The sequence below is a fragment of the Lysinibacillus sp. NPDC098008 genome, from assembly GCF_044760715.1.
Lineage (GTDB): Bacteria > Bacillota > Bacilli > Bacillales_A > Planococcaceae > Lysinibacillus.
On the sequence record NZ_JBIWBA010000021.1, the window covers coordinates 1 to 57,671 of the forward strand.

At 38.1% G+C, this 57,671-nt stretch carries 58 protein-coding genes, 3 tRNA genes and 1 rRNA gene (1 of these 62 running past the window's edge); 56 read left to right on the forward strand and 6 right to left on the reverse strand.

Going from position 1 to position 57,671, the window contains the following annotated elements; genetic code table 11:
* Positions 1–75: ribosomal RNA gene (rrf, locus tag ACIQVU_RS20265) — 5S ribosomal RNA — on the forward strand; the annotation flags it as partial.
* A 143-nt stretch (positions 76–218) separates the two neighbouring features.
* Positions 219–653: an SRPBCC domain-containing protein gene (locus ACIQVU_RS15770; RefSeq protein ID WP_340803754.1), complete on the forward strand. Its 435-nt coding sequence runs from the start codon at positions 219–221 to the stop codon at positions 651–653.
* A 147-nt stretch (positions 654–800) separates the two neighbouring features.
* Here ACIQVU_RS15770 and ACIQVU_RS15775 read toward each other — a convergent pair whose 3' ends face one another.
* Entirely contained in the window at positions 801–1,289 is a 489-nt protein-coding gene (locus ACIQVU_RS15775; protein WP_340803756.1) for an amino acid oxidase, read from the reverse strand.
* A 330-nt stretch (positions 1,290–1,619) separates the two neighbouring features.
* Here ACIQVU_RS15775 and ACIQVU_RS15780 point away from each other — a divergent pair, with 330 nt between their 5' ends.
* From ACIQVU_RS15780 to rsmI, 10 genes are all read left to right on the forward strand, one after another.
* Positions 1,620–3,044, forward strand: a complete 1,425-nt coding sequence (locus ACIQVU_RS15780) for an aminotransferase class I/II-fold pyridoxal phosphate-dependent enzyme (protein ID WP_483869651.1) — start codon at positions 1,620–1,622, stop codon at positions 3,042–3,044.
* 16 nt (positions 3,045–3,060) lie between these two features.
* Positions 3,061–3,690 carry a dTMP kinase gene (tmk, locus tag ACIQVU_RS15785; RefSeq protein WP_340803758.1) on the forward strand — a complete coding sequence of 210 codons (630 nt, stop codon included), beginning with the start codon at positions 3,061–3,063 and terminating at the stop codon, positions 3,688–3,690.
* 115 nt (positions 3,691–3,805) lie between these two features.
* Positions 3,806–4,135, forward strand: a complete 330-nt coding sequence (locus ACIQVU_RS15790) for a cyclic-di-AMP receptor (protein ID WP_340803759.1) — start codon at positions 3,806–3,808, stop codon at positions 4,133–4,135.
* Between the two features lie 113 nt (positions 4,136–4,248).
* Complete coding sequence (locus tag ACIQVU_RS15795) at positions 4,249–4,689, forward strand: YaaR family protein (RefSeq protein ID WP_340803760.1); 441 nt, start codon at positions 4,249–4,251, stop codon at positions 4,687–4,689.
* A 121-nt stretch (positions 4,690–4,810) separates the two neighbouring features.
* The gene (holB, locus tag ACIQVU_RS15800) at positions 4,811–5,815 is read left to right on the forward strand and encodes a DNA polymerase III subunit delta' (protein WP_402896271.1); all 1,005 of its coding nucleotides are present in this window, start codon (positions 4,811–4,813) and stop codon (positions 5,813–5,815) included.
* Entirely contained in the window at positions 5,808–6,623 is an 816-nt protein-coding gene (locus tag ACIQVU_RS15805; protein WP_340803763.1) for a PSP1 domain-containing protein, read from the forward strand. Before holB ends, ACIQVU_RS15805 begins: the two co-directional genes overlap by 8 nt.
* 27 nt (positions 6,624–6,650) lie before the next feature.
* The gene (gene yabA / locus ACIQVU_RS15810; RefSeq protein WP_274795146.1) at positions 6,651–7,007 is read left to right on the forward strand and encodes a DNA replication initiation control protein YabA; all 357 of its coding nucleotides are present in this window, start codon (positions 6,651–6,653) and stop codon (positions 7,005–7,007) included.
* A 63-nt stretch (positions 7,008–7,070) separates the two neighbouring features.
* Positions 7,071–7,820 (forward strand): tRNA1(Val) (adenine(37)-N6)-methyltransferase, encoded by a 750-nt coding sequence (locus ACIQVU_RS15815; RefSeq protein WP_340803765.1) that lies wholly within the window; start codon positions 7,071–7,073, stop codon positions 7,818–7,820.
* Positions 7,804–8,064: a GIY-YIG nuclease family protein gene (locus tag ACIQVU_RS15820; protein WP_340803766.1), complete on the forward strand. Its 261-nt coding sequence runs from the start codon at positions 7,804–7,806 to the stop codon at positions 8,062–8,064. Before ACIQVU_RS15815 ends, ACIQVU_RS15820 begins: the two co-directional genes overlap by 17 nt.
* The gene (rsmI, locus tag ACIQVU_RS15825; protein WP_340808498.1) at positions 8,064–8,939 is read left to right on the forward strand and encodes a 16S rRNA (cytidine(1402)-2'-O)-methyltransferase; all 876 of its coding nucleotides are present in this window, start codon (positions 8,064–8,066) and stop codon (positions 8,937–8,939) included. The genes ACIQVU_RS15820 and rsmI overlap by 1 nt, the downstream gene beginning before the upstream one ends.
* Positions 8,940–9,102: 163 nt before the next feature.
* Here rsmI and ACIQVU_RS15830 read toward each other — a convergent pair whose 3' ends face one another.
* The gene (locus ACIQVU_RS15830; RefSeq protein WP_340803767.1) at positions 9,103–9,381 is read right to left on the reverse strand and encodes a transition state genes transcriptional regulator AbrB; all 279 of its coding nucleotides are present in this window, start codon (positions 9,379–9,381) and stop codon (positions 9,103–9,105) included.
* 348 nt (positions 9,382–9,729) lie between these two features.
* Between ACIQVU_RS15830 and metG the strand changes: the two genes are divergently transcribed.
* The 26 genes from metG to ACIQVU_RS15960 all read left to right on the forward strand — a co-directional run bounded on the left by metG (position 9,730) and on the right by ACIQVU_RS15960 (position 35,317).
* Entirely contained in the window at positions 9,730–11,706 is a 1,977-nt protein-coding gene (gene metG, locus ACIQVU_RS15835; RefSeq protein WP_340803768.1) for a methionine--tRNA ligase, read from the forward strand.
* 253 nt (positions 11,707–11,959) lie between these two features.
* Positions 11,960–12,730, forward strand: coding sequence for a TatD family hydrolase (locus ACIQVU_RS15840; RefSeq protein ID WP_340803770.1), 771 nt, complete (start codon positions 11,960–11,962; stop codon positions 12,728–12,730).
* A gap of 135 nt (positions 12,731–12,865) precedes the next feature.
* Complete coding sequence (locus ACIQVU_RS15845; RefSeq protein WP_340803771.1) at positions 12,866–14,086, forward strand: resuscitation-promoting factor; 1,221 nt, start codon at positions 12,866–12,868, stop codon at positions 14,084–14,086.
* A gap of 212 nt (positions 14,087–14,298) precedes the next feature.
* Entirely contained in the window at positions 14,299–14,865 is a 567-nt protein-coding gene (rnmV, locus tag ACIQVU_RS15850; RefSeq protein ID WP_402896276.1) for a ribonuclease M5, read from the forward strand.
* Positions 14,858–15,739, forward strand: coding sequence for a 16S rRNA (adenine(1518)-N(6)/adenine(1519)-N(6))-dimethyltransferase RsmA (rsmA, locus tag ACIQVU_RS15855; protein ID WP_340803773.1), 882 nt, complete (start codon positions 14,858–14,860; stop codon positions 15,737–15,739). The genes rnmV and rsmA overlap by 8 nt, the downstream gene beginning before the upstream one ends.
* A 157-nt stretch (positions 15,740–15,896) precedes the next feature.
* Positions 15,897–16,157 (forward strand): biofilm formation stimulator Veg, encoded by a 261-nt coding sequence (gene veg / locus ACIQVU_RS15860; RefSeq protein WP_340803774.1) that lies wholly within the window; start codon positions 15,897–15,899, stop codon positions 16,155–16,157.
* A 114-nt stretch (positions 16,158–16,271) separates the two neighbouring features.
* On the forward strand, positions 16,272–16,451 hold the full coding sequence (locus ACIQVU_RS15865; protein ID WP_053997048.1) for a small, acid-soluble spore protein, alpha/beta type: 180 nt from the start codon (positions 16,272–16,274) through the stop codon (positions 16,449–16,451).
* Positions 16,452–16,779: 328 nt separating this feature from the next.
* On the forward strand, positions 16,780–17,646 hold the full coding sequence (ispE, locus tag ACIQVU_RS15870) for a 4-(cytidine 5'-diphospho)-2-C-methyl-D-erythritol kinase (protein ID WP_340803776.1): 867 nt from the start codon (positions 16,780–16,782) through the stop codon (positions 17,644–17,646).
* A gap of 56 nt (positions 17,647–17,702) precedes the next feature.
* A complete protein-coding gene (gene purR / locus ACIQVU_RS15875) occupies positions 17,703–18,536 on the forward strand; it encodes a pur operon repressor (protein WP_004229190.1) in 834 nt (277 codons plus the stop codon).
* Positions 18,533–18,907, forward strand: a complete 375-nt coding sequence (locus ACIQVU_RS15880; RefSeq protein ID WP_340803779.1) for a RidA family protein — start codon at positions 18,533–18,535, stop codon at positions 18,905–18,907. Before purR ends, ACIQVU_RS15880 begins: the two co-directional genes overlap by 4 nt.
* A gap of 231 nt (positions 18,908–19,138) precedes the next feature.
* Positions 19,139–19,441: a septation regulator SpoVG gene (gene spoVG, locus ACIQVU_RS15885; protein WP_402896280.1), complete on the forward strand. Its 303-nt coding sequence runs from the start codon at positions 19,139–19,141 to the stop codon at positions 19,439–19,441.
* 273 nt (positions 19,442–19,714) lie between these two features.
* Complete coding sequence (glmU, locus tag ACIQVU_RS15890; RefSeq protein ID WP_402896282.1) at positions 19,715–21,085, forward strand: bifunctional UDP-N-acetylglucosamine diphosphorylase/glucosamine-1-phosphate N-acetyltransferase GlmU; 1,371 nt, start codon at positions 19,715–19,717, stop codon at positions 21,083–21,085.
* A 24-nt stretch (positions 21,086–21,109) separates the two neighbouring features.
* Entirely contained in the window at positions 21,110–22,069 is a 960-nt protein-coding gene (locus ACIQVU_RS15895; protein WP_340803783.1) for a ribose-phosphate diphosphokinase, read from the forward strand.
* Positions 22,070–22,428: 359 nt separating this feature from the next.
* A complete protein-coding gene (locus ACIQVU_RS15900; protein WP_340803784.1) occupies positions 22,429–23,037 on the forward strand; it encodes a 50S ribosomal protein L25/general stress protein Ctc in 609 nt (202 codons plus the stop codon).
* 158 nt (positions 23,038–23,195) lie between these two features.
* Positions 23,196–23,762: an aminoacyl-tRNA hydrolase gene (gene pth, locus ACIQVU_RS15905; protein WP_340803785.1), complete on the forward strand. Its 567-nt coding sequence runs from the start codon at positions 23,196–23,198 to the stop codon at positions 23,760–23,762.
* Positions 23,763–23,941: 179 nt separating this feature from the next.
* On the forward strand, positions 23,942–24,169 hold the full coding sequence (locus tag ACIQVU_RS15910) for an anti-sigma-F factor Fin (RefSeq protein ID WP_016993788.1): 228 nt from the start codon (positions 23,942–23,944) through the stop codon (positions 24,167–24,169).
* A 137-nt stretch (positions 24,170–24,306) separates the two neighbouring features.
* Positions 24,307–27,816 (forward strand): transcription-repair coupling factor, encoded by a 3,510-nt coding sequence (gene mfd / locus ACIQVU_RS15915; protein WP_402896285.1) that lies wholly within the window; start codon positions 24,307–24,309, stop codon positions 27,814–27,816.
* A 430-nt stretch (positions 27,817–28,246) separates the two neighbouring features.
* Positions 28,247–28,939 (forward strand): S-layer homology domain-containing protein, encoded by a 693-nt coding sequence (locus ACIQVU_RS15920; protein ID WP_340803788.1) that lies wholly within the window; start codon positions 28,247–28,249, stop codon positions 28,937–28,939.
* Positions 28,940–29,198: 259 nt separating this feature from the next.
* The gene (gene spoVT, locus ACIQVU_RS15925; protein WP_340803789.1) at positions 29,199–29,735 is read left to right on the forward strand and encodes a stage V sporulation protein T; all 537 of its coding nucleotides are present in this window, start codon (positions 29,199–29,201) and stop codon (positions 29,733–29,735) included.
* A gap of 157 nt (positions 29,736–29,892) precedes the next feature.
* Positions 29,893–31,533 carry a putative polysaccharide biosynthesis protein gene (locus ACIQVU_RS15930; protein WP_340803790.1) on the forward strand — a complete coding sequence of 547 codons (1,641 nt, stop codon included), beginning with the start codon at positions 29,893–29,895 and terminating at the stop codon, positions 31,531–31,533.
* A 115-nt stretch (positions 31,534–31,648) separates the two neighbouring features.
* Positions 31,649–33,109 carry a bifunctional methyltransferase/pyrophosphohydrolase YabN gene (gene yabN / locus ACIQVU_RS15935; protein WP_340803792.1) on the forward strand — a complete coding sequence of 487 codons (1,461 nt, stop codon included), beginning with the start codon at positions 31,649–31,651 and terminating at the stop codon, positions 33,107–33,109.
* A 4-nt stretch (positions 33,110–33,113) separates the two neighbouring features.
* Positions 33,114–33,404, forward strand: a complete 291-nt coding sequence (locus ACIQVU_RS15940; protein WP_340803794.1) for an RNA-binding S4 domain-containing protein — start codon at positions 33,114–33,116, stop codon at positions 33,402–33,404.
* Positions 33,405–33,544: 140 nt separating this feature from the next.
* Entirely contained in the window at positions 33,545–33,844 is a 300-nt protein-coding gene (gene yabP / locus ACIQVU_RS15945) for a sporulation protein YabP (RefSeq protein WP_004229167.1), read from the forward strand.
* Positions 33,841–34,332, forward strand: coding sequence for a spore cortex biosynthesis protein YabQ (gene yabQ, locus ACIQVU_RS15950; RefSeq protein ID WP_340803799.1), 492 nt, complete (start codon positions 33,841–33,843; stop codon positions 34,330–34,332). Before yabP ends, yabQ begins: the two co-directional genes overlap by 4 nt.
* A gap of 17 nt (positions 34,333–34,349) precedes the next feature.
* Entirely contained in the window at positions 34,350–34,754 is a 405-nt protein-coding gene (locus ACIQVU_RS15955) for an FtsB family cell division protein (protein ID WP_340803800.1), read from the forward strand.
* A gap of 134 nt (positions 34,755–34,888) precedes the next feature.
* A complete protein-coding gene (locus tag ACIQVU_RS15960; protein WP_274795172.1) occupies positions 34,889–35,317 on the forward strand; it encodes a S1 domain-containing RNA-binding protein in 429 nt (142 codons plus the stop codon).
* Between the two features lie 84 nt (positions 35,318–35,401).
* Here ACIQVU_RS15960 and ACIQVU_RS15965 read toward each other — a convergent pair whose 3' ends face one another.
* The 4 genes from ACIQVU_RS15965 to ACIQVU_RS15980 form a co-directional block, all read right to left on the reverse strand.
* Positions 35,402–35,653, reverse strand: coding sequence for a hypothetical protein (locus ACIQVU_RS15965; protein ID WP_340803802.1), 252 nt, complete (start codon positions 35,651–35,653; stop codon positions 35,402–35,404).
* A gap of 940 nt (positions 35,654–36,593) precedes the next feature.
* Positions 36,594–36,665 (reverse strand) — tRNA-Glu (locus ACIQVU_RS15970).
* 5 nt (positions 36,666–36,670) lie between these two features.
* Positions 36,671–36,747, reverse strand: a tRNA-Met gene (locus ACIQVU_RS15975).
* 10 nt (positions 36,748–36,757) lie between these two features.
* Positions 36,758–36,832, reverse strand: a tRNA-Gly gene (locus ACIQVU_RS15980).
* Positions 36,833–37,223: 391 nt separating this feature from the next.
* Here ACIQVU_RS15980 and ACIQVU_RS15985 point away from each other — a divergent pair.
* The 18 genes from ACIQVU_RS15985 to ACIQVU_RS16070 form a co-directional block, all read left to right on the forward strand.
* Positions 37,224–39,617, forward strand: coding sequence for a SpoIIE family protein phosphatase (locus ACIQVU_RS15985; protein ID WP_402896291.1), 2,394 nt, complete (start codon positions 37,224–37,226; stop codon positions 39,615–39,617).
* 29 nt (positions 39,618–39,646) lie between these two features.
* Positions 39,647–41,053, forward strand: a complete 1,407-nt coding sequence (gene tilS, locus ACIQVU_RS15990; RefSeq protein WP_340803804.1) for a tRNA lysidine(34) synthetase TilS — start codon at positions 39,647–39,649, stop codon at positions 41,051–41,053.
* A gap of 67 nt (positions 41,054–41,120) precedes the next feature.
* Positions 41,121–41,663 (forward strand): hypoxanthine phosphoribosyltransferase, encoded by a 543-nt coding sequence (gene hpt / locus ACIQVU_RS15995; protein ID WP_340803806.1) that lies wholly within the window; start codon positions 41,121–41,123, stop codon positions 41,661–41,663.
* Positions 41,664–42,026: 363 nt separating this feature from the next.
* A complete protein-coding gene (gene ftsH / locus ACIQVU_RS16000) occupies positions 42,027–44,057 on the forward strand; it encodes an ATP-dependent zinc metalloprotease FtsH (RefSeq protein ID WP_340803808.1) in 2,031 nt (676 codons plus the stop codon).
* 500 nt (positions 44,058–44,557) lie between these two features.
* Complete coding sequence (locus ACIQVU_RS16005) at positions 44,558–45,391, forward strand: aldo/keto reductase (RefSeq protein WP_340803809.1); 834 nt, start codon at positions 44,558–44,560, stop codon at positions 45,389–45,391.
* Between the two features lie 152 nt (positions 45,392–45,543).
* Positions 45,544–46,311: a type III pantothenate kinase gene (locus ACIQVU_RS16010; RefSeq protein ID WP_340803810.1), complete on the forward strand. Its 768-nt coding sequence runs from the start codon at positions 45,544–45,546 to the stop codon at positions 46,309–46,311.
* A 21-nt stretch (positions 46,312–46,332) separates the two neighbouring features.
* Positions 46,333–47,214 carry an Hsp33 family molecular chaperone HslO gene (gene hslO / locus ACIQVU_RS16015; protein ID WP_340803811.1) on the forward strand — a complete coding sequence of 294 codons (882 nt, stop codon included), beginning with the start codon at positions 46,333–46,335 and terminating at the stop codon, positions 47,212–47,214.
* Positions 47,198–48,169 carry a peptidyl-prolyl cis-trans isomerase gene (locus tag ACIQVU_RS16020; protein WP_402896295.1) on the forward strand — a complete coding sequence of 324 codons (972 nt, stop codon included), beginning with the start codon at positions 47,198–47,200 and terminating at the stop codon, positions 48,167–48,169. Before hslO ends, ACIQVU_RS16020 begins: the two co-directional genes overlap by 17 nt.
* Positions 48,170–48,393: 224 nt before the next feature.
* On the forward strand, positions 48,394–49,323 hold the full coding sequence (cysK, locus tag ACIQVU_RS16025; protein WP_340803814.1) for a cysteine synthase A: 930 nt from the start codon (positions 48,394–48,396) through the stop codon (positions 49,321–49,323).
* 151 nt (positions 49,324–49,474) lie between these two features.
* Positions 49,475–50,884, forward strand: coding sequence for an anthranilate synthase component I family protein (locus ACIQVU_RS16030; RefSeq protein ID WP_402896298.1), 1,410 nt, complete (start codon positions 49,475–49,477; stop codon positions 50,882–50,884).
* Positions 50,881–51,462, forward strand: coding sequence for an aminodeoxychorismate/anthranilate synthase component II (gene pabA, locus ACIQVU_RS16035; RefSeq protein WP_340803832.1), 582 nt, complete (start codon positions 50,881–50,883; stop codon positions 51,460–51,462). The genes ACIQVU_RS16030 and pabA overlap by 4 nt, the downstream gene beginning before the upstream one ends.
* Positions 51,463–52,308 carry an aminodeoxychorismate lyase gene (pabC, locus tag ACIQVU_RS16040; protein ID WP_402896300.1) on the forward strand — a complete coding sequence of 282 codons (846 nt, stop codon included), beginning with the start codon at positions 51,463–51,465 and terminating at the stop codon, positions 52,306–52,308. It abuts the gene before it with no gap.
* The gene (folP, locus tag ACIQVU_RS16045; RefSeq protein WP_340803834.1) at positions 52,301–53,155 is read left to right on the forward strand and encodes a dihydropteroate synthase; all 855 of its coding nucleotides are present in this window, start codon (positions 52,301–52,303) and stop codon (positions 53,153–53,155) included. The genes pabC and folP overlap by 8 nt, the downstream gene beginning before the upstream one ends.
* Complete coding sequence (gene folB / locus ACIQVU_RS16050; RefSeq protein WP_340803835.1) at positions 53,155–53,523, forward strand: dihydroneopterin aldolase; 369 nt, start codon at positions 53,155–53,157, stop codon at positions 53,521–53,523. The genes folP and folB overlap by 1 nt, the downstream gene beginning before the upstream one ends.
* Positions 53,520–54,032: a 2-amino-4-hydroxy-6-hydroxymethyldihydropteridine diphosphokinase gene (gene folK, locus ACIQVU_RS16055; protein ID WP_402896302.1), complete on the forward strand. Its 513-nt coding sequence runs from the start codon at positions 53,520–53,522 to the stop codon at positions 54,030–54,032. Before folB ends, folK begins: the two co-directional genes overlap by 4 nt.
* A 51-nt stretch (positions 54,033–54,083) precedes the next feature.
* Complete coding sequence (gene dusB, locus ACIQVU_RS16060) at positions 54,084–55,112, forward strand: tRNA dihydrouridine synthase DusB (protein ID WP_340803837.1); 1,029 nt, start codon at positions 54,084–54,086, stop codon at positions 55,110–55,112.
* Positions 55,113–55,261: 149 nt separating this feature from the next.
* Entirely contained in the window at positions 55,262–56,767 is a 1,506-nt protein-coding gene (lysS, locus tag ACIQVU_RS16065; protein ID WP_340803839.1) for a lysine--tRNA ligase, read from the forward strand.
* Positions 56,768–57,510: 743 nt separating this feature from the next.
* On the forward strand, positions 57,511–57,671 hold the 5' end (the start) of the coding sequence (locus ACIQVU_RS16070; protein WP_402896305.1) for a hypothetical protein. 163 nt of this gene lie beyond the right edge of the window; only the first 161 of its 324 coding nucleotides appear in the window; its start codon is at positions 57,511–57,513; its stop codon lies off the right edge, out of view.

Here is a 57,671-nt window from a genome sequence, read left to right on the forward strand (position 1 = left end):
GAACACGGAAGTTAAGCTCTTTCGCGCCGATGGTAGTTGGGGGCTTCCCCCTGTGAGAGTAGGACATCGCTAGGCAATCTATATAGAAAAGCAGTTAGCGTTTAGCTGACTGCTTTTTTTGCGTATCTATTATAAAAAACAAAACCATATTTATTTATAAACCTATGAAATGTTAGACTTTAATGGAATGACATGAACATAGAGAGGGGAGAAATAAATTGGCAACTGGGGAATATCGTGAGGAAATTTATATTGAACAAGAAAAACTACAGGAATTTATTCAAAATAAAGAGGAATGGGCAGTTTTAATACCGGGTTATTTGCATCATGAATTTCCTAATGATCAAGATATGATATGGGTCTTTCAAGGCGACTTTGGCCTTATTCAAAAGGCGGTAAAAGTAGAGCTTAAGGTGAAACCATCACAACCATATCAGGTCCTATTTGACATAGTAGGCTTATCAGATCCGATAAATGGTGATGGATCATTTGAAATCAAAGAAAATGAAAATCATTCATGCCAGCTGATTGGCAGCTTAACAATGAAGGCTAGCGGTTTTTTAGCAGGAATAATGAACCCAGTGTTAGAAAAGTTTGTACCACAATTAGTTGAGCAATTAGTAAAAGAAATGGCTATTAAAGCAGCAAAGTAATGATTTTATTTAATAAGCCAACTATAATAAATTATAGCTCGATGCCTTTTGTAAAAGGCCCAGTTTAATTTGATTGTTGTTTTCCTCCAGCTAAAAGCGTATTCAAAAATTTTTGAATGCGCTAGTTTATACATAAAAAATCTACCTTTATAACGTTTCAATCTTTTGAAAAATCTCTTTGTAAAGAATATCTAATTCTTTTTCATCTTTTAAATAGAAATACCAAGTATCTTCTCTATTTGCATTGTTGTTAGGTAAATAAATTGTTGTATGGGAACCGTTATTTAATGATTCCCAATGAGCGGTTTCATAGGTAATCCCTTCTCTTGTAAATGGAAAATGACGTTTGGTTGAATCCAAAAAAATAATAGGTATTTTAGAATTATCATAAACTTGAGCAAATCTATCATCTGATGCTTCTTCAAACATCATTGGTGTTATCATAACAGCATCAAAATTCAATGTACCTTCACTAAATTCATCTAATGTAATTGGTTCGAAATGAATTTTTTCGTTATTTAATTCAGGAATATCACCAACAACAGCAATTTTTAAAGGTGTTCCATCATATTTAACTTCATTGTTTGAACACGCCCCTAATAATAACAAGCCTACTATTAATAAAATTTTTTTCAAATTTATTCTCCTCTTTTTCGTCACGCTATCTTTTTATGAACTAATTATATATTAGCATTCTATAAATATTCCTAGAAACCTTGTTATGCTATCATTTTATTTATTGGGTATAAGCGGTTTTCCACTGCAAATGCACGAATGCAATGTTTATCAAAGTCAAGTGAATCCGAGAAATTAAACAACGTCAAATACCACTGTAGCAACTCCTTTAAAACGCATTATCCCCTTTTATGATTAGATGATTTATTGAATAGAGAAGGGAGAGCTTTGTTATCGCGTTATAATCTCGTATAATTATAAAGAAGAATATAACGAAAATAGGTGTTTGGTTTGCAAAAGAAAAGGCCAATTGTAGAAGGATTAGAGCATTTTCGACAACAACAAAATATTTCTTTTCATGTGCCAGGGCATAAGCATGGTGAGTTATCCCAGCTTCCACAGGCATTTAAAGATGTGATGCGTTATGATGTCACGGAATTATCAGGGTTGGATGATTTACATTACCCTGAGGAAATGATATTCGAAGCAGAAAATTTATTGGCAAAGACATATGGAGCCATGAAGAGCTTCTTTTTAGTTGGGGGCTCTACGGTTGGTAATTTAGCAATGATTTATGCAACTTGTCAGGCAGGGGATACAATTATTGTGCAACGCAATGCGCATAAATCTATTTTTCATGCGATTGAGCTTGTTGGTGCAAAGCCTATATTTGTGTCACCACAATGGGACGAGCGCACATTAACAGCTACATATGTTAGTTATAGAAATTTAAAGGAAGTCATTGAGCGCTATGCAGAGGCGAAAGCAGTTATCCTAACATATCCTACTTATTATGGGGTGGCTTCACCTGATATACAACAGCAAATTGCTTATTGTCATGAAAAAGGAATTCCTGTATTGGTGGATGAGGCACATGGTGCACATTTCAATGCTTGTACTTTATTTCAGCCATCTGCTTTATCGCTTGGGGCTGATGTTGTTGTACAATCGGCACATAAAACATTACCTGCTATGACAATGGCATCCTTTATGCATGTTAACTCACAATTCATCGATGCGGATCGGATCCATTATTATTTACGCATGCTGCAATCTAGCAGTCCATCCTATCTATTATTAGCTTCATTAGATGATGCACGTCACTATGTACAGACATATCTAGAGAGTGATGGGGCATATATAATAGAAAAAAGAAATCAATGGATTGAAGCGTTACGATCAATTGGTTCATTAGAAGTTATTGAGGTAGATGACCCTCTTAAATTGTTGCTACGTGTTGATGGCTATAGTGGTTTTCAATTACAGCAAGCATTGGAGAAGCAGCATGTTTATGGAGAGCTGGCTGATGCACATCAGGTGTTACTGATGCTCCCTTTGCTAAAGCAAGGGCATAACTATCCATTTGCAGAAATTCGCGTGCGCATAAAGGATGCTGTCACGATGCTTGTTGATACAGCAAAAACAACTAATAAAGCAGCTTGGCAAACAGCCTATCAGTTTACACCAATTACTGAGCCTGTGTATACATTTAATGAGATTGCCTCATTAACTAAAGAGTGGTTACCTTATATGCGTACAATTGGGCGAATTGCAGCAAGTATGGTCATTCCATATCCGCCGGGTATTCCATTACTTGTTCCTGGGGAGAAAATAACGGTGGCAAAGCTGAGCCAGTTAGAGGAATTACTAGCAGTAGGTGCTACATTTCAGGGGCAACAACGTTTAACAGAGAAAATGATTCAGGTCATTAAATAGTTGGAGGCAAAACAGCATGAATAGCAATTTATTTATTACATTTGAAGGTCCAGAGGGTGCTGGTAAAACAACCATTATTGAAAAAATAACAGAGCGACTTGCACAGGCAAATATTGATGTGTTAGCAACAAGAGAACCAGGTGGCATTGAAATTGCAGAAAAAATAAGAACGATTATTTTAAATCCTGCACATACGGCTATGGATGAGCGAACAGAAGCATTGCTATATGCGGCAGCAAGAAGTCAGCACTATTTTGAAAAAGTTCGTCCTGCTTTAGATGCTGGAAAGCTGGTAATATGTGATCGCTTTATTGATTCATCATTAGCTTATCAAGGTTATGCAAGAGGGATAGGCATTAATGAGGTGCTTGCCATTAATGAGTTTGCAATCGGTAAGAAGCTACCTGATGTAACAATTTTATTTGATCTTGCACCAGAGGTTGGCTTAGCACGTATTCATGCAACTGGCAGTCGTGAGGTAAATCGTTTAGATGTTGAAAGTTTAGCATTTCATCAAAAGGTACGTGAAGGCTATTTACAACTTGTGGAGCAGTATCCAGAGCGTATACGTGTGGTGAATGCAGAGCAAGCTATTGAGGATGTTATTGAAGATGTATGGTCATTATTATTAGAAGCAATGCAGTAAATGCATGAAGTTGTCTTCAAAATTGTGATATAATGATATTATCCATTATTATATCTATGTCAACATGTTTAGATAAAGTCGATTTAGATGAATTTTATAAAAGGGGTGAGTGCGAATGAAGTTAGTCGTAGCTGTAGTACAAGATCAGGATAGCGGCCGGTTATCGAATGCTTTAACGAAAAATCAGTTTCGTGCAACTAAATTAGCGAGCACAGGAGGATTTTTACGTTCTGGAAATACGACGTTTCTTATAGGAACTGAAGACTCTCTCATACCCAAACTATTAGATATAATTCGGGACAATTGTCGAGCACGAGAGCAAATGGTTGCACCAGTTTCTCCATTAGGTGGGAATGCTGACTCCTATATCCCTTATCCAGTAGAGGTAGAGGTGGGAGGAGCCACTGTTTTTGTTTTACCAATTGAACAATTCCATCATTTTTAAGGTAGTAAAGATTTGAATATGAGGCTGATTGCTGCAAAGCCTTCAGCCTACTTTATAATCCTGACGCAATTATGCTAAGGAGAAATTGATACAGATGGTGGGGCGAATCCAACTTGAAAATTAATCAAGATATACGTGTTGGGGTAAATACCAGTCATAAAGAGCCACTACAAAATAATAATCAAAATAACCGATTTGGAGATCTGGTTGTTAAGCAAGGGTCGAAGCTGGAAACAGAGCAATTAACACGTTTACTAGGCGATATTTCTACTGCGGGTGATCGTGTTGCAAGATCACGTAATTTACGAGAGCTTGCTAGGTTTAAAATGCTTGTAAAACGCTTTCTCCAAGAAACGGTAGAGCATGGTATGGAGTTGAAGCAATCACATACATGGAATCGCTTTGGTGAGGGAAGACGCCTAAAAATTATTGACACGATTGATGCGCGTCTAGTGGAACTTGCTCAGGATATTTTAGATGAGGAAAAGGAAGCGATTGACCTGCTCGATAAAATCGGTGAGATTAAAGGCTTACTAATTAATTTATATATGTAAAACCCGTGTCTCATTGTTAAGATAGGCGCGGGCTTTTTTCAAGTATTGATTTGCAGCACTGCAATGTTTCTAGACAAAAGTGATAACACTTTAGGTATAGATACAGGAAGGAATTTACTATATGAGCAAGAATGTTGAAGAGCTATTCACGCTACAACCAGTCGTAATGAAGCAACTTCAAACGATTTTTGACAAAAATAGATTAGCACACGCATATATTTTTGACGGTGAAAAAGGGACAGGCAAGGCTGATATTATGCACTTTTTTGTCAAATTAATGCTATGTGAGCAACCAACTAACAATGTTCCATGTGAAACATGTCGAAATTGCAGACGTGTGGATTCGGGAAATCATCCGAATGTTCATCAAATTTATCCAGAAGGTCAGTTTATAAAAATTGATCAAATGCGGGAATTAATTGGAGAAATGAAGATGATGGGTGTTGAGGAAGGGCGTAAAATTTATGTGCTTCATCATGCAGACCGCCTTAATGTAGCCTCTGCTAATATGATACTTAAATTTTTAGAGGAGCCAGATGGAGAGGTCACTGCTATTTTATTAACAGAGCAAATGCAGTCCATTCTTCCAACTATCCGATCACGCTGTCAGCATATTAAATTTCAAAAATTGCCACGTCATGTTTTATTAAAGCATTTGCAGGACAACAATATTTCTTATGCAATGGCTTCAACAGTGAGCATGATGACAAATGAGCTCGAAATGGCTCTAACTTTAGCAAATAATGAGCAATTTGCACTTGCTCGAAAAAAAGTGTTAAAATTAGTAGACGCCATTCAGCAAAATGTACATGAAGCAATGCTTATTGTATATGATGAGTGGTTGCCACATTTTAAAGAAAAGGGCGAGATGGAGCAAGCATTGGATTTATTACTATTTGCTTACCGTGATATAGTGTCAATAAAAGCTAATCCCGAAGCAGCTTGTACTTATCCAGACATGTTACCGCTATTTAAAGAAGCCGCTTTACATTCCACTTATGAAAAATTATCTAAGCAAATGGAAGCTATTTTACAGGCGCGTGCATCATTACAGCGTAACATGAATAGGACGTTATTGATGGAGCAGTTAATGCTAAATCTGCAGGAGGGATATACATTTGTATAATGTAGTAGGAGTCCGCTTTAAAAAGGCGGGTAAAATATATTATTTTGACCCAGCATCATTTCCACTAGAGGACAGTCAGTATGTGATTGTTGAAACCGCTCGCGGCATAGAGTATGGTAAAGTAGTTGTTCCTCAAAAAGTGGTAGGTGATAATGATGTTGTATTACCACTTAAACAAGTGCTTCGCCCAGCGGATGAGCGTGATCGTATACAGGTTGAGGAAAATGCAGCAGAATCAAAGCGTGCATTTGAACTAGCTAGTATGAAAATTATTGAGCATAAGCTAGAGATGAAGCTCGTAGATGTTGAATATACATTTGATCGTAATAAAATTATTTTTTACTTTACGGCTGAAGGACGAGTTGATTTTAGGGATCTTGTAAAAGATTTAGCTTCTGTTTTTAGAACACGTATTGAACTTCGTCAAATTGGTGTGCGTGATGAAGCAAAGCTATTAGGAGGCATTGGTCCATGTGGCCGAATGCTTTGCTGTTCTACATTTTTAGGCGATTTTGATCCTGTTTCTATTAAAATGGCGAAAGATCAAAACTTATCATTAAATCCTTCAAAAATATCAGGTCTTTGCGGTCGTTTAATGTGCTGCTTAAAGTATGAAAATGATGAATATGAAGAAGCAAAAGAGGGCATGCCAGATATTGGTGAAATTACAATGACACCAGATGGTCGTGGAAAAGTTATAGGTTTAAATGTGCTGGAAAGACTTATTCAAGTATATTTACAGGAGCAAGAGCGCACAGTGGAGTATACACTAGAAGAACTGCTAGCATGCGAAAAAAATCTTATATAAGATAGAGAATTTAACGAGGTGGCTTGGGTGAAGGACCGTAATTTCTTAGATACTGTTATGGAGTTCGAACAACAGCTCGAAGCAATGCAGGAGCAATTTGGTGCATTGAAACAATTTGTAGCGTTAATGATGGAAGAGCATAAGGCGCTTGAAACAGAAAATCATCATCTTCGTACACGACTAGAAGAACTACTTTCTAACACAAACTCCGTACAAGCTGCTGAAGTAAAGAAAGAGAGTCCACTAGATATTGGTGAGGGGTATGATAACCTAGCACGTTTATACCAAGAAGGCTTCCACGTTTGCCATGTTCATTTTGGAAGTTCACGTAAAGGTGAAGATTGTCTGTTTTGTCTATCATTTTTAAATAAACAAAATGCGTAACAGAAGGCTGATTCCCACTACGGTGGTATCAGTCTTTTATTTTGTAGAGTAGGAGGAGTATGCTTGGAAAAATGGCTAAAGGATGATGAACGTTTAGATTATTTACTGGCTGAGAATTTACGTATTATTCAAAGTCCCTCTGTTTTTTCGTTTTCATTAGATGCAGTGTTGCTTTCGAAATTTGTCACTATCCCGTATCATAAGGGAAAGATTGTTGATTTATGCTCAGGAAATGGTGTTATTCCACTCTTTTTAAGTGCACGTACAAAAGGACAAATTATAGGGGTGGAAATTCAGCCGCGTTTATTTGATATGGCAGAGAGAAGTATTAGCTATAACAAGCTAGAGGATCAAATTCACATGGTGCTTGGTGATGTAAAGGAAGTACCAAAGCAGCTAGGCATTGAAAAATTTGATGTTGTTACTTGTAATCCACCTTATTTCTTAGCGCACGAGGCAAGTGATAAAAATTTAAGTGAACATTATGCTATTGCCCGTCATGAATTATATTTAACATTAGAAGAGGCAATCCAATCGACGAGTAAATTGTTAAAGCAAGGTGGAAAGGCAGCATTTGTTCATCGGCCTGGTCGCTTATTAGATATTGTGACAGCCATGCGTGCTAATCGTTTGGAGCCAAAACGTATGCAGCTTGTGTACCCGAAAAAAGGAAAAGAAGCTAATACATTATTAATAGAAGGAATCAAGGATGGGAAGCCGGATTTAAAAATATTACCACCTTTGTATGTCTATAATGAGGATAATGAATATACAGCTGAAGTGAGAGAAATTCTTTATGGAAAAGAGCAATAGTCATTATTTCTATGTGTTAGAATGTGCTGATCAATCTTTGTACGCAGGCTATTCAAATAATGTTGAGAAGCGTGTAGCTGTACATAACGCTGGTAAAGGGGCAAAATATACAAGAGCTAGAGGACCAGTAAAATGTATTTATAAGGAAGCATTTGCAACAAAGCAGGAGGCCATGCGTGCTGAATATGCTTTTAAGCAATTAACAAGAGCACAAAAAATGAATTATATAAGGAGGGGTGAATGATGAAATCACAGAAAAGTACAATACACGATCAGACAGGTTGTTTATACCTAGTAGGAACACCTATTGGTAATCTAGAGGATATGAGTGTACGTGCACTTCGCATATTAAAAGAAGCTGATATTATCGCTGCTGAAGATACTAGAAATACAAAGAAGCTGTGTAACTACTTTGAAATCGAAACACCATTAATAAGCTACCATGAACATAATTTAGCAGTAGGAGGGGAAAAATTATTAGCCTTGCTACAGGAAGGAAAAACAATAGCATTGGTGAGTGATGCAGGCTTACCATGTATTTCTGATCCAGGTGCAGATATTGTTGAAAAAGCGATTGCTCAAAATTTCCCCGTTGTACCAATACCGGGTCCAAATGCAGCACTTTCTGCATTAATCGCCTCTGGATTAACGCCACAGCCATTTTTCTTTTATGGCTTTTTAAATAGAGGAAAAAAAGAGCGACGTCAGCAATTAGAGCAGTTAAAAAAACGCCAGGAAACCATTTTATTATATGAAGCGCCACATCGCTTAAAAGATACATTAAAGGATATGGAAGCGATTCTTGGCAATCGTCGCATTGTGTTAGCACGCGAACTTACAAAGAAATTTGAAGAATTTTTACGTGGTACATTGGCTGAAGCTGTAGAATGGGTTCAAACAGAGGAGATACGGGGCGAATTTTGTATTGTTTTAGAAGGAAATAGCAATGCTGAAGAGGAAAGTCAGGAAGAAGCCTACTGGCATTTAATGTCTGTTATTGAACATGTTGATTATTTGATGCATCAATCCAATAGTACATCGAAGGAAGCAATTAAAGAAGTGGCAAAACTGCGACAAGTGGCAAAACGAGATATTTACAATGAGTATCATAGTAACTAACAGTAAAGAGTTGCCTATATAGGTAGCTCTTTACTTTTGTATACAAAGGTCATTATAAGTAGTTTGTCATATGGGTATATTAAAATATATCGTAGTATTCTCTATAGAATGAAGCAAAAGAGAAAAACACCTAAACCACTGATTTGATTTAGGTGTAAAATGATTATTTTTTTAAGTTAGATTGAATTTCTTTTACTAACATTTCAGCGCCTTCTGGACTTAAAATTAATTTGCCTCCAACTAGACGAAGGTTATCATCTGAAACTTCACCAGTAACAGCACATGTCATATTAGGCATATATTTTTTTAAGATGATTTTATCATCATCCACATAGATTTCCAAAGCATCCTTTTCGGCAATACCTAGCGTACGGCGTAACTCGATAGGAATTACTACACGACCTAACTCATCGACTTTACGTACAATTCCTGTTGATTTCATAATAGTTTTCCTCCTAATTTATAAATGTTATATTGGTATTTCGTCAAATTTCGACATTTTTTCTTTGTCTGATAGTTATCATACCAAGTAATGCCATAAACGTCAATTAATTAATACACTAATATTATGATTTCTAAAAAATTTTTTAAGGAGAATGCATGATTTTTACTTATTTTAAAAGGTTTTTATTAAATATTTTTTTGACTAGTAAAAAGGATTCTTATTTAAGTCATTTAATGGATTAAATATATTATTCGACAATTTTCGCAATTGATAAACTTTCATTGAAACGAATTTCGTACTTCGTTAGAATAGAGAGTATATTGTAAAACAATGGAGGCAGTTCTTGTGAGTGAACAACATAAAACATTTTATATAACAACACCTATTTACTATCCAAGTGGGAAATTTCATATTGGTACGGCATATACAACGGTAGCATCTGATACAATGGCACGCTATAAACGTTTACGCGGCTATGATGTTCGTTTTTTAACAGGTATGGACGAGCATGGGCAAAAAATTCAAGAAAAAGCGGCTGAAGCGGGGAAACATCCTCAAGAATATGTAAATGAAATTGCAGATGCTGCGAAAAAGCTTTGGGCTTTAATGGATATTTCGTATGATGACTTTATTCAAACAACACAAGAAAGACATACAAAAGCTGTCGAAAAGATTTTTCAAAAGTTTTTAGACAATGGTGATATTTATAAAGGCGAATATGAGGGCTGGTATTGTACGCCATGTGAATCGTTCTTTACTGAAACGCAACTCGTTGATGGGAATTGCCCAGACTGTGGTCGTCCTGTACACAAAGTAAAAGAAGAGTCGTACTTCTTTAATATGAAGAAATACGCAGATCGTTTATTGGCTTATTATGAAGAGAATCTTGAATTTATTGAGCCAGAATCTCGAAAAAATGAAATGATTAATAATTTCATTAAACCAGGATTAGAAGACCTATCTGTATCAAGAACATCCTTTGATTGGGGAATTAAAGTACCTGGTGATCCAAAGCATGTTATTTATGTATGGGTGGATGCTTTAACAAACTATATTACATCTTTAGGCTATCTTTCAGAGGATGAAACATTATTCAACAAATATTGGCCAGCAGATGTGCATGTGGTAGGAAAAGATATTGTGCGCTTCCATACGATTTATTGGCCAATTTTCTTAATGGCATTAGATTTACCATTACCGAAAAAAGTATTTGCACATGGTTTTATTATGATGAAAGATGGGAAAATGTCTAAATCGAAGGGTAATGTTATTTATCCTGAAATGCTAATTGAGCGATATGGACTAGATGCGACACGTTATTTCCTTTTACGCGAATTACCATTTGGCGCTGATGGCGTATTTTCACCAGAATCATTTATTGAGCGTACAAATTTTGACCTTGCTAATGATTTAGGGAATTTATTAAACCGTACTATCTCAATGATTAATAAGTATTTCGATGGTGTGATTCCTACAGAAAATCTTGAACCGACAGAATTTGATGCAGCATTACAAGAGCAAGCAAAGTCGGTACGTATTAAATATGAAGAAAGTATGGAAAAAATGCAATTTAGTGTCGTACTGGCTGATTTATGGACGCTTGTATCACGAACAAATAAATATATAGATGAAACACAGCCTTGGGTATTAGCAAAAGAAGAGGCTGATAAACCAAAACTAGGCTCGGTTATGCGAAATTTGGCGGAAAGCTTACACCACATTGCTGTCATGTTACAACCATTTATGACAGCTACACCAAAACGTATCATCGATCAATTAGGACTTGATGACAAATTCTTAGCATGGGATACAATTGAAACATTCGGCAATACTATTCCAACAAACATTAAAGTGGTAGAAAAAGGCATACCTATTTTCCCTCGTTTAGAGAGCGAAGTTGAAATTGCCTATATTCGTGAGGAAATGCGTGGTTCTGTAAAGACACCTCAAGAGGAAGAAGTTAAAAAGACTTCAAAGGATAGGGAGATTCCAGAAATCCCTGAAATTACTATCGATGATTTTATGAAAATTGATTTGCGCGTAGCAACTGTTATAGCATGTGAGCCTGTTCCAAAAGCAGATAAATTATTAAAGCTTCAACTTGATTTAGGATACGAGCAACGCCAAGTAGTATCAGGGATTGCGAAATTCTATTCTCCTGATGAACTTATTGGTCAAAAGGTGGTTGTTGTAGCTAATTTAAAACCAGTTAAACTTCGAGGGGAATTATCTCAAGGAATGATTTTAGCTGGTGAAAAAGATGGAATTTTAAAATTAGCATCAGTAGACCAAAAACTTGAAAATGGCGCAAAAGTAAAGTAATAATGTAAAAAAAAGCCTGCTGAATAAAAAACATTCAGCAGGCTTTTCAAATCTGCGAGGAAATTGGTGGATTTATTATTTTGAGATAACTTATTTGTTGTGAAATCTATAATTTTATAGGTATATAGAACTAATATAGGTGCTAAACCTTAAGTGTAATGTCATAATAACAAATGGTTTGTAACAAAAATGTAATACTTATGAAAAATATGAAATAATAAATTTTAATAAAATCAAGGTTAGGTGAATGAAAATGTTTATAGATACTCATGTACACTTAAATGCAGATCAGTATGATGAAGACCTTCAAGAGGTGATTGATAGAGCTCTTGAAGCAAAAGTAGAAAAAATGGTTGTCATTGGTTTTGACCGTAAAACCATAGAAAGAACAATGCAATTGATTGAGCAGTATGATTTTATTTATGGTGTTATTGGCTGGCACCCAGTAGATGCCATTGATTGTACGCAAGAAGATTTAGAGTGGATTGAACAATTAGCATCACATCCAAAAATAGTTGGTATTGGTGAAACTGGCTTGGACTACTATTGGGATAAATCCCCAAAGGATGTTCAGCAAGCACTTTTCCGCAAACAAATTCAATTAGCGCAAAAGATTAATTTGCCAATCATTATTCATAACAGGGATGCAACAGGGGATGTTGTTCAAATTTTACGTGAAGAAAATGCAGCATCTGTTGGAGGTGTTATGCACTGCTTTAGCGGGAGTGTAGAAACAGCACGTGAATGTATAGCTATGAATTTTATGATTAGTCTTGGTGGGCCAGTAACATTTAAAAATGCACGTTTACCAAAGGAAGTGGCAATCGAAATACCTTTGGAGCACTTGATGATTGAAACAGATGCTCCATATTTAGCGCCACATCCATATCGCGGTAAGCGTAATGAGCCTGCTTTTGTGCCGCTAGTTGCAGAGGAAATTGCCCGTTTGAAAGAGTTGACAATCGAGGAAATTGCACAAGCCACAACGACCAATGCGAAAAATTTTTTTGGGATTGACAAGTAACTAGCTTAAATGCCTCCAATACTGGGTTTGTGGTTGGCAAAAACACAGAAGTCAATTTTCTGAGAAATACTTTCGGGTTGACAGTGCCAAAACTAGTCCGTATAATCCAACTTTGTATTAAGGAGGCGTTTTTTCATGTCAAATAATTCCATGAAAAACTTGTTCTTAGGATCATTGAGGAGTAAGCAAATGGTGATAAGAATTATTTCACTTGTCCTATTTGTGTCTGTCATTTCTTTCGTGCTTTATCAAGGTACGAAAAAAGCCGTAAAGCTTGAAGCAAACGGAGAAACAATCGAAGTATCAACACATGCCAAAACTGTAGAACAATTATTACAAGATCAAAATATAGATGTAGCAGAGCATGATAAAGTATCACCCTCTCTGAACACCAAAATTGTTAATGGATTAGCAATTACATGGGAACAGGCAAAAGAAGTAACAATTTCAGTTGATGGAAATCAGTCAAAAGTTTGGACAACTGAAACACTAGTGAAGGACATTTTGAAGGAAGCAAATATCGAAGTATCTGAACATGACGCTTTAGCGCAAGGTCTAGATACTGAACTAGGCGAAGACGGCAAAATTGACATCAAAAAAGCGTTTCAAGTGGTGCTTGTTGATGGTGTAAACAAAAAACAAGTATGGTCCACTTCGACTACGGTCGCTAACTTTTTAAAACAACAAGGAATTCAGCTAAATGAATTCGATCGTGTCGAGAATAACCCAGAGGACGTTATTACTCCAGAGAGTAAAATCAAAGTAGTTCGCGTAGAAAAGGTTATCGATGTAGTGGAAGACTCTTTAGATTTCGCAGTTGAAAAGAAACAGGATGCTTCATTGCTAAAAGGGAAAGAAAAAGTAGTGACAGCAGGTGAGAAAGGTTCAGTTTCTCGTACCTATGAAGTTGTCAAAGAAAATGGTAAGGTTGTAGCTAAAAATCTGCAATCTGAGAAAATTTTAAAACAACCAAAGACAAAGGTTGTTGCGGTTGGTACAAAAACAGTTGTTGCAACTGTAGCAGCAGCACCAACTGTATCGCGTGGTGCTGCTGAGCCAGCAAGTGGAAAAGAATTTTATGTTACAGCAACAGCCTATACGCCATACTGTAATGGATGCTCAGGCACATCAGCAACAGGTATCGATTTACGTTCAAACTCTGGCTTAAAGGTAATAGCAGTCGATCCGTCTGTTATTAGACTAGGTTCAAAAGTTTGGGTAGAAGGCTATGGTACAGCAATTGCTGCTGATACTGGTGGTGCCATTAAAGGCAATAAAATTGACGTACTTGTGCAAACAGATGCCCAAGCACGTAACTGGGGCCGTAAGAAAGTCCGTATAAAAGTATTAAATTAAAAAAATTGTAAAATTAATCAAAATGTTTTTCACTGAATGAAGCTTTCCTGTTTTGACTGGCGGGAAAGCCTTTTTTAATGGATTGTAATGTTAGAACGACGGATAGACCTTTTCAACTGCTGGATAGTGTGAGGCTTACCTTGAATTTCTGTACAAACTATATTGTGCAGTTGTAAAATGGTCAGAAGATAGGGTAGAAAAGAGGAGCCTTTGTGCAAATTAAAGAAATCATTGTTGTTGAAGGAAAAGATGATACAACAGCTATTAAACGAGCTGTACAGGCAGATACAATCGAAACAAATGGATCGGCTATATCTGCAGAAACATTAAAGCGAATCCAACATGCGCAGGAGAAGCGTGGTGTTGTTGTATTTACTGACCCTGACTATCCAGGACGTCGAATACGTGCCATTATTGAGGAGCATGTTCAAGGAGTAAAGCATGCTTTTCTACCAAAAGCAAAAACAATTGCAAAGAATGGTAAAGGGTTAGGGATTGAGCACGCTGCTGATCAAGATATTCGTGAAGCTTTACAGCATGTTTATACCCCAAATTGCGATGTACCAAACGAAGATAATATTACGCTGGAAGATTTAATGACAGCGCATTTAATAGGTCACCCACAAGCAAAGCAGCGCCGTGAACGTCTGGGAGAAATCTTAAATATTGGTGCAACAAATGGTAAGCAGCTCCATAAAAGATTAAAGATGTTTCAAATTACAGAACAGCAATTTGGTGCGGCGGTCGCACAGTTAGATCAGGAGGAAAATAATGTATAAGGATATTGCGACACCAATACGAACACAAGAAATTTTAAAAAAATATGGATTTTCATTTAAAAAAAGCTTAGGGCAAAATTTTTTAATTGATCCTAATATTTTACGAAATATAGTAAGTCATGCAAATTTAACAGAAAACAGTGGAGCAATAGAAATTGGACCCGGTATTGGTGCATTAACAGAGCATTTAGCGAGAAATGCTAAAAAAGTTGTTGCCTTTGAAATCGATCAACGATTATTACCTGTACTAAATGACACACTTAGCCCATATAATAATATATCGATTGTCCATTCGGATATTTTAAAGGCAGATGTTGCGAAGGTTATTGCGGAGGAGATGCCAGGAATTGAGGATATTATGGTTGTTGCCAATTTGCCATATTACGTAACTACACCAATTTTAATGAAATTACTAAATGATCGATTACCGATTCGTGGCTTTGTTGTCATGATGCAAAAGGAAGTGGCAGACCGTATCATAGCGAAGCCGGGAACAAAGGAATATGGCTCACTATCAATTGCGATTCAATATTATGTGAAAGCGGATATTGCCATGACTGTGCCGAAAACAGTGTTTATGCCACAGCCTAATGTTGATTCTGCTGTTATCCGTCTTATTAAACATGATGAGCCACCAGTAAAAGTAATAGATGAGGATTTTTTATTTGTTGTAACACGTGCGTCTTTTGTACAGCGAAGAAAAACGATCTATAATAACCTGCAATCTGGTTTACCAAATGGTAAGGCACAAAAAGAACAGATTTTGGAGGCATTAACAGCAGCTAATATTGACCCAACACGTCGAGGAGAAACGCTTACGATTCAGGAGTTCGGAAAATTAGCGGATTCATTATATCCGATATTTGCAAAGTAAAAATTTTTGTTAACATTTTTTCTTAGGTGTAAAAAAATATCTATTTTTTTATAAAAAATAAGTTGACAAAATTTACGAGAGGCTGATAAAATATTATATTTTGTTGACATTTTTGGGCGGATCGTTTATACTGATTATTAGTGAGGTGTAAGCGAAAATGCCAAAAACTTTAGCGGACATTAAAAAGTCGTTGGATTGTCATTTGGGTAAACGTTTGCAATTAAAAGCAAACGGAGGTCGCAAGAAAACGGTTGAGTGTGCAGGGACATTGCGTGAAACATATCGCGCTATCTTTGTAGTGGAGCTCGATCAAGAAGACAATACGTGTAAGCGCGTATCGTACAGTTACACAGATATTTTAACTGAAGCAGTAGAGATTACATTTTTAGACGAAGCAAAAGCTGCTGTCGCAAAATAGTTTCTAGTTCTTATTTCTATATTTTAGAAACACTCATGTATGTTAAAAACTACATGGGTGTTTTGCGTTTTTATGGGCATACTAATAGCGTCAGCTGTTAAAGGAGGAGTTACTATGCCTAGAAAAGGTATCATGTCACCTCGATTAAAAGAAGAGATCGCAAAAGAACTTGGATTTTATGATGTTGTGCAAAGAGAAGGCTGGGGCGGCATAAAAGCTCGTGATGCTGGTAATATGGTGAAACGTGCCATTGAAATGGCTGAACGAGCAAGTAGTGAGCAAGAGCGTAAGTAGGCTATTCTTATTTTGATTCAGCAGGGATGAAAATCCTTACGAACACAACAAATACAGCTGACAATAGAGAACCGTTACGCCGAATAAGGTAAACGGTTCTTTTTTTCCATTTTCGTATGACCAATATGGTAAAATAAATTGAAAAATCTTGCGCGACAAAAAACTTTTTAGCTTGATTTTGTAGGTAGATAAACTGCTGCCAAATTAAGATAAAGCTTCAGGCGGATGTCACGAATTTGAAGGAGGAGCTTGTGAAGTGGGCTCAAAAAATTGGGACGCTATTACGTGGAGTCGTAATGGATGCGTGTGCTATAAGGGAGGAAGGAAAATGCTTTATGTAAAGGCGCCTGCAAAAATTAATTTAACATTAGATGTACTATATAAAAGACCAGATAATTTTCACGAAGTAGAGATGGTGATGACAACAGTCGATTTAGCTGATCGTATAAGTCTTGAATCTCGAGAAGATGGCATAATTCAAATTATTTCAACAGATAACTTTGTACCAACTGATCATCGCAACTTTGCTTATCAGGCAGCGCGCCTTATTAAAGATACATACAGCATTAGGCAAGGCGTATCCATTACGATTGAAAAGGAGATACCGATTGCGGCAGGGCTAGCGGGTGGCAGTAGCGATGCAGCTGCTACATTAAAGGGCTTAAATGAGCTATGGGAGTTAGACTTATCCATAGATGAATTAGCTGAGCTTGGTGCTAAAATCGGTTCAGATGTATCATTTTGCGTTTATGGTGGCACAGCATTAGCTACAGGACGTGGGGAAATAATAGAAGAATTACCAGCACCCCCTAATTGTTGGGTTGTCTTAGCTAAGCCAAAAATTGGCGTATCAACGGCTGAAGTATATGGCGGACTAAAGGTTGAGGGGCTAGAACATCCAGATACAAAACAAATGATACGTGCGATTGAAACAAAGGATTATGAGCTACTATGTGCTTCATTAGGAAATGTTTTGGAAACTGTAACATTTAAGCTACACCCAGAAGTTGTGATGCTAAAGGAACAAATGAAGCGCTTTGGGGCAGATGCCACATTAATGAGTGGAAGCGGTCCAACTGTATTTGGGCTTGTGGATAGTGAAGCTCGTGTCAGCCGTATTTATAATGGTTTACGTGGGTTTTGTGAGGAAGTTTATGCAGTACGAATTTTAGGTGAGCGAAATACGCTTGCTTAGAAACGCAAATTTGTGTTAATTTTACCTATAAATATTCGTGTTTAGGAGAGGGTCGCATGAAATGGAAGCGTAGTGAACGACTAGTTGATATGACGTACTACTTACTAGAACATCCACATCAGCTGATCCCGCTAACTTATTTTTCAGAACTATATCAATCTGCTAAGTCATCTATTAGTGAGGATTTAACGATTGTAAAAGAAACTTTCGAAGAAAAAGGAATCGGGTTATTGATGACAGTGCCGGGTGCTGCTGGAGGAGTAAAGTATATTCCGAAAATGTCCGAGGCAGAAGTACGTTTAGTGATTCAAGATTTAAAAGCAGAGCTTGAACATTCAGATCGACTGTTACCAGGCGGTTACTTATTTATGACAGATTTACTAGGCAATCCAGATTTAATTAACCGTGTAGGGAAAGTCTTTGCCTCTGCTTTTGCAGATCAGCAAATAGATGTGATTATGACTGTTGCAACAAAAGGTATATCGATTGCACATGCCATTGCAAGACATTTAAATGTGCCAGTGGTTGTTGTGAGAAGAGATAGTAAAGTAACAGAAGGTTCTACTGTTAGCATTAATTATGTATCTGGTTCTTCCAGAAGAATTCAGACAATGGTATTATCAAAAAGAAGCATGAAGAGTGGACAACGTGTATTAATTACGGACGACTTTATGAAGGTCGGCGGTACGATGAATGGCATGAAAAATCTATTAGAGGAATTTGACTGTCAGCTAGCAGGCATAGCGGTGCTTGTTGAGGCTGAGCATGCGGACGAAACATTAGTAGATGATTATTATTCACTTGTAAAGCTTCATGAGGTCAATGAAAAAGACCGAACAATTGCATTAAGTGAAGGAAACTATTTTTCTAAAAGGGGACATGATAAATGAAAGTAGTAGCAACAACAAATGCGCCAGCAGCAATTGGGCCATACTCACAAGGAATTATTGTTAACGGAATGTTTTATAGCTCTGGTCAAATTCCATTAACAGCTACGGGTGAGTTAGTAGAAGGTGATATCACTGTTCAAACAAATCAAGTATTCGCTAATTTAAAAGCAGTATTAGCGGAAGCTGGTACATCTTTAGACAATGTTGTAAAAACAACAGTCTTTATGAAAGATATGAATGACTTTGTTGCAATGAATGAAGTCTATGCAAGCCACTTTGGTGAACATAAACCAGCACGTTCAGCAGTAGAGGTAGCACGCCTTCCAAAGGATGTAAAAGTAGAAATCGAAGTTATTGCTATTGTTAAATAAATGAAATGGGGGCTCACTAAAGGGTATGATATATTCTCTTTAGTGAGCTTTTTTCTTTAATAAATGAAATGTTGACAAACAATTGTCAAAATTGGCGTATGGAAGGGAAAATATTATTCTGATAAGTATTCAAATTTTTTAGAAAATTTGATAGACTATGAAAAGGAAAATATTCGGTGACCTAGAATATAATATTTTCACAAGGCATCCAAGAAGAGAGGTGGTGAGAAAATGGAAGTTACTGATGTGAGATTACGTCGGGTACAAACGGATGGTCGCATGCGTGCGATTGCTTCCATTACACTAGACAATGAATTTGTCGTGCACGATATTCGTGTAATTGATGGAAACACAGGGTTATTTGTAGCAATGCCAAGCAAGCGAACACCAGATGGAGAATTTAGAGATATTGCACATCCAATTAATTCTGATACTCGCAATAAAATTCAGGAGATCATTTTAAAAGAGTATCATAATTCTAGTGAATTAGAGGAAATGGCTCAAGAGGAAGAATTAGAGGAGATTGGTGTGTAATAGAAAGCCAATAAATAGTAATTAAAAATATTTATTACAAATTACTATGATATTTGATAATGAAAGTCAGTAGGAACTCTTCATATTTTGAGGAGTTCTTTTTATTTTAATAAAAAGTAAAATAGGGTAATTTTACGATATACACTACCTCATTCGAGTAGAAGGTGCAGCAGATTTGGGCGTTCATCTTTTTGTCAACTCTACATACCTTGAAAATAGATGGATTTTGCTATATAGTCATAAGAGAAAATGAGCGTATTGGAGGACTTACAGATGAGCAATATTTTTGCTGTCATTTTGGCTGCAGGTCAAGGTACACGTATGAAGTCCAAATTATATAAAGTGCTCCATCCAGTATGTGGGAAACCAATGGTACAACATGTGGTGGATCATATTCAAACGTTAGATGTAAATCGCATTGTAACGGTTGTAGGACATGGTGCAGAAAAAGTACAGCAACAACTTGGCGATAAAAGTGAGTATGTTTTACAAACAGAGCAGCTAGGTACAGCACATGCTGTTCAACAGGCTGAAGCTATTTTAGGCAACGAAGAAGGTACAACATTAGTTGTATGCGGTGACACACCATTAATTCGTCCTGAAACAATGAAGGCTTTATTTGAACATCACCAAGCAAAAAATGCTACAGCAACTATTTTAACAGCGATTGCTGAAAATCCAACTGGTTATGGTCGTATTTTACGTGGCGATAACGGACAGGTTGAACAAATCGTTGAGCAAAAGGATGCTTCAGCAGAGCAGCAATTAGTAAAAGAAATCAATACAGGCACATATTGCTTCGATAATAAATTATTATTTGAAACATTAAAACTTGTGAAAAATGACAATGCACAAGGTGAGTATTATTTACCAGATGTTATTGAAATTTTACAAAAACAAGGTGATATTGTAGAAGCATATGTCACAGATGATTTTGAAGAAACGTTAGGTGTCAACGATCGTGTGGCCTTGTCACAAGCCGAAACATTAATGCGTATCAGAATTAACGAAAAGCATATGCGTAATGGGGTAACAATTATCCATCCTGATACAACGCATATTAGTGCAGACGCAGTTATTGGGCGTGATACGGTTATTCAACCAGGTTCAATAATTGAAGGTGCTACTGTTATCGGTGAAGATTGCATTATTGGGCCAAATACTCAAATTATAGATAGTCGTGTTGGTGATCGTACAACGATTCATTCTTCTGTAGTACGTGAAAGCGTTATAGCTGAAGATACAGCCATCGGACCGTTTGCACATATTCGACCACTTTCTGATATTGGTAGCCATGTAAAAATTGGTAACTTTGTAGAAGTGAAGAAAAGCAAGCTAGGTGACGATACAAAAGTGTCGCATTTAAGCTATGTTGGTGATGCAGAAGTAGGTAATAACGTCAATATTGGCTGTGGTTCTATTACAGTCAACTATGATGGACAAAATAAGTTCAAAACAATTATTGAAGATGATGCATTTGTAGGATGTAATTCTAACTTAGTAGCACCAGTAAAAGTTGGAAAAGGTTCATTTATTGCAGCAGGTTCTACAATTACAAAAGAAGTTCCTGAGGATGCACTTGCCATTGCACGTGCAAGACAAGAAAACAAACCGAATTATGTAAGCAAATTAAAATCAAAATAATTATCAATTAAACAGGAGGCCATCATGCCATATCATTATGCAAACTCACAATTAAAAATATTTTCACTTAATTCCAATAACCCATTAGCGCAAGAAATTGCGCAGGAAATGGGTGTTGAATTAGGGAAATCTTCTGTTAAGCACTTCAGCGATGGAGAGATTCAAATTAGCATTGAAGAAAGTATTCGTGGTTGTGATGTGTTTATCGTGCAGTCAACTTCTGCACCAGTAAACGAACATTTAATGGAGCTTTTAATTATGGTAGATGCAGTGAAACGTGCATCTGCTCGTACAGTAAACGTTGTTATGCCTTATTATGGCTATGCACGTCAAGACCGTAAAGCCAAAGCACGTGAGCCAATTACAGCTAAATTAGTGGCAAACCTACTTGAAACTGCTGGTGCAACACGTGTAATTGTATTAGATTTACATGCACCTCAAATCCAAGGTTTCTTTGATATTTTAATTGACCACTTAATGGCAGTACCTTTACTATCTGATTACTTTAAATCTAAAGGTATTCCAGAAGATGAAATTGTTATTGTTTCACCTGACCACGGTGGGGTAACACGTGCTCGTAAAATGGCTGAACGTTTAAAAGCACCAATTGCAATTATTGACAAACGTCGTCCAAAACCAAATGTTGCGGAAGTTATGAATATTGTTGGTAATGTTGATGGTAAAGTGGCAATCTTAATTGATGATATTATTGACACAGCAGGCACGATTACAATCGGTGCGGATGCATTGCGTGCCGCTGGTGCAAAAGAAGTTTACGCTTGCTGTTCTCACCCTGTACTATCTGGGCCAGCAATCGAACGTATCGAAGGCTCTTCTATTAAAGAATTAGTCGTTACAAATACAATCCAACTATCAGAAGAGAAAAAATCGCCAAAAATTACAGAGCTTTCTGTAGCTAAATTAATGGCAGATGCAATTTCTCGTGTATATGAAAACAAATCTGTAAGTACATTATTCGATTAATCATAAATATGACAACTAAGGGCAAACCTATCTTTATGGATAGGTTTGTCTTTTTATATTAAAGCTGTCCCTAAAATTTTTATGCATTATAGGGTTGAGTGGAGTGGGGATTAGTGGCTCAGCGGACGCCCTGAGAAGCATGCGATTGTAATGGAAATCCTTATTAGGAGCTTCTTTTTGCTATTGCTATAAATCTTTTATAGGCGTATTTTGTGTGAAAGCTCTCACAAATGGGTATAATAGAAAGTATGTTATAGTATTTACGCTCTTTTAAGAGGTAAATAGTATAATAGCCTTCGAAAGAACCATAATTATTAAGAAGGCGTAAATAATTTTTCTTGGAAGGGGAATAAAGAGGTATGAGTACAGTATTAAGTGTTAAAAAGCGCGAAACTGGGCATCGTTCGACATTAACCCAACTTAGAAAAGGGGGAGCCATTCCTGCGGTTATTTACGGCTATCAATTAGAGTCAACCCCAATTTCTATTTCTGCAAAGGACTTTAAAAAGTCCGTGCAAAAAAATGGACAAAATGGTGTGTTTGCAATGGAGTTAGAAGGAAAAAAAGTAAATGCTGTTATTTCGGAAATACAGCAGAACGCACTAAAAGAACAAGTGAATCATATAGACTTTTTAGCGATCAACATGTCTGAGGAGCTAGAAGCAAATGTACCAGTTAAATTAATTGGTCAGTCTATCGGTGTGAATGAAGGCGGCGTTTTAATGCAGCCTAATTTAGAATTGACAGTGAAGGTAAAGCCAACAGATATACCTGAAACAATTGATGTTGATGTGACTGCGCTTAAAATAGGCGATTCTTTAACAGTTACAGATATTCGTGATCGTGTACCCGTCGAGATTATAAGTGATGATGATTATGTTATCGCAACAGTTGTAGCACCAACTCCAACGGCTACAGAGGAAGATACTATAGAAGCAGCAGAAACCGATGAGAATGCTGAAGAATAAGTGTAAAAATTAATAAATAGGATAGGCTAGTAGGAAAGTTGAAAACTTTCTTACTAGCTTTCTTTTTTGTTGAAGCTTTTGGGATTGTACCATATGCTTTCTAGCTATGTGATATGGTAAAATAATGACTATTAGAGTGGGGAAAGAGAGAGGTAGTTATGAAAATTATTGTTGGTTTAGGAAACCCTGGTAAACCTTATGAACATACAAGACATAATATTGGTTTTGATGTAATAGATGCATTAGCAGAAAAGTGGGGAACAGCTTTAACAAATTCAAAGTTTAATGGGATGTATACAACCATTCATCGACCTGAGGGCAAGGTTCTACTTGTTAAGCCTTTAACATATATGAATTTATCAGGGGAATGCGTTGGCCCACTGATGGATTATTTTGATATTGCTGTAGAAGATTTAATCGTTATTTATGATGATTTAGATTTAGAAACAGGAAAATTACGCCTGCGTCAAAAAGGCAGTGCAGGAGGACATAATGGCATTAAATCATTAATTCAACATTTAGGAACACAGGAGTTTAATCGTATACGCGTAGGTATTAGTCGTCCACCAGCTGGCATGAAGGTAGCCGATTATGTACTGGGGAAATTTTCAAAGGAAGATCAAGTGCTTATAGAGGATGCCATTAAAAATTCTGTAAATGCTATTGAAGCATCTCTTTCCAAGCCATTTCTTGATGTGATGAATCATTTTAATACAAGTAAATAAACGGAAGTAGGCTCATTAATTTTCATGAAAGACTCAATGGTTTAAAGTGCACTTATTGCTAAAACAATAGTTACGTGCTTTAAAATATTGCAAAGCAGATGCAATGACAAAGTGCATAATCCTTTTTATAAATGTCTATACTTTAAGTAGTAAGTTGCTTAAAGGAGGATGATTTGGAGATGTCAGTTCGCTATCGATGTAGGCATTGTGAAGTAGAAATAGGGACACTACCATTTGATGCAGATGATACAATTCGGAAGCTACATATTTTCGAATTGGGAGAAGCGGATGATTATGTTGAGAAGGATCAACATGGACAAACGACTGTGCACTGCATTTGTGAGCAATGTGAGGATTCGCTGAGACAATATCCAGATTATCACGCACTCAATAAATGGATTCAATAAATGGAAGGATGCTTTGACGCACTTCGCGTGTGCTCAAGGCTTTTTCCGTTTTATAAAAAGCCAATAAAGCTATATGTATAGCACTAGATTAATAGTAAAAATTAATACACTTTTTATGCTGAAAGGAGCTTTTGACTGTGGAAATTTTACGACAGCTTGTGTCGCAGGATAAACATATTACATCATTTTTACAGGAGATTCGGAGCGGTCAAACTGCATCACAGCTTATTACAGGTTTAACAGGAAGCGCACGGCCTGTCATGGTCGATGCGTTATTTGAATATGTAAAAAAGCCAATCTATATTATTTCTCCTAATCTATTGCAAGCACAGAAGATGGTGGATGAACTTGCTGGGTTATTAGGGGAGGAACATGTTTACTATTATCCAGCCGATGAATTTATTGCAGCAGACCTTTCTGTAGCCTCTCCTGAATTACGTGCTGAGCGTATTGCAACATTGGATTGCTTAGCTAGAGGTGAAAGGGCAGTCTATGTTATCCCTGTTGCAGGTCTACGCAAAGTCATGCAACCGAAAGAACATTGGCTACGATATTTCTTACAAACAGCTGTAGGAGAAGAGATTGATATTGATGGATGGTTACAAACATTAGTCGAGATGGGCTATGTGCGTAACTCCATGGTGACAACGCCAGGAGAGTTTGCATTACGTGGGGGAATATTAGATATTTATCCACCTTATTTGGCATCACCTATTCGTCTTGAATTATTTGATACAGAAGTAGATTCTATTCGAACATTTTCGGCAGATAATCAGCGCTCTATCGATAAATTACAAAAAATTCGTATTCTTCCCGCATCAGAAGTAATTTTAACGAAGCTAGAAAGACAGGCATTGGCAAATCGTTTAGAAACAGCATTAGCATCAAGCTTAAAGAAGGTCAAGAAGCAGGAAACAAAGGAGCTGCTCTATCAGCATATTCAATATGATATTGAATTGCTACAGCAGGGGAATTTACCTGACTATGTCAACAAATATGGCTCATTATTGTATGAGCAAACAGCCTATTTAGGGGATTACTTTGCACAGGATGGCCTTGTACTTTTTGATGAGCTTGGACGTATTCAAGAAGTAATGGATGCGTGGGAACGTGAAGAGGAAGAATGGTTTTTATCTTTAATTGAAGAAGGAAAAATGGTTCATGATGTGAAGCCTGCCTTTACACTAAAGGAAATACTCGCAATGCTTTCACAGCAAAAGCTATCATTTTCCTTATTTTCACGAACATTTTCAGGCATAACATTTAATAAAACAACGAGCTTCTCCTGCAAGCCAATGCAGCAATTTCATGGGCAAATGTCGCTGTTACAAAACGAGGTTGAACGCTGGCTACTTGGTAAATTTACAGTATTAATCGTTGCGAGGGATAAAGAGCGTTGCAAGCGTGTGCAGCAAATGCTTGAGGAATACGATATTCATGCAGCAATAGGCGAGCCAGCAGAGCCTGGTATTTATATTGTAGATGGTAGTTTATCAAGTGGTTTTGAATTACCACTGCAACGTTTAGCAGTTGTCACAGAGGATGAGCTTTTTAAACAGCAAATAAAGAAAAAAGCACGTACACAAAAAATGACGAACGCCGAACGCATTAAAAGCTACACAGAAATTAAGCCTGGCGACTATGTTGTACATGTGCATCATGGGATTGGAAAATATATTGGTGTGGAAACACTAGAGGTAAACGGTACACATAAGGATTATTTACACATTCGTTATCGAGCAGACGATAAATTATATGTGCCTGTTGAACAAATTGATTTAATCCAAAAATATGTAGCCTCAGAGGACCGTGAACCAAAGCTACATAAATTAGGTGGGGCAGAATGGAAAAAGGCGAAAGCGAAGGTATCCTCTGCTGTACAGGATATTGCAGATGACTTAATTAAGCTTTATGCAAAACGTGAAGCAGAAAAAGGGCATGCTTTTTCACCTGATAATGATGATCAGCGCAATTTTGAGGCAATGTTCCCATATGAGGAAACAGAGGATCAGCTACGTTCTATTGTTGAAGTGAAACGAGATATGGAACGGGAGCGCCCGATGGATCGCCTTGTCTGTGGTGATGTGGGCTATGGCAAAACAGAGGTTGCTATTCGTGCAGCATTTAAGGCGATTCAGGATGGTAAGCAGGTTGCTTTCCTTGTGCCAACAACCATTTTAGCGCAGCAGCATTATGAAACAATTCGGGAGCGCTTCCAAGACTTTGCGATTAATGTCGGCTTATTATCGCGTTTCCGTACAAAAAAGGAGCAAACAGCAACACTAAAAGGCTTAAAAGAAGGGCAAGTCGATATTGTCGTAGGGACACACCGTATTTTATCGAAAGATTTAACATTCCATGATCTGGGCTTATTAATTGTTGATGAGGAACAACGCTTCGGTGTAACACATAAGGAAAAAATTAAACAGTTAAAAACAAATGTCGATGTCTTAACATTAACAGCTACACCAATCCCAAGAACGCTTCATATGTCAATGGTAGGTGTTCGTGATTTATCTGTTATTGAAACGCCTCCTGCAAACCGCTTCCCTGTTCAAACATATGTTATGGAGCATAGCGGTGCATTAGTACGAGAGGCAATTGAAAGAGAAATGGCACGTGGTGGACAAGTATTTTATCTCTATAACCGTGTGGAGGATATGGCGCGTAGAGTGGAGGAAATTCAAGTGCTTGTTCCAGAGGCTCGTATAGGATTTGCACATGGGAAAATGACAGAAACAGAGCTAGAATCTGTGATTTTGTCATTTTTAGAGGGCGATTACGATGTGCTTGTAACGACAACTATTATTGAAACAGGCGTCGATATTCCAAATGTCAATACATTAATTGTTCATGATGCTGACCGAATGGGTCTAGCACAGCTTTATCAATTACGTGGACGTGTTGGGCGTTCAAATAGGGTAGCATACGCATACTTTATGTACCAGCGTGATAAGGTGTTGACAGATGTAGCAGAGCAACGCTTACAGGCAATTAAAGAATTTACAGAGCTTGGCTCAGGCTTTAAAATCGCTATGCGTGATTTATCAATCCGTGGAGCTGGGAATTTACTTGGAGCACAGCAGCATGGCTTTATTGATTCAGTCGGCTTTGATTTATATTCGCAAATGCTACAAGAGGCAATTGCTGAACGTCAAACAGGTGTGAAAAAAGAAGAAAAGCCTGAAATTGAAATTTTATTAAGCGTGGATGCTTATATTCCTGATGCCTATATTCCAGATGGCTATCAAAAAATCCAAATGTATAAACGCATTAAGGCGATGGAGCAGGTGGAGGAGTATGATGAAATTATGGAGGAATTAGAGGATCGCTTTGGCGATCTTCCAATTGAAACAGAGCGTTTGCTACGAATCGCCCGCATGAAGGTTTGGGGACTTGGTGCAGGTGTCGTTTCTGTTAAGGATAAGCAAAAGCTTATAACGATACTGCTATCTGAGGAAGGCACGACAAATGTGGATGGTAGTAAAATTATTGAAGAGTCCATGAAGTTTGAGCGAGCAGTTGGCTTTGGGATGGATGGCATGCAATTAAAGCTAACAATAGATGAGCGCAAATGTGGCAAATCTCAACCCTTCGATATTTTAGAAGAGCTAATGCAAATTATTGATAAAGCAAAAAAACAATAAAATAAAGCGACTCTAAGTAATACAAGCTAAATAAAACCATATAAATAGAAAACCTAAACTATTATGGAACACTCAATAAGTGCTTCCATAGAATAGTTTAGGTTTTTCTTTGCCTAAAAATCCTTCATCTAGCTTCAGTTCCTCACAGAACTTATTCATTTTGATAGTCTATCCATTCTCTTATTGACGATTCCTTAGCGCACATAATAATTATTATTTCGCTATTAGACAAGCATCTTGGTATTGATTATGCCCAAAAGCATTAGTGGATAAGATACATACCATTGTATAGGTTTTGTAGATATTTCCATTAAAAGGTGTAAACATCCCAGCCAATGCAGCAGAGCGCCAAGCCTTTTTCAATAGCTTAGCGATCTTTATTGAGCATACAGATGGGGAGAAAAAGGTCGTAAAGCCAGAAGTGGTAACCATGCATGATGGCAAAACAGGTCTACGTTTTACAGTCGAGAAATTTAGTACCTTTACGATTATTCAAGTGGCACAACAAGTAGAGGGCACACATCCAGCGTATATTCAAGGGTTCCCAGATGGCACATTTGGGCCTGAGAAAAACGTGACACGCGCCCAAGTTGCATTAATGCTAGCTCGTATTTTAGGCTATACAGAGGAGCAGGTAAGTCAAGCACCATTTAAAGACGTAGCCCAAACTCATCCAGCAGCAGGGGCAATTGCCTTTGTGAAGGCGCAAGGCTTGATGAATGGGGACAACCAAGGCAACTTCCATGCAGGCGCAAAAATGACACGTGCTGAAATGGCAACAGTTGTCGCAAACTTTAAAGAGCTTGCCGTGGAAGAGGATGTGGCGTTAACATTCAAGGATACAAAAGGACACTGGGCACAGTGGATTATTGAGGCAAACCGTACAGCAGGGATTATCAATGGTTTACCAAATGGTAAATTCGCCCCAAATGATGCCTTAACACGTGCACAAGCAGTGGTGATGATAAACCGTATGTTTGAGCGTGGGCCATTAAACGGTGTGACAGCACCAAGCTTCCCAGATGTGAAAGCAACCCACTGGGCATTTAAAGAAATTGAAGAAGCAGCCACTACACATTCTTATTATATCGATGAGGATGGTAACGAGCAGCTAGCACAGTAAGCAAGAAACAAAATAGGCAAGGAGCAATCCTTCGCCTGTTTTCTTTATTTATAGTGAATTGGGAGAAATGTCCGTGGAGCAAGAGTAAATACCCGCGGAGCAGAGGTAAATACTCGCGAAGCAAAGGAATTTTAGCGCCTTTTGTAAAATTTTGTTGGCTACGACATCCTTTTTCTTCAGTTTTTTGCATAGATTGCTTCAATAAAAACCATACTGTAAGTGAATCAAAATTTCATTGTAGCGAAAGCGAGGCATAAGAATGAAGGCAACAGGAATTGTTCGTCGTATTGATGATTTAGGGCGTGTAGTTATTCCAAAAGAAATTCGTAGGACGCTGCGTATTCGTGAAGGCGACCCTCTTGAAATTTATACGGACCGTGAAGGTGAAGTCATATTAAAAAAATATTCTCCCATTAATGATTTAGGGGAATTTGCAAGAGAATATGTGGAAACATTATATGAAACATTAGGTACACCAGCATTTGTTACTGATCGCGATGAAGTAATTGCTATTGCGGGGATTGGCAAAAAAGAATATATTAATCGTCGTATTACGTCCTTTGCAGAGGGCTTTATGGAGGAACGTTCTACAAAGATTGAAAAAATGGAAACAACGATTGAAATTGTGCCAGGGCAATATGAGCAAGTCAAATCGTATTGTGCGACACCAATTGTTGTAAATGGTGACCCGATTGGCTGTATTATTATTTTATCAAAAGTACATTTTGTTGGAGATGTAGAAGTAAAAGTTGTGGAAACGGCTGCAAACTTCTTAGCGAAACAAATGAATAGTTAATGCATCTAAAAGTTATTGCGATGACCGTTGAGGCTGAACAATAACTTTTTTTGCGTCTAATCAGCATTCAAATTTGGAAACTTGATGCGGTCAAGCGCGTCAAACTTTTAAGATATGCTATACTATTGGCATTGTTAAGAAGGAAAGAGGGCAATTTATGGCGCAACGTTTTGGCATGAAAAGCTACATGAAGGGAGCTGCCTTATTAACAATAGCTGCCCTTATTGTAAAGGTGCTTAGTGCCATTTATCGTGTACCTTTTCAAAATCTTGTTGGTGATGAAGGGTTTTATATTTATCAGCAGGTCTATCCTGTTATATCGATTTTTGTTGTTTGGACGTCCAGCGGCTTCGCTGTTGCTGTTTCTAAAATGCTAGCAGATAATGATTGTATTGTTGATGCACAGGAACGTGAACAAAAGCGGAGCGCCATTATGCGTGTAGTTTTTCGTTATTTAACAGTGCTATCAGTGCTATTTTTTGTCGCTTTATTTGGTGGAGCTGACAAAATTGCACAGTGGATGGGTGATGCTCAGCTTGCCCCATTAATACGTACGGGCTCCTTTGTTGTATTGGTAATGCCAGCACTTGCTATTTTAAAAGGTGGCTTTCAATCGAGAGGAATTATGGAGCCGATTGCCTATGCTCAAGTACTAGAACAAGCTATTAGGGTAACCGTAATTTTAGCAGGAACCTTTATTATTATGGCTACAACTAACTCGCTTTATAGCGCAGGGAAGATGGCTATTACTGGTACTGTTATTGGTGAAATAGCTGCTTTTTTATTGCTTGCTTATTTATTTTATCGACGTTTTGGGCTACTTTATGGAAGGCAGCAACGCCAGCTTTTAGCAAGCTTACCGATTATTAAAGAAGTTACATTGTTAAGCTTAAGTGTAAGTATGAGTGGTTTATTATTACTTGGCTATCAATTAGTTGATTCGTTTACAATTTATTCATTGCTAATGGAGAACGGCATGGCTCCTACAATAGCTAAGGAAACGAAAGGAATTTATGATCGTGGTCAGCCATTAGTGCAGTTGGGTGTTGTGATTGCATCCTCATTATCACTTGCCATTGTACCTCTTGTTGCGCATTTGTCTAAAAAACAAGAGGGGCGTAGTGCGATTCCATTTATCCAGCTAACCTATAAAGCATCTATTTTATTTGGGTGGGCTTCTTCCTTAGGCTTAATGCTTGTGATGCCTTATTTGAATGAAATGTTGTTTAAAACAAATGCATTATCATTAGTATTAACAATCTATGTATTTCAAATTGTACCATTGTCGATTATCCTTACATTTACAGCTATTTTACAAGGCTACGGTAAATTAAAAAAGCCAGCCTTATTTTTACTAATAGGCTTTATCGTTAAAATTGTACTAAATCTATGGATGATTGGTTGGCTGGGTGTATTAGGTGCAGCGCTTGCCAATGATATAGGCTTATTATTAACGGCATCCATGCTTATTATCTATTTAAAGCGTTTGTCGGGCATTCAGTTAGCATCAAGTAGCTTTTATAAAAAAGTAGGAATAGCATCGTTAAGCATGGCAGTTGTTGTACTTATATGGTTACAAATTACTCCAGCTCTTGTAAGTTACTTCCTATCTTCACGTGCAACAGCCGTTATTACCAGCTTTACAGCAGTATGCTTAGGGGCCTTTGTGTTGCTAACAATTATTGCAAAGAAACGAGTGTTAGTAGAAAAAGAGTGGTATTTATTACCGTTTGGGAGAAGGATGGCTATTTACCAACTATGGCTAAATTCAACCCTTTTCAAGAAGCATAGCGAGTAAAAGTAAAGAAAAGGTGGAAGGGGCGGAACATTAATGGTATCCCCTTCTACTATAAATTATTGTTGCATTCCTGAAAATACCTGTATGGATTGAGATCAAGAAGTAGGTGGAATTATTGAATACTTTAACAATTATTGGCCTAGGTGCAGGGGATTTTAATCAGCTGCAAATGGGCGTTTATCGAAAATTAAAACATGCGAAAACATTATATGTTCGGACAGTGGATCATCCTGTATTGGAGGAATTAGCAGCGGAAGGTGTCCAGTTTAAAAGCTTTGACGAAATCTATGAAAAGCATAATGCATTCCAGCCTGTCTATGAGGAAATTGCAGATAAACTCATTGAAGCGGCAGCTAGAGAAGATATTATATATGCTGTGCCGGGGCATCCATTAGTGGCGGAGCAAACAGTGCAATTGCTAATTACAGCAGCGAATGATGGGAAAGTGAATTTAGTGATTGAAGGTGGTCAAAGCTTTTTAGACCCGATTTTTGGTGCATTAAAAATTGATCCAATTGAGGGCTTTCAATTATTAGATGGCACTAGCTTTTCCATGCATGATATAAATATGCGTCAGCACCTGCTAATTGCCCAAGTATATGATACATTTAGCGCCTCAGAAGTGAAGCTCACTTTAATGGAAAAATATGATGATGAGTATCCTGTAACAGTTGTGACAGCTGCGGGGTCTGCTCAAGAGAAAATAATAACGGTTCCACTTTATGAGCTAGATCAAAGTGTCGAGGTAAATAATTTAACAACCGTTTATGTTCCGCCTGTAAAATCACAGGAAGAGGCGCTACGGGATTGGACAACATTCCGTCAAATTATTGCTACATTAAGAGGTCCAGATGGCTGTCCATGGGATCGAAAACAAACTCATGAGTCATTGAAAAAATATTTGCTGGAAGAGGCACATGAATACTTAGCTGCTGTAGATGCTGAGGATGATTTTGCAATGATTGAGGAGCTTGGTGATGTGCTGTTGCAAGTATTTTTACATGCACAAATTGGGGAAGATCAAGGCTACTTTACGCTTGAAGATGTTTTAGCCTCTATTAGTGAAAAAATGATTCGTCGTCATCCACATGTCTTTGGTGATGTTGCAGTGGAGGATGCTGAGGGCGTTGTAGCAAATTGGGAGGCTATTAAGGCTCAGGAAAAGGGCATTAGTGATAAGCCGTTATTAAGTGAGCAGTATCGAGCCTCCTCCGCGCTACAAACATCCTATAACTATCAAAAGCTAGCTGCAAAGGTAGGCTTTGAATGGCCAGATGTAGAAGGAGCATGGGAAAAGTTTGCAGAGGAATGGCAGGAATTCCGAGCGGAGGTTACAAAAGGCTCAAATGCATCCCGTCTTGATGAATTCGGTGATGTATTATTTACATTGGTGAATTTAGCACGATTTTATAAAATATCACCAGAAGAAGCGATGCTGCATGCTAATGAGAAATTTGCAAGACGCTTTGGCTATGTAGAGGCACAGGTAAAGGCAAGCGGTAAATCATTTACTGATTTTACATTAGAGCAACTAGATGCTTTTTGGGATGAAGCAAAGCAATTAGAAAGGGAGTAACAATATGAGAATAGATAAATTTTTAAAAGTATCACGTTTAATTAAACGTCGCACCTTGGCAAAGGAAGTGGCAGACCAAGGGCGTATTACAATTAATGGGAAAGTAGCAAAGGCTGGTAGCACGGTAAAGGCAGGCGATGAGCTGGCGATTCGTTTTGGTCAAAAAATCGTTACAGCGCGCGTAGAAGAATTACGTGATACGGTGAAAAAGGAAGATGCTGCAAACATGTTTACCATTTTAAAAGAAGAGCGTCTTGAAAAGGTTGAACCAGAATTTATTGATGATGAGGACTAGTCATGATCAATGCTCCTTCTGATGTTGTTGCTTGCTACTTTCTAGCTGACAGAATTACATAACTTGCAATAAAGTTGTCATGCTTTGAAGGTTGTCCGCATAAAGTGAACAGAAGCTAGGACGACTAAAGGAGGAAGAAAATGACGCTACATCAAGAAAGTAATCGTTACACAATTCCATCTGGAGAGCATATTTTAACGATTCGCAATCGTAAAAGAATGGACATGACTTCTGTAAAATCAATTGAACGCTTTGATCAGGAAGAGTTTTTTATTAAGACGTCCCAAGGGCATTTGCTAATCCGTGGAGAGGAACTGCATATCGTTCACTTAGATGTTGACAAAGGATTATTGACGCTTGAAGGAACTGTAAAAACCTTGCAGTATGACGAGGAGGAAAGTGGCTTCTCGAAAGGTTTCCTTCATAAGTTATTTGGATGATTGTTAGTGAGCAATTTTTTCACTTAATTGTCATGGTTTTGAGCGGTATAGCAGTTGGTTTCATTATTGATAGTGTGAGGCTCATTGTTTTTTCGACTCCAAAAAGGTCAAGCCTTCGAAGGTGGATGATGGTTTTTGAATTAATTACCTGGATTTTACTTGGAGGGCTGACATACTATTTATTGTTTTGGCTAAAGGATGGCGCTTGGCGGGCTTATGACCCGCTAGCGCAAATTGCTGGGATTTTTTTGTATCAATCATTTTTTCAAAACTTTTTACGTTTCGTTGCAAGGATTTTGGTGAATATAACATGGAAGCCCCTTTGGTTTATCATACACTTAATTATCACGGTTATTCGACAGGTTCTTCAACTGTTCATTCATATAATCATGTTTGTTTTAAGGCCTTTTGTCAAAATTTATTCGTATTTGTCCTACACTTTTTTAAAAAAGTTACGATATTTGAAGTATAATAAAAAACAACAATAATTTTCGGAGGTGCGGGCATGACAAAACGTCATTCATCAAATGATGAACAACAAAATTTCAAGAAGCTTGATAATGACTATGTCCGTAACACGGATAAAGCTATCAATCGCAAGCAGCAAGCGCGCAAACGTAAAATTCGCCGCATTGTCTTTTTTGCGATTATACCAGTCGTTATTATCGCTCTTCTCTTAAATGTGTTGTCACATCAAAATGAAGTATTAGCAACAAAAGAAAAGGCAAAGAAAGAAGCAGAGCAACATCTTGCTGAATTGAAAGAGGAACAAGACTTATTAAATCTTAAAATCAAACAATTAGAAGATGATGAGTATATCGCAAAGCTTTTACGAAAAGAGTATTATTTATCTGAGGAAGGTGAAATTATTTTCATTATCCCAGATAAAGAGGATAAAAAAGACGACTGAGAGGCTAAGTATTGTTGACACTCTTTTTTTGTTATATATAATGAAAAGAGAAGCTTATTGCAGTAAAAAGTTTGATTAAATTGATTACATGACTCAAATGGGTCGCTTAATTTTTAAGGAGGAGCATTTTTTTTATGTCAATTGAAGTAGGCAGCAAGGTACAAGGTAAAGTAACAGGAATCACAAATTTTGGAGCATTCGTTGAGCTGCCAGATGGCAAAACAGGCTTAGTTCACATTAGTGAAGTAGCTGATAATTATGTAAAAGATATCAATGAGCATCTAAAAGTTGGAGATGAAGTTGAAGTAAAAGTGATGAATGTTGAAGCGGACGGAAAGATTGGTCTTTCAATCCGTAAAGCAAAACCTCAAGCTGAAAGACCAGAGCGTCCAGCACGTCCGCGTCGTGAAAATCGTTCTAACGATCGCAACGAGCGCCATCAACCAAAAGAAAATTTTGAGCAGAAAATGGCACGCTTCTTAAAAGATAGTGATGAACGTCTAGCAACACTTAAACGTGCTACAGAGTCAAAACGCGGTGGCCGCGGAGCTAGAAGAGGGTAGTTTGCTGACTGTTTTAATCGTAGAAAAAGTGTATGAAATAGAGTAGGGATTAGCTTTCTAAAAGGCTAATCCCTTTTTGATGCATTATAAAGTAGACGAAGGTCTTTTCTTCTTTTTCGAAGGGGCAGTTTCTACTTGTTCAGGAGCAGCGATCACTTTGTTCTCTGCTGGATGAAGCACCATTTTCACCAGTACAAAGACCCCATATATACTTACAGCAAGCCCACCAAGGAGTAATAGAATTTGTACAAAAAAAGGCAGACGAATAAGAATCGAAATAAGAATAATCATTGAGCCGCTTCCGCAAATGAGAGCGGCTTTTGTTAATTGGCCCACAAGTGATAAACCTCCTAAAGTAGCGTGAATTGTCTATATAAGTATGCCATATTTTTAGTTAACTGGCACGGACGTATGCTTTAAAATATTACGAAAGAAACATATAAAAAGATAAGAAAATGATAAACGGCATTGGGGTTGAATTTCTCAAAACCTCTTATTGACAGTCTGGAGCATTTTAATTTCTCTTATATTTTTTGAAATAAACTACTGAGAACATCATCATCCAAAAAATAATTATAAAATAAAGGAGAGTAGCAAGAGGCTCATTAATTATTCGGGTAGCTAACACCACAATAGAGCCTAAAAATATAGTAATCAAATAGATTTTCATAAGGCTTCACTCCTTATTTCTTAATTTGTTAAATAGTAAAGTAATGCAATGGAAACTTTAACAACTTAAATTTTTATTCATCCATATACATTTAAACTTTACATAACAACTGAAAAAGATAGTGACAATAAAGAATAAATCCCTATGTAACGGTTAATTTAAATGAAAAGTATGTAAAATTCTTTTTTTGATAAAATAATGGAGGAAATGGATGGCAAAAGTGAAGCTACATCCTATTGCTAAAAAGGGGCTGTAGAATCTCCTACCATAAGAAAATTATCAACTAGTCCCCCCACTTTAAAGACACATAACTATAAGAATAAATAAAACTTCGTAAAAGGTTAATCTATAAAAGCCTCTTTCTAGGAAGATTCTTGTATAAACAATAATTAGTTTATCTTAGCTTTTTAACTTTATACATTTCCAGACGATTCAACTTGATATAACACCTAACAATATAGAGCTATTTACAAACCAATATCCTTGTATTTTCAAGGTTTGTAGACATACCTATATTCATTATTATGCATGTAATTGCGTGAACACTTCAACATGATAGAACTAAAAAAAGTGCAACAGATGAATATTCATCTGCTACACTTTGGATGACCCGTACGGGATTCGAACCCGTGTTACCGCCGTGAAAGGGCGGTGTCTTAACCACTTGACCAACGGGCCTAATATGGTGGCGGCCGAGGGGATCGAACCCCCGACCTTACGGGTATGAACCGTACGCTCTAGCCAGCTGAGCTAGGCCGCCAATATAAATATGGAGCGGAAGACGAGGTTCGAACTCGCGACCCCCACCTTGGCAAGGTGGTGTTCTACCACTGAACTACTTCCGCCTGTTGTCTAAGCAACAAGTTAAATAATACAAGCCATTGATGCTAGTGTCAAGTAGCTTTTTAAAAAAAGTTATTTAGGTTCACTATATGGAATAAGTGTGTAGAAGTGCTGTCATTCTACTTCCATCCAAGTGGAAATTTTGACGGATTTTTTGTCCTTGCGTAGAAATGTATCGCTAGTATTGTCAAATCGCAAGGGTAATGCTTTTAGTGAAGGATATTATAGCAATTTTTACTGTACTTGTAATTCTTCCTGTCGTATTTACTGCCGCTTCTCGTATTTATGAATAGCTATTCGTCGAACGATTTATATTTTCTTCTGTCACCGTCAGACAATCTTTCCATACATAATTTTTTATAATAGCCAAAAGTGCGGAAAGGGGATAGTTAAATGGCAAGTATTGAATGGTATGCTACAACGAATGTAGATGCCCAAAAATTAGGAACGAAAAAAAGACAAATACTTATAGGCTCTCTCTTTTTTTTAACATCCTTTTTTTTGGCACAGTCTGTTGTATTTGAAGCGGCTGTGCCGTTCTCGGTTCCTTTTTGGGCTATTATTCGAACAAAGTATAAAGAGTATGCCAAGTTTGTGTTATTTGGGAGTTTGACAGGATGCTTGTTCCTTGGTCTTGGACAAGTCCTTATTTTAGTTTTGCAAATTTTGATGTATGAATGTATTAGGCGCTTCCGTTATTGGCAGCTACCGCAGAGCATTGCCGTTTCATTAGCCGTGTTACTGGTTCAAATAGTATGGCAAGGGCTGATATATCAAGGGTTACCGCCAGTGCTTGTACAGTTTTATGTAGGGTGTGAAGCGGCTTTAGCTCTTATTATGACGTTATTTATGCAAGTATTATTTGTTAATTCCTACGAGTGGTTTACGAGCCATTGGACATATGAAAAGTTAGGCTCTGGATTAGTTGTATTTGCTGCGATGCTGACAGGGATGCAGGCGGCTGTCTTTAGCTATTTTTCATTGTCTATCTTCTTATTACAGCTCTTTATTTGCTTTGGAGGGTTAGTGGGCAGTGTTCCATTGGCAACGGTTATAGGAGCCGTTTTAGGCACACTTATAGGCGTTGCAAAGCTATCATTTACAGGAATGCTATCTGTAGCAACTTTAACAGGGTTATGTGCAGGTATGGGGGCTAAAATGGGGAGGTTTGGTGTTGCAATCGGCAGCATTTTGCCAAGTGTCTTTTTTTTATTTTATGATGCTACATTGCCGTTAGATAGTGTTTACTTTACTTCCATTGTTATTGGCAGCGTTGTTTTTCTCACCATTCCAAGGAAATATTCAGATATGGTGAAGGACAAGCTGTTTCCGCAGCGAGAGGAGATTTTACTTGCAAGGCAAAATTGGCTAACCGAACATGTAACCTATAAATTAGAGCATTTTCAACATTTTGTGCAATTTATGAAGGAGCTTGTGTTTGATCGTTTTATGACAACACCTGTTGAGGCAGCAAAAGAAGTGTCACCGATGAATACTTGCTTAAGCTGCTTTCGCTACGACCATTGCTGGGGAGCGCAAAATAATGGAATGGACAAGCTAATGACGGATTGGTTTCATATGAAGGGAATGGGAAAGGAATCGACACTGCATCGTGTTGAGGAGCAAATACGCTATAAATGCGTGAAGTCTTCGAAAATTTTTGAGGAGCTGGATACAGAGCTATATCGTGAACATATCAATGGTCAATATTTTCATGGAAAAAAGATGATTGCACTTCAGCTTCGTGATATGAGCAATCATTTAAACCAGCTAATAGCTGAGATGAAGGAGGATACGATTTCCTTTGTAAGTGTAGAAAAGGATATTATTGAACGCTTAAAGGAAGCACATATTGAATGTTTTCAGCTTGATGTATTGAGCAATAAGCCTGGAGCACGCAAGATTGTTTGTGCTTTAGCGCCAGCACGAGTGAATTGGGAGGAGGATACGACGTTAGCTGAGCGTATGATTTTGCCGATTCTTTATGAGATTTTCGATGAACCATTTGAAATTGAAAAAGTAGTAGCATGTGATATACCATTTCGTCATGTTCAAGTATGTTTTCAGTCAGCTATTAGCTTTGAAGTAGAGTATGATATATATAGCATGTCAAAAGAGGCAACATTGTACTCTGGTGATTCACATGCACTCTTTCAATTACATCCAGGACTCTTTGCCATTTTGCTATCAGATGGTATGGGTCAAAGTAAAGAAGCACAGCATGAAAGTAGAAAGTTAATACATTTAATGAGGGAATGCCTTAATTACAATATGAATCCAGAAACGGCGATGCATACATTGCATTATGTTATGTCTTTAAAGCAGCAAAATGATATGTATGCGACACTTGATTTTGCGCTTGTTGATTTACAGCATGGTGATTTATGGTCATGGAAGGCTGGTGGAATGTCGACCTATATTTTACGTGGAAAAGAGGTATTAAAAGTTGAAAGTAATGCCGCACCTGTAGGCTTTTTATCCATTTCAGCAGTCGAGGCTGAAAAAAGAAAACTAAAGGCAGGCGATGTTATTTTAATGCATTCAGATGGTTTGTTTTCGAGTGTGGCTGATTGGGATGAGCAGGAGGAGATGTTTTTAGCTTATGCACAGCAGGTTGCAAGTACAAATAAAACTATTCAAGAAAAGCTAACAATGATGATGCAGTCGTTCCAGGGCTACTATGCTATTGAAGATGACTGTACTGTATTAATGCTGGAGGTGACGCATGTTGTACCGACATGGGCTGTGTTTAGACCAGCTCAACCTTCAATGAGTAAATCATCTTAAATCATTATCGAAAAGGGGAGGAGAAGCGTTTGTCATTTGAATTAAAGGTTAAATCATTTATTGAAAAAGAGCGATTATTACAGCAAGACGACCATCTTCTCATCGCCGTTTCGGGTGGAGTTGATTCTATGGCATTATTACATTATTTTGTGCAAGCAAAAGAGCAATGGGGCATTCAGATAGAGGCAGTACATGTCGATCATATGTTAAGAGGGGACGCCTCCGCTGAGGATAGAGCATTTGTTCAAAGTTATTGCGATAAAAATGGTGTTTCTTTACATGCAAAGGCGATTCCTATACCTGCAATAATGGCACAGGAAAAAGGTAATACACAGCTTATTTGTCGTAGGGAAAGATACCGATACTTTAAAGAGGTCTTACAGCAAACAAATGCGAATAAGCTTGTTACTGCACATCATGCAGACGACCAACTAGAGTCGATATTAATGGCATTAACGAAAAATGCGACCATCAATAGTATGCAAGGAATACGTCCTAAGCGATTTTTTGAGGGGAAAACATTAATTCGTCCATTTTTAACGGTTACAAAGCATGAAATAAGGGAATATTTACTTAGAAAAGGTTTGGATTATCGAGAAGATGCTAGCAATGCGAAGGATACTTATGCACGCAATCGTTTTAGACATCATGTGGTGCCTTTACTAGAGGCAGAAAACCCGCGAGTGAGTGAGCAGGTCACTCATTTTACAAAGCAATTGCAGGAAGATGATGCCTTTTTAATGACATTAGCCCAAGATGTATTTTCCCAAACCATCAAAAGAAGTAACGAAAATACATATAGCATGGAAATTGATGCCTTTCAATTGGTACCACTTGCTTTACAAAGGAGGCTCATTTTAATACTATTAAACTATCTTTACAAAGATTCAAATACGATACAAAGTTATGCTTTATTGACTTCAATTTTAAAGCTTTGTGAAACGACAGCAGGATATGCTGAAATTCACTTGCCTGAAGATTTTCTAGCAGTTCGCCGTTACGGACAATTAACGATTCAGAAGAATAGGTCATTGGAAGGGCTGTTTTCTTCTGAGAAAATGATGATTTCGGCTGCTAATGGGTGGACAACACTAACAACTGGTGAACGCTTATGCGTAGTCAAGTTGCATGATTTATCGTCTGAGCTGCTGACGGATACTGCACAACTTTTTTATTTTAACGCTAGCAAACTCCATCTGCCGCTCTATGTAAGAACTCGCAGGGATGGAGATAGAATGCTGTTAAAAGGAATGGATCAGCCAAAACGCTTATCTCGCCTTTTTATAGATGAAAAGATTCCTTTAAATGAGCGAAATAGCTGGCCGTTACTGATTTCTCAGTCTGATGAGGTAGTAGCGGTAATTGGTGTGCGTATGGGCATATTTTTTTCAACCATCCCGCAACCAAACGATGATACAGTGCTCATCGTAGACTAAGGTCTTTGTAAAATATTTCAACACAATAAGTTGAAGGTTTTTTGATACATCACGAGGAGGAATCGATATGTTACAAAATGACATCGAAAAAGTTATGATTACAGAGGAACAATTGCAGGAGAGAATTGCAGAGCTAGGCACACAATTAACAGAGGAGTACAAAGATTCATTCCCATTGGCTGTTGGTGTTCTTAAAGGGGCAATGCCCTTTATGACAGATTTAATGAAGCGTTTTGATTCTTTTATCGAGCTAGATTTTATGGATGTATCTAGCTATGGCAATGCTACAGTTTCATCTGGGGAAGTAAAGATTTTAAAAGATTTGAATACAAGCGTTGAGGGGCGCGATGTATTAATTATTGAGGATATTATTGATAGCGGTTTAACATTAAGCTACTTAGTAGATTTATTTAAGTATCGCAAAGCAAAATCCATTAAAATTGTGACATTGCTTGATAAACCATCAGGTCGCAAAGTGAACTTAGCTGCTGACTATGTTGGTTTTGAAGTGCCAGATGGCTTTGTTGTGGGATATGGCTTAGATTACGCAGAAAAATATCGTAACTTACCTTATATTGGTATTTTAAAACCTGAAGTTTATTCATTCTAAAAGATAAACTGCCAGCTATAAGAAAGTAAGGACCTCCAGCGTAGGCTATCAAGGGTTTTTGGATGTATATTATTTCCATTAATGAGCTGAAGATTTTATATGTAGCAATGTATATGGAAAAAATTGCTCTACAATTTGCTCATTATGAATATAATTCAAAATCTTGACACAATATTCCGTTATATCGAGCTTAAGGAACAGGTACAATTACGCTGGGACGTATAAAGATGGTCTAAAAGCCGTTGCAATAGCAGTAAGAAATAAACGAAACATTTTTTAAGTAGGGCTTTTCGTTGTATCCTGAAATCAGGGTATGTTAAGATTTTACTTATAATTTTTCTGTTTGTAATGAGGAGGCTGGAGATGAATCGAATATTTCGATATACCATATTCTACCTACTGATTTTCCTAGTGATTATCGGTATTTTTGGTACTTTCAATGGCGGTAATTCACCAACGAAAGAGTTAACGTATTATGAGTTTCAAGAAGCTCTAGATAAGAAAGAAATAACAAGTGCTACAATTCAACCTGATAAATCAGTTTACGTCGTTGAAGGAACACTGAAGGGGTATGAAAAAGGGGAGAGCTTTACTACAAACATTCCTCGTGAAAACCAATCTTTAATGGACCGCATCGATGAGGCTGCTAGGGATAAAGATAGTAATATTAGTTTTTTAGCAGCACCAGAAACAAGTGGATGGATTCAATTCTTTACAGGGATTATTCCTTTCATTATCATCATTTTCTTATTCTTCTTCCTAATGAGCCAATCTCAGGGTGGCGGTAATAAAGTGATGGGCTTCGGTAAAAGTAAAGCAAAACTTTATGATGACCAAAAGAAAAAAGTACGTTTTACAGATGTAGCAGGTGCTGATGAAGAAAAGGCAGAGCTTGTGGAGGTCGTAGAATTTTTAAAAGACCATCGCAAATTTACTGAAATCGGTGCACGTATTCCAAAGGGTATCTTACTTGTAGGTCCTCCAGGTACAGGTAAAACATTACTAGCACGAGCAGTAGCAGGTGAAGCAGGCGTTCCATTCTTCTCCATCTCAGGTTCTGACTTTGTAGAGATGTTTGTTGGTGTCGGTGCATCACGTGTTCGTGACTTGTTTGAAAATGCTAAGAAAAACGCACCATGTATTATCTTTATTGATGAGATTGATGCGGTTGGTCGTCAACGTGGCGCTGGTCTTGGCGGTGGCCATGATGAGCGTGAGCAAACATTGAATCAGTTACTTGTTGAAATGGATGGTTTTGGCGCAAATGAAGGTATTATCATTATCGCTGCAACGAACCGACCAGATATTTTAGATAAGGCATTATTACGTCCAGGTCGTTTTGACCGTCAAATTACAGTAGGACATCCTGATGTAAAAGGGCGTGAGGCAGTCTTAAAGGTACATGCACGCAACAAGCCTTTAGCAGATTCAGTGGATTTAGCTGCTGTTGCACAACGTACACCAGGGTTCTCAGGTGCAGATTTAGAAAACTTACTGAACGAAGCGGCACTTGTAGCAGCTCGTAAAGGTAAGCGTACAATTAATATGGCAGATATCGATGAGGCATCTGACCGCGTAATTGCTGGTCCAGCTAAAGCGAGCCGTGTATATTCAGCAAAAGAGAAAAAACTTGTATCATTCCATGAGGCTGGTCACGTAGTTGTTGGTCTTGAGTTAGATGAGGCTGATACAGTACACAAAGTTACAATTGTGCCACGTGGTCAAGCGGGTGGTTATGCGATTATGTTACCGAAGGAGGAGCGCTTCTTTACAACAAAACAAGAGCTTTTAGACCGCATTGCAGGGCTTCTTGGTGGCCGTGTAGCAGAAGAAATTGTTCTTGGTGAAGTATCTACAGGTGCACATAACGATTTCCAAAAGGTTACAAGCATTGCACGTGCAATGGTGACTGAATATGGTATGAGTGAAAATCTTGGTGCGATGCAATTCGGATCAAGCCAGGGTGGTAATGTATTCCTTGGTCGTGACTTTAATTCGGATCAAAACTATTCTGATTCAATCGCTTATGAAATTGATAAAGAAATGCAAAAAATCATTGATACACAATATGAGCGTACAAAACGTATCCTAACAGAGAAACGTGAGCTACTTGATTTAATTGCGAATACTTTAATGGAAAAAGAAACATTAAATGCACAAGAAATCGAGCATTTACGCGATTATGGTGTATTACCAGAGCCAGAAGCTGTTGAAAAAATTGAGGATAACAAGCCGAAAATTGAAGCGAAGCCAACATTAGATACAATTGGTGAACCAGTTGTGGAAAAAGAATTGCTGAGCAAAGACCCAAATCCAACAGCTTTGGATTTAAAAAAAGAAAGCACAGAACCAAACGATGATGCCCCAAAAGGCATTAACGAAAAACGTGATTAATCCAAACAAGACTGCTTACTAACTTAGTGAGCAGTCTTTTTATATGGTGATTTTACACTAAATTGCTTGAAGCTCTGTAATCAGGATGAAAATCAATTTCTTTGCGTTATCTTGGTTCAGCAAATTCTTTTCTTTTTTACATGAAAGCAAGGCGTCAGTAGCAGATACAGAAGAAGGGAGAGGATGAATGCCCTTTACCTCTGTTAGAGGGTATCCAAACGCCTATTGAACCAAGAAAAAAGGCGCTTTCGGTACAGAAAATATTGCTGTGGATTTTGAGAGGATTTTTTCGAGTTCACTCGAAAAAATCCGAACGCATTGTTTATCTGCGCGAAATCAATTACGCTGGGGCATAATTGATTTTGAAGCTTGCTTTCAATCCTTTTTCTTTGCCTTTTCGTATGGTGAAGCATTACGATAGATAAGTGAAGGACAGCTACATACAACTCTGTAGAGAGAAGATGTAAATGTTAGCGAAAACAAGATAGGAGTGTTGAAGCATGGGAAATGTAACACTGAATAATGGACTGGAAATGCCTTTAGTGGGTTATGGTGTTTTTCGAGTGCCTGAAGGAGATGACCTAGCAGAAGCTGTAAAAACAGCTATTGCAAAAGGCTATCGTAGCATTGATACAGCACAAGTATACGGTAATGAGGAAAGTGTTGGACGCGGTATACGTGCAGCAATTGAAGAAGGACTGGTAACTCGTGAGGAGCTATTTATTACTTCTAAAGTGTGGAACGATGGTCTTTCCTATGAAGAAACACTTGCTGCTTATGACAGTAGCTTAGAAAAAATTGGCTTAGATTATTTAGATTTATATTTAGTACACTGGCCTGGTATTGACGAAAATTATCTTGAAGTATATAAAGCATTAGAAAAAATTTATCAAGATGGTCGAGTACGCTCTATTGGCGTAAGTAATTTCCATGTACATCATTTAGAAAAGCTTTTAAAGGAAACAACAGTCGTTCCTGTTATTAATCAAATTGAGTTCCATCCACATTTAACGCAGGAGGAAGTACGTGCGTATTGCCAAGACAAGGGCATTCAGGTGGAGGCATGGTCACCTTTAATGAACGGTAAATTGCTGGAGGAAGCATTAATTCAGGAGCTTGCTGCGAAATATGGCAAAACACCTGCACAGATTGTATTGCGTTATGATGTTCAACATAATGTTGTAACGATTCCAAAAACAATGACACCTACACGTATGGCTGAAAACCTTGATATTTTTGATTTTGCCTTAACAGAAGAAGAGATGAAGCAATTAGATGCACTAAATGATGGCTTACGCTGTGGTCCAGACCCAGAAAAATTTAATTTTAAATAATGAGAAAGGAGCTGCCTAATATAGGGAGCTCCTTTTCAAAGGGCTACTGCTTGCTATAAAAAGTATGGTATCATTTTCTCAAGTGTAATTAGTTTGTTGGCTATAGCATTAAGTTTATAAAAGCTACATTGACGATATGGGAGGTATTAGCCTTGATTTTAGTGTTAGATGCAGGGAATTCTAATATTGTGTTAGGTGTCTATGATGACAGCGAGCAATTAGCCTTCCATTGGCGTATGGTAACAGACCTTCATAAAACAGAGGATGAATATGCCATGCAAGTATTATCGTTTTTTCATCATGCAGGTATTTCATTTGAACAAATTACAGGTATTATTATATCCTCAGTTGTACCGCCAATTATGTTTTCGTTAGAGGCAATGTGCCAGAAATATTTTCGAAAAAAACCGTTAGTTGTAGGTCCTGGTGTGAAAACAGGCTTAAATATTAAATATGAAAATCCACGCGAGGTTGGCTCTGACCGTATTGTTAATGCTATAGCAGCTTTAGATTTATATAAACCGCCTTTAATTATCGTTGATTTTGGCACAGCAACAACCTATTGCTATTTGAATGAGAAGGGTGATTATATGGGTGGTGCTATTGCACCGGGCATCACCATTTCTACAGAGGCACTCTATACACAGGCTGCGCGGCTACCACGTATTGAAATATTGCGACCTACACATATTGTTGGCAAAACAACGGTTTCTGCGATGCAGGCAGGTATTTTTTATGGCTTTGTTGGACAAGTAGAGGGTATTGTGAATCGTATGAAGGCACAAAGTAAAGAGGAGCCATTAGTAATTGCTACAGGTGGTCTAGCGAATCTAATTGCAGCGGAAACACAAATTATTGACGTTGTGGAGCCATTTTTAACGCTCAAAGGCTTATATAAGCTATATAAACGTAATCAATAAGAAATGAGGGACATTTCATTTATGAATGACTATTTAGTAAGAGGTTTAGGATTTAATGGGCAAGTTCGCGTCTTTGCGGCTCGCACAACAGCAACAGTAGGAGAAATGCAACGTCGCCATGATACATGGCCTGTTGTGTCAGCAGCTCTAGGCCGCTCCATGACTGCCGCTGTTATGATGGGGGCAATGTTAAAAGGTGAAGAGAAAATTACAATTAAAATTGAGGGGAATGGCCCAATTGGTCCTATGGTCATTGATAGCAATGCACATGGTGAGGTGCGTGGCTTTGTGACAAATCCACATGTTCATTTTGATTTAAACGAGCATGGTAAGCTAGATGTTCGAGCAGGTGTTGGCTCAGAGGGAGCGTTAACAGTTGTCAAAGACCTTGGCTTAAGAGATATGTTCTCTGGACAAACACCCATTGTTTCAGGTGAGGTTGCCGAAGATTTTACGTATTATTTCGCGACGTCTGAGCAAGTGCCTTCATCTGTTGGCTTAGGAGTTTTAGTGAATCCAGATAATACAATTCTTGCGTCTGGGGGATTTATTCTTCAATTAATGCCAGGCTGTGATGATGCAACAATTAATGAAATTGAGCAACATCTTGCTACGATAGAGCCTGTTTCGAAAATGATTGAAAAAGGCTTTACACCTGAGCAAATTTTAGAGGCTGTATTGGGAAATGGGCATCTACAACTTTTAGATTCCATGCCTGTTGAATTTAAATGTCAGTGTTCAAAAGAGCGTTTTGGTGCAGCAATTTTAGGTTTAGGAACAGCGGAAATTCGAGAAATGATTGAAGAAGATGGCAAAGCAGAGGCACAATGTCATTTCTGCTTGGAAACATACGAATTTTCGAAAGAAGAGCTAGAAGGATTTATTGATGAGCTCAACGCGTAATCGACGACCTGCACCCGCTGTAACACCAAACCAAACACCTCTATTACAACGCCGTTTAAAGACAAAACCTGCCTTAGCTGTTATGGTGATTTTGTTACTGGGGAATATTTCATGGTTCATTGCTTGGTTAATCCCAAATAAAGATCAAGAAATTGGTAGCGACGAACAAGTCGCTGCCATTGATGGGGATGTCATTACACGTCAAGAGTGGATGATTGCTATGGAAGAACGCTACGGTAAAGAAACACTACAAAATTTAGTGAATGAAACAGTAATGGAAAAGGCAGCAAAAGCATATAAAATTAAAGTAACAGATCAAGAAATTGACCTTGAACTAGCATTAATGCGTTCTGCACAAGATAAGTTTGATACAGTTATGCAAAATCTTTCAGCAGAGCAGCTACGTCAAAAAATTCGCTCACAGCTTATACTAGATAAGGTGCTAACAAAAGATGTAGTGATTAGTGGAGAAGATGTTGAGCAATACTACGAAGAGAATCAAGGGCTGTATAATACAAAAACAAGCTATCGTACAAATTTTATTGAAGTAGAATCTAAAAAGGCTGCTGACGAGGCATTAAGTGAGTTAAAAAATGGCTCTGATTTTTCTGTGCTGGCACGCGAAATTTCAGTGGATAGTGCTTCAGCAAGCTTAGGAGGCGATATTGGCTTCCTGACAGAAAATCAGGAAAATATTGACCCTGCTATTATTAATGCTGCAAAATCGTTAAAGGCAAATGAAATTAGTAAAGCCTTTAAGCTAGATAATGGGCATTATGGAATTGTTCAGGTACAAGAGGTATTAGAAGGACAAACCTTTACATATAATGATGTGAAAGAGCATATTGAGCGTGAGCTAGCTTTAGAGCAATTACCGCAATCTGTAACACCCGAAGCTTTTTGGTCGGAATTTAATGCAACATGGTATTATGGGGAGTCTAAAAAAGAAAAATAATAACAGAAAGAATCTGCGGATTTTTGCGGGTAAAATAAGCCTAAGTTAGCTTGTGAATGTCATAGTGACTTACCCAAATAAATGTTGCAGATTCTTTTTAGCATGTGGCAAATAAATATTCAGAAAATATCTGTTTTCTTTATTGACAATCGAATGGAAAAATTGATAAAATACAAAATAAGTAAAACCTATAAAAATAGTAGGGATTGGGAGTGGATGATGAAATGAGTAAATTAGCAAACTCAGTAGCAGAATTAGTGGGCAATACACCTATTGTGAAATTAAATCATGCAACAAGTGAAAATGAAGGTACTGTATATGTAAAATTAGAATATTTTAACCCTGGTAGCTCAGTAAAAGACCGTTTAGCTTTAGCGATGATTGAAGCAGCTGAAAAGGATGGCACATTAAAGCCTGGTGGTACAATTATCGAGCCGACATCTGGCAATACAGGCATTGGTCTTGCGATGATTGCTGCAGCTAAAGGATATAAAGCAATTTTAGCAATGCCAGAAACAATGAGCTTAGAGCGCCGCAACCTATTACGCGCATATGGTGCAGAGCTTGTGTTAACACCTGGTCCAGCAGGAATGAAGGGAGCTATTGCAAAAGCAGAAGAACTAGCTAAAGAGCATGGCTATTTCTTGCCACAACAATTTACAAACCCAGCAAATGCAGAAATCCATCGCCTAACAACAGGTCCTGAAATTGTTGAAGCATTTGACGGTTTAACATTGGATGCATTTGTAGCTGGTATTGGTACGGGTGGTACAATTACAGGTGCAGGTGTCGTTTTAAAAGAAAAATATCCAAACATTGAAATTATCGCTGTTGAGCCGAAGGATTCGCCAGTTCTTTCTGGTGGTCAACCAGGTCCACATAAAATCCAAGGTATTGGTGCAGGCTTTATCCCAGCAGTTTTAGATACAGAGGTATATTCTTCTGTATTCCCTGTGGAAAATGAGGTTGCTTTTGATGTAGCTCGCAAAGTAGCTCGTGAAGAAGGTATTTTATGCGGTATTTCATCAGGTGCAGCAATTCATGCAGCTATCGAAACAGCAAAACGCTTGGGCAAAGGTTCAAATGTTCTTGCAGTGGTACCATCAAATGGTGAGCGCTACCTATCAACACCTTTATATCAATTTGAAGACTAATATAAAATTTTTGCGAAAAGGCTCCTTTCTATAAGGGGTCTTTTTTATGCATGCAAATAGCTACTATACTAAATTGATAAAAATAGTCGCTTCTATGAAATATTCACGTTAAGATGGAATCACATCATATGATTCAAAGGGGAAAAGGAACTTGAGTACATTATTGACGAAAACAATAACAATGGATGCGGAATCATTTTTTTATAGTTATCAGCAACAAACGAAGAATGAGCAACGACATATATTTTTAGAAAGCGGCCGTGGTGGACATTTGACGATCGCTGCTTGGAATCCATTAGCTACTGCACAATCAATGGAAGAAGGGCTTTGTGTTAAATGGAGAGATGGCAAAAGTGAGGTTTTAGCAGGTGAGCCCCTTGCATTATTAGAGCAGCTTGTGGCAGAATATCAAATTTCTTATCATGCAGAGCTTCCTGTTTTTCAGGGAGGAGCCATTGGATTTGTTTCCTATGACTATGCTCGCAAAATCGAGCGACTTCCAAATACTGCAAAGGATGATTTACAAGTACCAGATATTTATTTTTATTTATTTGATTGCTGGGCAGTACATGATGTGAAATCCAATACTGTCACGCTGATGAAGCTAGACGGTTGCCATGTTGACCTAGAGGAGTGGGCGAATAGCTGGCAGGCTGCTGCACAAGCAGGGCTCACTACACGTAAATTTGAAAAAACAAATGCTGTTGAAGTGGTGAACGATGAAAATGAGCTACATGTTTCATTTGTAGGAACTGATTTTGAAGAGGCTGTCACAAAAATTCAAGAGTACATTGCACAGGGGGATGTATTCCAAGTAAATTTATCTGTTCGTCAATCAAAGCAATTACAAGCAACAGCAATGGATGTCTACGAGGCATTACGAGCCTTTAACCCATCACCATATATGGCTTATATTGAAGCGCCTGATTTTGCGGTTGTTTCTGGATCGCCAGAGTTATTGGTCAAGCGTCATGGCAATGAGCTATCAACAAGACCAATCGCAGGTACTCGACCAAGAGGGAAATTTGAAGCGGAAGATTTAGCCTTGGCACAAGAATTAATTGATAATGACAAAGAGCGTGCTGAGCATGTGATGCTGGTAGATTTAGAGCGCAATGATTTAGGACGAGTATCAACCTATGGAACTGTCGAAGTGGATGAGTTTATGGTCATTGAGCGTTATTCACATGTTATGCATATTGTTTCAAATGTACGAGGGGAAATAGCAGAAGGGAAAACAAATGCAGATGTGATTCGTGCAATGTTTCCAGGTGGCACAATTACAGGTGCACCAAAGATACGCACAATGGAAATTATTGAAGAACTGGAGCCTGTAAGACGTGGCTTATATACAGGTTCAATTGGCTGGCTGGGCTTTACAGGAGATATGGAGTTTAATATTGTGATTCGTACAGCGTTTATTAAGGATGGGGTAGCACATATTCAAGCTGGCGCGGGAATTGTCATTGATTCTATTCCAGCAAGAGAGTATCAGGAATCCTTAAATAAGGCGAAGGCAATGTGGCAGGCAAAGGCAATGGCGGAGGAGCGAGCAAAATGATTTTAATGATTGATAACTATGATTCATTTATTTATAACATCGTACAATATCTGGGCGAATTTGGTCATGAAATCGTTGTGAAACGCAATGATACAGTAACACTAGAAGAAATTGAGAAGCTGGCACCAGATATGATTGTGATTTCTCCGGGACCATGCAGTCCAAATGAGGCGGGCGAAAGTCTGAACATTATTAAATATTTCGCAGGAAATATTCCGATTTTAGGCGTTTGTCTTGGTCATCAAGCACTTGCGCAGGTGTTTGGTGGCAATGTCATCCGTGCGGAGCATCTAATGCATGGCAAGACATCTCCTGTACTACATGCTGAAGTAGGTTTGCATAAGGGAATGCCAAATCCATTTCAAGCAACTCGCTACCATTCGCTTATTGTAGAAAAGGAAACATTGCCGGCATGTCTTGAAGTGACAGCATGGACAGAACAGGGTGAAATTATGGGGCTACGTCATAAGGAATACCCAATAGAGGGTGTACAATATCATCCAGAGTCTATTATGACAGAGCAAGGTAAAAAGCTACTACGTCAATTTATAGACTTATATGTAGGGGAAGTGAAATAAATGCAATGCTGGATGAATGGTAATTGTATGGCTGCACAGGATTTACGAATTTCTCCCTTTGACCATGGGTTTTTATATGGGTTAGGTTTTTTTGAAACGTTTCGCACATATGGTGGTCAGGTATTTGACTGGGAAGCGCATATGACAAGACTTCAAGAGGCGTTATCGCAATATCGCATTCATTTACCATATACAGAGCAGGCTTTATTGGACGTTGTACAGCAATTAAATCAACAGGCGGATGGTCAGGATGGCTACTTCCGTCTAAATGTATCGGCTGGAGAACATGCTATTGGATTACAGCCAATAGCCTATCAACAGCCAAATGTCATTATTTTTCGTAAAGAATTACAAAATCCACCTCGTGGCACTGAAAAGACGGCTCAGTGGCTAACAACACCACGTAATACACCCGAGCAAGCATTACGGTTTAAATCACATCATTATGGAAATAACGTACTTGGGCGTTTTGAAGTCCCATCACTTGCTCAGCATGAGGGCTTTTTTGTAACGCAAGAAGGTTATATAGCAGAAGGTGTAACATCAAATATATTTTGGGTGAAAAATGATATACTATATACGCCTTCCTTGAAGACAGGCATTTTACCGGGTATTATTCGAGCGTGGGTTATACAAAAAGCTAAAATGTTAGGTCTTGAAGTGAGAGAAGGCTTCTTTCCGAAGCAAGATATAAGGCAAAGTACAGAATGCTTTATTACGAATTCTATACAAGAGCTTGTGCCTATTAGTAGCTTAGAACAACAGCAATTTCTAGGCAATAAAGGGCTTGTTTATTCATGTTTACATGAGGCATTTGTAAAAGAAGTGGAGTGTTTACATGCTTGAAAAATATACAACACCATTAACAATTAATGGTATTACATTAGATTACACAAAAGAAACATTTGTGATGGGAATTTTAAATGTTACACCAGACTCGTTCTCAGATGGAGGAAAGTACAACAGTGTAGAAGCGGCGGTTACCCAAGCAAAAAAAATGGTGGCTGAGGGGGCTAAAGTTATTGATGTCGGTGGTGAATCTACACGCCCAGGCTACGAACGAATTTCAGATGAGGATGAAATTGCACGCGTTGAGCCTGTTATTCAAGCATTAGTGAAGGAAGTACCTGCGATTATTTCCATTGATACGTATAAGGCGAATGTGGCACGTGCTGCTATTAAAGCGGGAGCACATATAATTAATGATATTTGGGGAGCAAAGGCTGAGCCTGAAATTGCTCAGGTCGCTGCTGATTTACAAGTTCCGATTATTTTAATGCATAATCGTGACAATATGGAGTATGGAACTGATTTTTGGGCAACAGCGAAGGCTGATTTAGAAAAAAGTATTGCGATTGCACATCAGGCAGGCGTCCCTGATGCACATATTATTTTAGACCCTGGTATTGGCTTTGCTAAAAATACCATACACAATATAACGATGATGCAGCACTTAGCTGATTTAGCAGCAATGGGCTATCCAGTGTTATTAGCAACATCACGTAAATCCATGATTGGCAATGTTTTAAACTTACCTGTTGAAGAGCGTCTTGAAGGCACTACTGCAACAGTGGTTTATGGAATTGATAAGGGCTGTCATATGATACGAGTTCATGATGTCAAGGAAATGGCACGAGCAGCACATATGGCTGACATATTAGTAGGGAAACGTTTGTTTAAGGAGGAAGCGTGATGGATTATATTCATTTAAAGGATATGCAATTTTATGGCTATCATGGTGTATTAGCAGCAGAAACCACTCTTGGTCAGCGTTTTCGAGCTAATGTTTCATTGGCAGTAGACATGACAAAGGCTGGTGAAACAGATGATCTCAATTATACGGTAAATTATGCAGAGGTTTATGCGTTATGCCGAGATATTGTAGAGGGTGAACCTTTCAAGCTAATTGAGGCTCTTGCAGTAAAAGTAGCCAATACGATACTTACAACCTATACTGACAAAGTAAAGGGTGTACGAGTAGAGCTTATTAAGCCAGACCCGCCAATACATGGTTACTATAAAGAGGTGTCCGTTGAGGTAACGAGAGGTGAATTCTCATGAAGGATGTTTATTTATCGATTGGCACAAATATGGGGGATAGGTACGATAACCTCCAACAAGCGATAGCACTTTTAAAACAAGAAAAAGCTATAGAGCTTGTGCGTATTTCTTCGGTTTATGAAACGGCTGCTGTTGGTTATACAGACCAAGCGAATTTTTTAAATATTGCTGTCCATTTAAAAACAAATAAATCCTCTGCTGAAATGCTCCAGCTATGTCAGTCTATTGAGCAAGAGCTAGGACGTGTACGGGAGTTTCGCTGGGGGCCACGAATCATTGACCTTGACATTTTGCTTTACAATCACGAGAATATTGAAACTGAGAGCTTAATTGTTCCACATCCAAGAATGTATGAGCGAGCATTTGTTTTAGTGCCACTAGTCGAAATCACGCCGACACCACTTGGCAAACAGCTCCAACAGGCGCATCATGAGTTACAGCAACTGGATTGTGAGCGTGAAGGTGTGGCTTTGTGGAAGGATTGCAATAAGCCTCTAACAGTAAATTAAGTTATAAGCGTGCAAATAGATAGAGTGATCCTATAGAGGAGGAAATTAACGTTGAGTCAAACAACTGAGAAGCCGTTTCAAATTGGCGATATTGTGATGGACAACCGTGTAGTATTAGCGCCAATGGCTGGCATTTGTAACTCTGCTTTCCGTTTAACGGTAAAAGAGTTTGGAGCAGGGCTTGTATATGCTGAAATGATAAGTGACAAGGGTATTGTTCAAAAAAATGAAAAAACACTAGGTATGCTGTATATTGATGAGCGTGAAAATCCTTTATCACTGCAAATTTTTGGTGGGGATAAAGAAACATTAGTAGAAGCGGCAAAGTATGTAGACGAAAATACAACCGCTAATATTATTGATATTAATATGGGATGCCCTGTTAATAAAATTATTAAATGTGAAGCAGGTGCGCGCCTGCTGCTTGATCCAAATAAAGTTTATGAAATGGTAGCGGCTGTTGTGGACGCTGTTAAAAAGCCTGTTAGTGTCAAAATGCGCATTGGCTGGGATGACGAGCATATTTTTGCTATTGAGAATGCCCAAGCTGTTGAACGTGCGGGTGCATCAGCAGTAGCTGTCCATGGTCGTACACGTGTACAAATGTATGAAGGCAAAGCAAATTGGGATATTATTCGTCAGGTTAAGGAAAATGTAAATATCCCAGTGCTCGGCAATGGTGATGTAGAAACACCACAGGATGCTAAACGCATGCTTGATACAACTGGTGTAGATGCGGTTATGATTGGTCGTGCTGCATTAGGTAATCCATGGATGATTTATCGTACGGTGCAATATTTAGCAACAGGAGAGCTAAAAGAAGAACCGAGCGTACGTGAAAAAATTGACGTGTGTTTATTGCATTTTGAACGCCTTATCCAACTAAAGGGAGAGGGCATCGCAGTACGTGAAATGCGCAAACATGCATCGTGGTATTTAAAAGGGATTCGCGGTAATGGTAAAGCACGTAAAGCGATTAACCAAACAGAAACGGCGGTAGAGCTTCGTGCCCTATTAAATGGACTTGTGCAGGACTATGAAGAGCTTGACTTGCCAGAAGCAACGCAATTAATTATATAATGTATCTAGTTGGCGTCCTAAGATGGGCGCTTTTTCGTTGTAGGGTAGTAGTTTTTAGAATTATTAATTATTTTAACTTAGGTTGAAACTAATGATTACAGCTTTAAAATTGTGTACAATAGAAATATTATGGACGTAACTGTTAAGGAGTGAAACAAGTGTCAAACATAGAAGAATTAAATGATCAGCTTTTGGTAAGACGTCAAAAAATGATGAATATATTAGAAAACGGACAAGACCCATTCGGTAGCCGTTTTGAACGCACACATTTATCAACAGAGGTGCTTGAGCAATTTGCTGATCAAACAAAAGAACAGCTAGAAGAAAATCTTCAAGAGGTTACTATTGCAGGTCGCATTATGACAAAGCGTGGTAAAGGAAAAGCAGGCTTTGCACATATTCAAGATTTAGGCGGTCAAATTCAAATTTACGTACGTCAAGACCATGTTGGCGAGCAAGCATATGAATTATTTAAACAAGCTGATTTAGGAGATATTGTAGGGGTACGTGGCAATGTATTCCGTACGCAAGTTGGGGAGCTTTCGGTAAAGGCTGAAGAATTCACTTTCCTTACAAAAGCGCTTCGTCCTATGCCAGAGAAATTCCATGGATTACAGGATGTTGAACAACGCTATCGTCAGCGCTACTTAGATTTAATGACAAATGAAGATAGCAAAAAAACATTTATTGCACGTTCTAAAATTATTCGCGCTATTCGTAACTATTTAGATAACGCTGGCTATTTAGAAGTAGAAACACCAATGCTTCATACAATTGCTGGTGGTGCTGCGGCTCGCCCGTTTATCACACATCATAATGCACTTGATATGGAGCTTTATATGCGTATTGCCATTGAACTGCATTTAAAACGTTTAATTGTGGGCGGCTTAGAAAAAGTATATGAAATCGGTCGTGTTTTCCGTAACGAAGGGATATCAACACGTCACAATCCTGAATTTACAATGATTGAGCTATATGAAGCTTATGCTGATTACCAAGATATTATGTCATTAACAGAAAACCTTATTGCATATGTTGCCCAAGAAGTTCTTGGTACAACTGTTGTTCAATATGGAGAAGATGAAATCAACCTTACTGTAGGCTGGAAACGCGTGCATATGGTAGACGCTGTTAAGGAAGCAACGGGTGTAGACTTCTGGCAGCCAATGACAAAAGAACAAGCTCAAGCACTTGCGAAGGAGCATGGTGTAGAGATTAAAGATGTTCATGAAGTAGGCCACATTATTAATGAATTCTTTGAACAAAAGGTTGAAGAAACACTTGTACAGCCTACGTTTGTCTATGGCCACCCAGTAGAAATCTCGCCTCTTGCAAAGAAAAACCCAGAGGACGAGCGTTTTACAGATCGTTTTGAGCTATTTATCGTACGTCGTGAGCACGCTAATGCCTTTACAGAATTAAATGACCCAATCGACCAACGTCAACGCTTTGAAGCACAACTAGCAGAAAAAGAAGCTGGTAATGATGAAGCGCATGAAATGGATAATGATTTCATTGAGGCGTTGGAGTACGGGATGCCGCCAACAGGTGGTTTAGGTATTGGAATTGACCGTTTAATCATGCTATTAACAAACTCACCATCAATTCGTGATGTACTATTATTCCCAACAATGCGTCACATTACAAAACAATAAGTACAAGCTAAAGTATATGTCAGAGCAGAACAAAGTGCTGCTTGATAGAACAAAGGTGTATCAAAAATAGAACAAAGAACTGCTCCGATATCAGAGGAGAGCGAGAAGAACAGGAGAATCCCCCGCGGATTCTCCTGTTTTTGCGTGAAGAGGGCGAGAGAAGGCGAGAAGAATGTGAAACGACTATTAATAAGGAAAGGACCCGAGAAAAGCGTGAGAAGGGCGCTGGCGGCGTCAGAGAAGGTGCGTGGAGAGATGATGGAATGCACCTGTGGTGCTTGCTTGGTGAGGGCGGGGAGATGGCGGGAGAAAGGCAAGGGAAAAGCAGGACTTTATTCTAACGAGAATTAAGTTCTGCTTTTATGTTGGAAAATAATTGGGAAAATTGGTGATTTTGCGACACAACTTTGTTCTCACTCCCAACGGTGCAATGCGGGTTCATAGCGGGCGAAAAAGCAGAACTTTATTGTTGCTGAACATAGTTAGAAATTTATTTTTTGGGAGTTTTGATAGGTGATGGCGGGAGTTAGAATAAAGTGCTTACAGAGTTGAAATAGAGAACTGATTTATTGGAGTGTCTATACTTTTATGAGTGATAGTTAAAAATATTGTTGTTTAAATCTTCTTTATAATTGTTAAAGTATGAGAGAAGATAAGGTTCCCAAACAGCGCTTTGGGAGCTATATTTAAAATGTGGTATACTGTTATAATTATTCAGCGAATGAATTTAAGGAGGTTTTTTAATGATTGAAGTTTGTGGTTGTCCTAACTTAAAAAAAATTAAAGTTGAGGGAGATGTAGGAGCAGACGCATTGTGGTGTGCAGTTTGTGGCTACAACCTCGACTTAGAAGAATTTAATCTTTCTCAACGTTTGAAAAGTGAATTAAATACGTGGATGAATGC

Excerpts from the sequence above, each read along its gene's own strand:
- tmk (WP_340803758.1), top strand. The coding sequence starts at position 3,061 with ATGAATAGCAATTTATTTATTACATTTGAAGGTCCAGAGGGTGCTGGT.
- ACIQVU_RS15790 (WP_340803759.1), top strand. The coding sequence starts at position 3,806 with ATGAAGTTAGTCGTAGCTGTAGTACAAGATCAGGATAGCGGCCGGTTA.
- holB (WP_402896271.1), top strand. The coding sequence starts at position 4,811 with ATGAGCAAGAATGTTGAAGAGCTATTCACGCTACAACCAGTCGTAATG.
- ACIQVU_RS15820 (WP_340803766.1), top strand. The coding sequence starts at position 7,804 with ATGGAAAAGAGCAATAGTCATTATTTCTATGTGTTAGAATGTGCTGAT.
- rsmI (WP_340808498.1), top strand. The coding sequence starts at position 8,064 with ATGAAATCACAGAAAAGTACAATACACGATCAGACAGGTTGTTTATAC.
- ACIQVU_RS15830 (WP_340803767.1), bottom strand. The coding sequence starts at position 9,381 with ATGAAATCAACAGGAATTGTACGTAAAGTCGATGAGTTAGGTCGTGTA.
- ACIQVU_RS15840 (WP_340803770.1), top strand. The coding sequence starts at position 11,960 with ATGTTTATAGATACTCATGTACACTTAAATGCAGATCAGTATGATGAA.
- ACIQVU_RS15845 (WP_340803771.1), top strand. The coding sequence starts at position 12,866 with ATGTCAAATAATTCCATGAAAAACTTGTTCTTAGGATCATTGAGGAGT.
- rsmA (WP_340803773.1), top strand. The coding sequence starts at position 14,858 with ATGTATAAGGATATTGCGACACCAATACGAACACAAGAAATTTTAAAA.
- veg (WP_340803774.1), top strand. The coding sequence starts at position 15,897 with ATGCCAAAAACTTTAGCGGACATTAAAAAGTCGTTGGATTGTCATTTG.
- ACIQVU_RS15865 (WP_053997048.1), top strand. The coding sequence starts at position 16,272 with ATGCCTAGAAAAGGTATCATGTCACCTCGATTAAAAGAAGAGATCGCA.
- ispE (WP_340803776.1), top strand. The coding sequence starts at position 16,780 with ATGCTTTATGTAAAGGCGCCTGCAAAAATTAATTTAACATTAGATGTA.
- purR (WP_004229190.1), top strand. The coding sequence starts at position 17,703 with ATGAAATGGAAGCGTAGTGAACGACTAGTTGATATGACGTACTACTTA.
- ACIQVU_RS15880 (WP_340803779.1), top strand. The coding sequence starts at position 18,533 with ATGAAAGTAGTAGCAACAACAAATGCGCCAGCAGCAATTGGGCCATAC.
- spoVG (WP_402896280.1), top strand. The coding sequence starts at position 19,139 with ATGGAAGTTACTGATGTGAGATTACGTCGGGTACAAACGGATGGTCGC.
- glmU (WP_402896282.1), top strand. The coding sequence starts at position 19,715 with ATGAGCAATATTTTTGCTGTCATTTTGGCTGCAGGTCAAGGTACACGT.
- ACIQVU_RS15895 (WP_340803783.1), top strand. The coding sequence starts at position 21,110 with ATGCCATATCATTATGCAAACTCACAATTAAAAATATTTTCACTTAAT.
- ACIQVU_RS15900 (WP_340803784.1), top strand. The coding sequence starts at position 22,429 with ATGAGTACAGTATTAAGTGTTAAAAAGCGCGAAACTGGGCATCGTTCG.
- pth (WP_340803785.1), top strand. The coding sequence starts at position 23,196 with ATGAAAATTATTGTTGGTTTAGGAAACCCTGGTAAACCTTATGAACAT.
- ACIQVU_RS15910 (WP_016993788.1), top strand. The coding sequence starts at position 23,942 with ATGTCAGTTCGCTATCGATGTAGGCATTGTGAAGTAGAAATAGGGACA.
- ACIQVU_RS15920 (WP_340803788.1), top strand. The coding sequence starts at position 28,247 with ATGCATGATGGCAAAACAGGTCTACGTTTTACAGTCGAGAAATTTAGT.
- spoVT (WP_340803789.1), top strand. The coding sequence starts at position 29,199 with ATGAAGGCAACAGGAATTGTTCGTCGTATTGATGATTTAGGGCGTGTA.
- ACIQVU_RS15930 (WP_340803790.1), top strand. The coding sequence starts at position 29,893 with ATGGCGCAACGTTTTGGCATGAAAAGCTACATGAAGGGAGCTGCCTTA.
- ACIQVU_RS15940 (WP_340803794.1), top strand. The coding sequence starts at position 33,114 with ATGAGAATAGATAAATTTTTAAAAGTATCACGTTTAATTAAACGTCGC.
- yabP (WP_004229167.1), top strand. The coding sequence starts at position 33,545 with ATGACGCTACATCAAGAAAGTAATCGTTACACAATTCCATCTGGAGAG.
- yabQ (WP_340803799.1), top strand. The coding sequence starts at position 33,841 with ATGATTGTTAGTGAGCAATTTTTTCACTTAATTGTCATGGTTTTGAGC.
- ACIQVU_RS15955 (WP_340803800.1), top strand. The coding sequence starts at position 34,350 with ATGACAAAACGTCATTCATCAAATGATGAACAACAAAATTTCAAGAAG.
- ACIQVU_RS15960 (WP_274795172.1), top strand. The coding sequence starts at position 34,889 with ATGTCAATTGAAGTAGGCAGCAAGGTACAAGGTAAAGTAACAGGAATC.
- ACIQVU_RS15985 (WP_402896291.1), top strand. The coding sequence starts at position 37,224 with ATGGCAAGTATTGAATGGTATGCTACAACGAATGTAGATGCCCAAAAA.
- hpt (WP_340803806.1), top strand. The coding sequence starts at position 41,121 with ATGTTACAAAATGACATCGAAAAAGTTATGATTACAGAGGAACAATTG.
- ftsH (WP_340803808.1), top strand. The coding sequence starts at position 42,027 with ATGAATCGAATATTTCGATATACCATATTCTACCTACTGATTTTCCTA.
- ACIQVU_RS16005 (WP_340803809.1), top strand. The coding sequence starts at position 44,558 with ATGGGAAATGTAACACTGAATAATGGACTGGAAATGCCTTTAGTGGGT.
- hslO (WP_340803811.1), top strand. The coding sequence starts at position 46,333 with ATGAATGACTATTTAGTAAGAGGTTTAGGATTTAATGGGCAAGTTCGC.
- ACIQVU_RS16020 (WP_402896295.1), top strand. The coding sequence starts at position 47,198 with ATGAGCTCAACGCGTAATCGACGACCTGCACCCGCTGTAACACCAAAC.
- cysK (WP_340803814.1), top strand. The coding sequence starts at position 48,394 with ATGAGTAAATTAGCAAACTCAGTAGCAGAATTAGTGGGCAATACACCT.
- pabA (WP_340803832.1), top strand. The coding sequence starts at position 50,881 with ATGATTTTAATGATTGATAACTATGATTCATTTATTTATAACATCGTA.
- pabC (WP_402896300.1), top strand. The coding sequence starts at position 51,463 with ATGCAATGCTGGATGAATGGTAATTGTATGGCTGCACAGGATTTACGA.
- folP (WP_340803834.1), top strand. The coding sequence starts at position 52,301 with ATGCTTGAAAAATATACAACACCATTAACAATTAATGGTATTACATTA.
- folB (WP_340803835.1), top strand. The coding sequence starts at position 53,155 with ATGGATTATATTCATTTAAAGGATATGCAATTTTATGGCTATCATGGT.
- folK (WP_402896302.1), top strand. The coding sequence starts at position 53,520 with ATGAAGGATGTTTATTTATCGATTGGCACAAATATGGGGGATAGGTAC.